The sequence below is a fragment of the Afipia sp. MLSD5-FHT05B12 genome, from assembly GCF_058793355.1.
The window spans coordinates 1-57,671 of record NZ_JBXAFS010000006.1 but is presented as its reverse complement, the minus strand read 5'-3'; the positions used below and the strand labels follow the sequence as shown (position 1 = coordinate 57,671).

Below are 57,671 nucleotides of genomic sequence, written 5' to 3'. Positions count from 1 at the left end.
CAGATCGATGATCCAGAGCGCGATCGCGGAATTTGTCATCGCCAACAGGTGGAACGACCAGTCCCTGATGGGAAAAACCATCGTCCATGCGTGTGTCACCCAGCCCATCAAGGGCGGATGCTTGGCGCCGCCCCAGTCCAGCGTTCGCCCAATCGCCCATGCTTCGATGACATCCGGATGCAGATCGGCGTTCAGGTACGCAATGCCGAGAAATGCCGTCCACAAAGCGGCGAAGAGCGCGAGGAAAGCCGGAATTCCCCAGCCTTCCTCCACACCGTCGAGCCACGTATCGAGAAACGAGGCCATGGCGGCGTCATCTCACCTGCTGCGGCAGCGTTCAGCCGCGGCCCTTAGCCGTATCCGACTATTCCGGTGAGGGTCAATACTGACAGGATTTCTGCGCCGCCCCGGGGCCTTGCAAGGCCCGACACGCGGCTTCGATTGCTATATTCATCTTCGCAAAGACACGCGAATCTACACGGCATCGAGGCACACCATCGTCATGCCCAATCGGGATCACTCCAGCCTGCGGCGCGGCCCCGTGCTCGCCGTTCTTGGGCTTGCTCTGCTGCTGCCGGTGCTGCTCGCCATCGTCGTGTTTCCGACCGTGATGTATGATACGCGGGAGCTGATCGCATGGGGCCGCGAATTCCCGATCGTCACGCCGTTCCATCCGCCGATGATGGTCTGGATTGGCGGGACTGTTGACAGGCTCTTTGGCACGTCCGCCGCGGTCATGATCCTGACCGGACAACTCCTGATCGCGATCGGACTCGTTTATTTCTATCGCACGCTTCGGCTGGCCACCACGCGCGACAACGCCCTGCTCTTCACGTTCCTGTACGGCACATCGTCCTATACGATCTTCGCACCCCTCTCCTTCGCGCTCAACGCCGACATCCTTCAGCTCACATCGTGGCCCGCTGTTGTCTTTCACTTTCTTCGCGCGGTCCAATCCGATCGCATGCGTGACTGGATCGCGTTCGGCTTCTGGTCCGCCGTGGCTCTGCTGACAAAGTACAATGCGGTGGTGCTGTTCTTCGGAATGGCGAGCAGCATTCTTCTTTTGCCAGACTGCCGGCGGGTGTTGAAGCGCCCCGGTTTTTACGCTGCGATCGCGACGGGCGTGGCGCTGATCCTCCCTCACGTCGTTGCCGTACTGAGACATAGCGCTGCGTTCGAATATGGGCTCGACCATTTCGACTTTCAAAATCCACTCTCGCAACGGCTGGCGGGCGTCGTCGAACTTCTCGCGGGCTATCTGACCTTCGCAATTCCCGGATATGTGTTTGTCGCGATCGGCCTATGGAAGGGTTTTCTGAAAATCCACGCCCCGGAGTCTGACCTGTTTCCGGCATCCCGTTTTCTGCTTTTTACGGCAGTGTCTGCCCATTTGGCTCTGGTTATCCTGGTGATGGTGACCGGGCTCAACTTCCTGGCGCGGTTCGCTGCGCCCTACATCATGCTGACGTTCCTCGCCGCCGCGCCGCGCATGGAATGGAGCCAATACTGCAAAAGCTGGGTTGAACGCAGCGTAGTGCCTTCCATCGCCGGGCTCTACCTCGTCGCTGGCATCGCCGTTGCCGTGGTCTTTACGGCATTCGCAAGCCACAGCGCGATGCAGGAACCCACCGCTGAAGCGGCGCGTCTGATCCTCAAAGATTGGGACAGTGAGTATACCTGCGGACCCGCCTACTTCATTGGCGGCCGGCAAGCCACCTACGGCGTCGGGATCGAGGCCGGACGCAACGTGACCACGCTCGCATATCGGGAAATCGCCGGAGCGGCCTGGTACGATGACGACAAGCTCCGCAAGGGCGGCGCCGTCGTGATCGACACCGATCCCGAGTTCAAGGAGCGAATGGCGAAATTCCTGCCGGGAAAGACGTATTCAGCCGAGAGCAGCGTCACCATTCCGCTCAGACGGACATGGACTGGAAAGCAGTTCATCTTTCCCTATCGTTTCATCGCGCCACAGGGATGCTCGCGCTGACCGAAGGCGAAGCCGTAACGCGATTCGCCGAACTGGAGCGTCAATTCAAAATGCGCCGATAGGCATCGATGACCAAACCGGCACTCCGCTGCCAGTCAAACTCGTGCGCGCGGGTGATCCGTGCTGTCCGGCCCGCGGGATCCATATGATCGGCGCTATCGAGCGCAGCCTTGAGCGCGCCGGTCCAGCCGTCCACATCGAGAGCGCCAACCCGCCGGCCGGCGTTTCCGGAAATTTCATCCATTGCGGTATCTGCGCTGTGCGCCACAGGCGTCCCACATGCCAGCGCCTCAACAACCGGCATTCCAAATCCCTCATAGAGCGACGGCGCCAGCAGCAAACGCGCGCCCTCGTAGAGATTCCGCAATTGTGGATCGGTCACGTCATGAACGAAACGAACCGAGCCATCCCTGACCAGCGCCTCAGTCTGTTCGGGCAGATCGAGATTGCCCCACCCCCTTCCGCCTGCGAGCACGAGCGGATACCGGGCACGGTCCGGCGGCAGCAACTGCGAATAAGCCTGGATCACGGTTCGAATGTTCTTGCGCGGCTCATGCGTCCCCACGACGAGGAAGAATTCTCCGTACTTCAGATCCAGCGTATCGAGCCCGGGCTGCGTCCTCTCTTTACCCAGCGGTGAAAACAGCGACGCCGCGGCTGGCGGCGCGACGAGTATCTGCGCAATTGGATAGCCGAACAGGTCGGCGATTTCCCGCCTGCTGAAGTCCGAGATGGTCTGCACCAGAGGTGCGCGTTCGACCGTCTGCCGTAGCGGTTCCAGCCATTTGACACGATCGCCCGGATGAAATTCCGGATGCCGAAACGTCGAAAGATCGTAAATCACCGGCAACACCGGAACACCGGGATCGGTCAGCGGCCTGAAATTGAATGCATGAAACAAGTCGAGCGATTGCTTCTGCACCGAGGACACGAACTTCTTCCGGCGCATCTCGCGATGGATCGCGGCCGCTCCGCGCAGGCCCGGGAGACGGGCGGCGCGGTCGCGCACGTGGCGTCTGACACGGGTGTAAGAGCTCAAAGGCTCCCCGGTGTCAACTTGCTTGCGCTGTGCGATTTCCTGTACGGACGCAAGGTCGAACCTGCGCCAGACCGGCCCCCGGAATCCTGAAAAGCTCAGTTCGGAATCCAGTTCCAATGCACACCGAACGATGTTGAACGTATAGTTCGCCACGCCCGTCATCGGGCCGCTCAGGATACTGGATTCAAAACCTACGAGCATCGGGGCGATGGAACTCACACGTTGGAAGCCGCTCAGTTATCGGATATTCGGTCTGCGGTACGGAAGATATGACGGGACTGCATTCGCGACACTATCGTAATACACCGATCAGTACTCGTGGGCATGGTACAGTGCGACGACTTCCTCAACCGGACCGAAGGCCCTCACGCTTCCCCGGTCCATCCAGATTCCCTTGTTGCACCAGCGGCGACAGACATCGAGGTTATGCGACGCGAGTACGAGAACGCTCGCTTTCTTAACGAAAGAATCTATGCGTTCCTCTGCCTTGGCCATGAAATGCGCGTCGCCCGCCGAAATCCATTCGTCCATCAGCAGGATCTCCGGCTCGTAGCAAGTTGCTACGGCAAAAGTCAGCCGCAGGATCATGCCTGACGAATAGGTCCGCACCGGCATGTCGAGATAGTCGCCGAGTTCGGTGAACTCAACGATGTCCGGCAGGAGGCGATCGACTTGCCTTGCCGAAAGGCCGAGCAAGAGACCACGAATCCGGATGTTGTCGTAACCGCTGAGGTCGCTGTCGATACCAAGTCCGATATCGAACATCGGGGAGATCCGGCCATGAATTTGCACGGTGCCAGCGAACGGCTCGTAGATGCCCGCCATCACCCTCAAAAGCGTTGTCTTGCCGGCGCCATTGGCGCCGATCAGAGCGAGCCTGTCGCCCTTATCCAGCGACACCGATACGTCGCGCAACGCGTCGATGGTGATGCGGTCATTCGCGTCGCGGGCAATGCGCCCAGCGGAACTCCGCGAGAGGATCGCCTTTTTCAGCGAACGCGACCCGCCGTGATAAACCGGAAAAGACACGTTCACGCTGTCAAGACGAAGAAGCGTCCGTGGCCCGTTGATATCGTGAGACTGCAACATCGGTCTACACCCAGTACGAAATGCGAGCGCGGAAACGGATGAAGAAAGCAATCGCAAACATCGCGTTCAAGAACGTAATGAGGGCCGCCGCAAAATAGTTCGCTGCCGATGGCAGTTGCCCAAGCAGTGGCGCGCGCGCGATCTCAATAAGGTGAAAGAACGGATTGAAGGTCACCACGCTGGCATGTTCACCGAGCAATTCAGGTTTCCACATGATGGGCGTCACAAAGAAAGCGATCTGGATGAAGCTTGCAATAAGCTGGGGGATGTCTCGGAACCGCGCCGACATCATGCCGAGATACATACTTGCGAGCGCGCCATTCAGCGTCACCAGCAGGAATCCCGGAATTGCGTAGAGCGCCACGCTGCCGGGCCAAATTTGGAAATAGATGAGGATGCCAAAGTAGATGACGAAGTTATGCGCGAAGATAATGACCCTGCTCCACATAAATCGGAGTACATAGACCGAGTACGGCAAGCGGATTTGCTTGATGTAGGATTCCGCGCCTGTAAACAGCGTCCCGGCTTCGGAAAGAATGGAGCTGATATAACCCCAGACCAGCAGCCCGACGCAGAGGAACGGCATAAAGTCGCGCAGCTCCGCCTTGAAGATCTTGGAATAAACCAGACCGAGGGATACGACCATGATCGCCATGCTGGCGGTGAGCCAAAGCGGGCCAAGCAGCGAGCGCCGATAACGCTGCAAGATATCGTTCCAGCCGAGCTTGCCCCAAAGAGCCCACAGGGAGAGGCCATCAACGGCGTCCTGCAACGCCATTTGCGCCTGGTTGCGCATCTGCCTCTGCCCAGCCATCAACATCGGATACTCACTTGTCCCTGTAGCACGTCAGCAGCCATCGCTTACCGAGTCGACCGGCGCCGTTGAACGGCCTCTTTATAGACGTCTTGCATGCGAGATAAAAACAGCGGCTGGCTGAATTCGGCATAGGCACGCTCTTTCCCGGCCGCGCCAAGCCTGGCGGCGAAGTCGGGCTGATCCAACAGCCGGCGCAGCGCCTCAGCGAATTCGACCGGCTGGCCCGGCGGAACGGTCAACCCCTCCTTGCCGTCGCGCGCCACGTTTGGCACCGCTGTCGCAAGATCTGTATTCACAACCGGCTTGCCGGCGGACATCGCTTCCAGCTGAACGATCCCGAAAGCTTCAGCTTCCGTCACTGATGGAAATGCCAGCACCTTGGCGGCATGAATGTACTGCTTGACTTCGTGTGGCTCCAGGACGCCCACAAACTTCACCCGATCGACGATGCCGAGTTCCGCCGCAAGCCTGTTGAGATCGGCCTTGAGCTGACCTTCACCAATGATGACCGCATAAGCATCGACGTCCTGCATTGCGCGCAGAAAGACCTCATAACCCTTGTAACTGACCAGCCTGCCGACCGCGACCACAAGCCTCGGATGTTGCTTCTGCAAGCTATCGGCGGCCTCTCGCTGCGCTGAACTTAATTCGCCCCAGTACGTCACGTCGCATCCATAAGGAACAACGACGCATTTGTCGGCAAAATCCTTCAGAAAAGGAGACTTCTCGACGATGGCCTGATCGGAAACCACAATCGTATCCGCGCGCTTCAGTGAGTGCCGGATGAACGGAGCCAACAATCGCATCAGGCGGAGACGACCGATCACTTCCGCATGCCAATGCACGATCAGAGCCGGATCTTTCGACATCAGCGGAACACCCAGATCCGTCAACGGAAAGGGAGCATGATGAACGACAATATCGAAGGCCTTTGCCCGTTTGACGAACCTGAATGGGTAAGCCGGAGCTAACGGGGTCGACATGGCCGTCCCGATGGATGCGACCGCCTCGACGTTCACTCCTTCGAAATTATACTTGCGCGCGAAGCCGCGTTCGCGCGCGACAAGGACCTCTGTCGCAAATCCAGATCGCGAAAGTTTCGCCAGCATCGCTATGACGGAGGGAATGCCGCCATAAATGCCCGGCAGATAAACCTTGTAGGCGTGCAGAACCCGCATCAACATTCAACGCTGCGGCGGCCCTTACTAGGTTCCCCGCTCTGTGGTGCGTTATTCTGAATGAAATCGATCTGTGCTCTAACCATTATGGAAACCAGCTCACGAAAATTGACCTTTGGCCGCCAATTCAGCACGGAGCGAATCTTGGCCGTATTGGCGCGCGTATAGTGACTATCGACTTTTCGAAGCAAACCCGGATCGACGCCGACATGGTCTGTCCATTTGCGGCCGACCAGACCGAACGCCTCGTTGCAAAATTCCTCGATCGAGTGATCTTCCCCGGTGCCTATGACGTAGTCATCCGCGGTATGATGCTGGACGATCAATTGCATCGCCTCCACATAGTCACCCGCAAAACCAAAATCGCGCCGCACGCTCAGATCACCCAGGGCGATTTTTCCATCGCGCAGTATTGGCTGACCTCGCTCATCCGTCTCCGATGTCTCGGTCAGACCAATCGAGACCGCGGCCGCCGCATAGGCAATTTTCTGCGACACGAATGAAAGTGGACGTTGTGGGCTTTCGTGGTTGAACAGAATCCCCGTCGAGGCGTGAAGGCCGTATTGCGTCCGGTACGCGCCGACGATGCGATGGGCATAAAGCTTCGCAGTACCGTATGGAGATTTCGGGACGCACGATGTCTGCTCATTCTGGATACGGTCGGCACTGTCTCCAAAAATCTCGGACGACGAAGCCTGGAATAACCGGCAGCCTGGTTTGTACCTGAGCAGCAGCTCGCAAATTTGCTGCGGCAGAAATGCATTTACTTCAGCCGTCTCCCGCGGCAATCCCCAGCTCAGGACTGGCCGAGAGACCGCGGCAAGGTTGTAAATCTCGTCAGGCATCACGCCTGCAATCAGCGAATCGAGAAAATCGCCATCGGTGGGGTCGCCGACATACCAGTGCGCACCGTCATGATGGGGATGGGTCTGGCGGCGTGACTGAGCGTGTACGATACACCCCTGCTTGCGGAGTAAATCGATAAGGTAATAGCCGTCTTGGCCGGAGGCTCCGGTCACCAGTATTGTTCTTTTCACGGCATCCCCATATTCCGGACCAATATAGCGGCAGCGATCTCAATCAGACATCAGAAAATTCTCTTCCAAACGTAAGAAAATCTTCTTTGAGATCGGCCTGAAATCTCTTTGAGATCGGCCCGCCTGGGCAGGAGCGGCTGGCGATGTATCTCTTACTTATTCGTTGTAATTGAAATGTTTGAAACCATGCTGCTTCACGAGCTCGTCTCGCTGAGCAACCTTCATATCTTCTCTCATCATCTCAGTAACGAGTTCGACAAAAGATGTCTTCGGCGACCATCCAAGTTTACGGTATGCCTTCGCCGGATCTCCCAACAGCGTCTCAACCTCGGCGGGCCGGAAGTAGCGCGGATCGACTTCGACGATACACCGTCCGGTGGCAGCATCGTATCCTTTTTCATCGACGCCCTCTCCTTCCCAGCGAATGGCAATATCGACTTCCTTCGCCGCGACCTGGAGAAACTCGCGAACCGAGTGTTGTTCGCCGGTTGCTATGACGTAATCCTCGGGTGCGTCTTGCTGCAACATCAACCACTGCATCTCCACATAGTCGCGTGCATGTCCCCAGTCGCGAAGCGCGTTCAGATTCCCTAGATAAACTTTCTCCTGAAGGCCAAGTTTGATACGAGCGAGCGCTCGCGTGATCTTTCGCGTGACGAATGTCTCGCCGCGAATTGGCGATTCATGATTGAACAGAATGCCATTGCACGCAAACAGCCCGTAGGCCTCGCGATAGTTCACGGTAATCCAGTACGCATACAGCTTCGCAACAGCATAAGGCGAGCGAGGATAGAAAGGCGTGGTCTCTTTCTGAGGCACTTCCTGAACAAGCCCGTACAGTTCCGAGGTCGAAGCTTGATAAAACCGGGTTTTCTTCTCGAGTCCGAGAATGCGGATCGCTTCTAGAATACGAAGCGGACCAAGCGCGTCGGAGTTCGCCGTATACTCCGGCTCCTCGAAGGACACCGCGACATGGCTCTGTGCCGCGAGATTGTAGATCTCGTCCGGCTGAACTTCCTGAACGATGCGGATGAGGCTCGAGGAATCGGTCAGGTCGCCGTGATGGAGCGTCAGGTCATAACCCTTGTCATGCGGGTCATGATAAAGATGATCGATACGATCAGTGTTGAAGAGCGACGTGCGCCGCTTGATCCCATGGACCGAATAACCTTTGGATAACAGCAATTCCGCAAGGTATGCCCCGTCCTGGCCAGTAACCCCGGTTATTAGCGCAACTTTTTGCAACATTCTTACGGATTCTCTCAAAGAGCTACTGGGCCAAGAGTGCGGTCGGTTGAAGTATTCAGCTTGCGAATTCATCGGGCATCCGCACCGGCATCATCCGCTTGCCCCATCCATTACGGTTATCGTGCGGCTGGAAGGACATCAAGGTCGCGCAACAGTATCATCGAATTATTTACTCACCCTGAATAATCCTGTATCGTGAAGGGGTTAGTCCAGCGGACCGTTATTTCGACACTGGCCAGATGCTAGCGCATCAAGAAAGTCCGATGACACCTCGCTCGCAAGCAGGGCGTGTGCCGGTTTGCCGGGAAGATTTGTCCAGCCGTCACCAAAAACGACGTGATCGTAATCGCCGAAAGCGGCTGTCGAAAATTTGATGATCCGGAAATTCGGCAAACGAAGGCCCAAACTACGGCACAACGAATAAATTCTGGCTCTGCTGCACGCCTCGGGTGAGGCGAACGTGACGTCGTATTTGCGGGCAAGCGTTTCTGCAATCTGTAGAAGCTCTTCGCACTCCGCAGACATTCTCATCGACGTCGATGAGCATAGAAGGATGCGTTTACGGATTTCGAGGTCGTCCCGTTCCTCAGGCTTCTCAACAAGCGGCTCAAAAGCCGGCAACGACACTTCGGAAGTCTGACGAGTATCAAGATACCTCTGCCACCGACCGAGGAATTTATGATGGTTCGCCGCCACGACATTATTCAGTTCGGGGGACGACCAGACTTTCGACGATGTGCTGTTTTCATGATGATACGCATCAGCGTCGGCGCAAAAGTAGGTGTAAAGGCCGATGGAGCGGAGCCGCAGCGCGAGATCGACATCCTCAAAATAAGCAGGGTCGAACAACGGATCGAAACCACCGATGCTCAGAAAGACATCCTTTCTGAGCAACAGACAGGCTGCGGAACAGTAATCTACGACATGATTGCCCTGCTCGAACCGATTGTCGATCAGAACGCCGCCATTGCCCTGCCGCAACGGCCATCCGGACGGGAGAATGAACGCGCCAGCCTCTTGCACACGACCATCGGGATAAAGCAATCTGGGCCCTGCCGCACCCGGAAAGAATTCGTCATCAAAGACCCGAAGAAGTTTTGCGAAGGTGCCCCTTGTGAGAACGACATCGTTGTTCAGGAGTAAAATATACTCGCCGTGGGCCGCCTCGGCCCCAATGTTGTTAGCCTCGCCAAAATACAGATTCTCGTTGAGCGAAATTAGCCTGACCGATGGCGGAATTTTACTTCTGAGCAGTTCCCAATCCGATTCGGAACTGCCATTGTCGACAACGATAATCTCGTAAGGGATGGCCGCTTCGTTTTGAATCACGCTGTCGATGCAATTCACAGTCAACGCGCATCCGTTCCAGTTCAGAATGATCACGGAGATCTTCAGGGATTCAACACCTGGATTAGCCGCAACGACTGTGTGTGCGTCAATCACGAAAAATTTTTTCCGATCCAGCCACCGATCGCCCTCAGTGGGGCCGTCAATCGCCAGCTCGTTGAGGAGCGCAGCAACGCTATCTCATCTTGCAGACGTTTACGCTCCGCATCGGCATGACTATCCTTCGCCAGCATCAGGTTGAGCTTCGCCCGGAGCTCTGTGACCTGCAGCTTCAATTCGTTCAGCTGAGATGAACTGCCTTCCATACGATCCCGGACTTGGTGCTGCCAGACAGGCGGCTTACGCAACAACCTATCGCGAATAATGATACCTTCTACCGCACAAAACGCATAGCGTCAGCATATAGCGTCTGGCGATAATCAACGGCGCCTATTGCGGTGATGCCTTGGTCAGACAGTAAACACTTCAGGGCCGCGGATGGTGTACAGTGAACGGCTTGCTGCTTGCGGGTTCTGCGGCTAGGTTGCGAATGTATTGACCGTAGCCGCTCTTTCCAAGCGCAATGCCGAGTTTCTCCAACTGGTTGCGATCGATGTATCCTTGATTGAACGCGATCTCTTCGGGACAACAAATGCGAAATCCCTGCCGTCGTTCGAGGGTAGCGACAAAATCGGCAGCATCGCGAAGTCCATCGGGCGTCCCAGTGTCAAGCCAGGTGAACCCGCGTCCCATACCCTCGACGGCGAGCTGGCCGCGCTCCAGATACATCCGGTTCAAATCTGTAATTTCCAGTTCTCCACGGGCCGACGGCCGAATATCGGCGGCGAAACTGGTCACCTGCTGATCGTAAAAATAAAGTCCTGTGACGGCAAAATTGGATTTCGGCATCGACGGCTTCTCTTCGATAGAAGTCGCATTTCCTTCGTCGTCGAAAGCAACCACGCCGTATCGTTCGGGATCGGTGACATGATGGGCAAACACCGTCGCGCCGTGCGGACGGGCGACGGCATTTGCAAGCAGATCCGGCAGACCGTGGCCGAAGAAAATGTTGTCCCCGAGGATCAGCGCCGAGCGTTCCCCTTCAATGAATTTGGCACCGATCGTAAACGCTTGCGCGAGCCCCTCCGGACGAGGCTGCAGGGCGTAAGAAATCTCGAGACCCCATTGATTGCCATCGCCGAGCAGCGCTTGGAAGAGGGGCAAATCCTGCGGTGTTGAAATGAGCAGGATCTCGCGAATGCCCGCTAGCATCAACGTCGTGAATGGGTAATAGATCATCGGTTTGTCATAAACCGGCAAAAGCTGCTTCGATATAACAAGCGTCATCGGATAAAGACGCGTACCGCTTCCACCCGCTAAAACAATGCCTTTCAAGATATGCCCCGCTCCTGTTGCCGCGACGCCATAAGCCGGTCTAAGCAACTTCCCAGCGAATGCTCCAGAGGCGGCAGCCGAACACCGAATGTCGTTAACAGTCGCGCTGTCAAAAGACGCGAATTGGCTGGTCTTGCGGCGAGCGTGGGATAATCGGAGGTGCTGATCGAGTCAACCGGGACCGCCTGGCCACCACGCTCCGCTGATGCTCTTACAATCTCGCGTGCGAAGCCACACCACGTCACCGCATCAGGGCCAGCCAGATGGGTCACGCCGGCAAATTCATCCCGCCATCCAGATTTATGCACTAAGTTTGCAACCGCGAGGATTGCGTCCGCGATATCCGGCGCGTGGGTCGGGCATCCAATCTGATCATCGACAACACTTAGCCTGCCCCGCTCGCCGGCAAGTCGCAGCACGGTGCGGACAAAATTGTTGCCAAACGGAGCATAGACCCAGGCGGTACGCAGAATGATGTGCCGCGGGTTCTTACTCGCAACCAGTCGTTCTCCGCCAAGCTTCGAGCGTCCATAGACGCTTTGCGGATTCACCGGATCAGCCTCGATATAGGGCGCCTCTTTTTTCCCGTCGAAGACATAATCCGTCGACAGGTGAATGACGGGTACACCGGACTCGGCAGCAGCGGCTGCCACTGCGCCCGCTCCGCCCTCGTTGAGCTCAAACGCCAGATCTAATTCAGATTCCGCCCTGTCGACGGCTGTGTAGGCGGCGGGGTTGATCACGATGTCAGGGCGAAATTCCGAAAGCGCAGTATAGATTGTCTCTGGACGCAAGAGATCAACCGCTGGTCTCCTTCCGCATTCAAGAACAACGTCTAGACGCTTCGCAGCGGCCTCGCGCAACGAACGCGCAACTTGCCCTTCGGAACCCATTACGAAAAGACGCATCTGAGCTACGCTTTCAAGAGACCAAGCCGTTCGCCGCTATAAACCTTCTCGCGCAGCGACTTCCACCAATCGGCCCGGTCGAGATACCACAGCACTGTTTTCTCGATGCCAGTTTCAAATGTTTCCTGCGCGCGCCATCCGAGTTCGGTTTCCAACTTCGTTGCATCGATTGCATATCGCTGGTCATGCCCCGGACGGTCCGGCACAAATTGAATCAAATCATGATGTGAGGTTTCGGCAGGACGCAAACGGTCCATCCAAGAGCAAATCTGACGGACAACCTCGATATTCTGCCGCTCATTACGGCCACCAATGTTGTAATTTTCACCGGGACGGCCGCGCGCCAGTATCACTCCCAAAGCGCGGGCGTGATCTTCCACGTGGAGCCAATCGCGGACATTTGAGCCGTCGCCATAGATCGGCAAGGTCTTTCGATCGAGCGCATTCAATATCACAAGCGGAATGAGTTTCTCAGGGAAATGATATGGACCGTAATTGTTAGAACAGTTTGAAATGATAACCGGTAACCCGTAGGTCCGATGCCACGCCTTGGCAAGATGATCGGACGCGGCCTTCGTTGCCGAATAGGGCGAGCTCGGATCATACGGAGTGAGTTCCGTAAAATATCCATCGCTATCGAGCGATCCATAAACCTCGTCTGTGGATACGTGAATGAAACGAAAGTCCCGGGCGCGCGCCTTATCCACTGAAGCAAGATAGTAGCGGGCGGCTTCAAGCAGCGTGAACGTTCCGTTAACGTTGGTTTTCACGAAAATATCCGAACCGGAAATGGAGCGATCGACATGGCTTTCGGCAGCCAGATGAATAACGGCGTCCGGGCGGTATTTCGCGAAGATCCCGCCCATGGCCTGCGAACTGCAAATGTCATGCTTCTCGAATGAGAATCTGGAGTTTGAAGCGATCGGCGCAAGCGAGGCCATGTTTCCCGCATACGTCAGCTTGTCGACAACAACGACCTCATGGCGCAGATCGAGAATGAAATGACGACAGACCGCCGATCCTATGAAGCCAGCTCCGCCTGTTACGATTATCCGCATTTCTAGTTCCTAGGTCTGCCAAAAAAATGCTGGCTTGGCATCTGCGAGAAGCGGCTGCCGACGGTCCTTGCCAGACAGAATAATCTCGGCTGCCGATAACCGCCAGTCGATCCCAAGGCCGGGATCATCCCACGCAATACCAGAATCGCATTCAGGAGAATAATAGTCCGTGACCTTATAAACGACCTCACAGTCCGGTTCGAGCGTGACGTAACCATGAGCAAAGCCCGGCGGCACCCACAATTGCCGCCAGTTCGCCGCCGACAATTCGACGGCGACGTGACGCCCAAAGGTGGGTGACCCGATTCGAATGTCGACACCGACATCCAAAATGGAGCCGCGCGCGCACCGAACCAACTTGCCTTGGGCGTGGGGCGGAAGCTGAAAATGCAATCCGCGCAGCACACCCCTCTGAGCGGAATAGACATGGTTATCTTGTACAAAAAAGGCGTCGATCCCAAACGAGCGCAAGATATCGGCGCGATATGTTTCCGAGAAAAAGCCTCTGACATCACCGTGCTTGTCTGATGTCACAAGCAGGGCGTCGGGAATATCCAATTTCTGAATCTGCATTCGCACCGTGCTCAATTGTTGCTAGTCAAGAATAGTGTGGGGGGAGGCATCTTGGCGAGCTTAAGCTCCAGCGCAAATCATGATGGATGAGGTCTAGCGAATCCACACAACACAACAATTCTGTGTTCACTTTCGTCGACCCAATCCAGATCGACTTGAACTGCCGCGCTAGTCAACAACTAGCAGGTAAAAACTGTCGACTCGTTTTTTTTCATTCTCTTTTGCCCAAGAAAACCACTCCAATATCTCGTGGGCAAAGGTTGAGTGCTGGATATGCAACCCAAACCATCGCATAGGTCAAGTAGTTGAATATCAAGGATTGTCCCGAGACATGAAAGATGCGCTCCCTCAAGCCTAATCTAGCTATGGGTAGCAAGGTTTCGACAAGAAGCGTTCTTAGATTGGCCAACTGACCTAGTTTTTGTAAATGGTCTGGGCTGAAATACCAAACGTGCGGAGATGGAAGATCTTTTTGCCATAACCGGCCAAACGGTTCGTGTATGCCCATGCGATCAAGCAAGTTTGCAATCCTGTAGAAGATGCCCCGCTGACTCGGACAATTCAAAACGAGGATGCCATCTGGCGCAAGCAGGTGGGCGCTTGCCTCAATTACGCCTCTTGCGCCAGGGATGTGCTCAAGAACATCGTTAAATACAATGACATCGAATGTTTCGCCGAGTTTGGTCTGACCAGGGAAAAATCCCTGCCGGACTTCAGCGCCGGTTCGACCTCGCGCTCTTTCAACAACATTCCCGTCTGGCTCTATTCCAATCGCGTGAAACCCTCGACCTATAGCATCTTCCAGCATTTGGCCGTGCCCGCACCCGACATCTAGCAAAGTGCCACCTTTGACGCCAAGCCGCGACAAGCCATCAAGTATCCGAGCATTATTCTGCTGACGAATCGGATCAAGACCCAGTTTCCGCGCATCTTCATCAATTGAGGTCGTTAATGCTTCTGCTTTGATGTTTGGCTCCAGCGTAGACGAAAGACAAGCACAAGTGGCGCACCGGAAGAGCCAATCATGGCGCAATCGGTAGATTCTTCCATTGCACACCTCGCAAAAGCGCTGACCATCATTCATGCAACTCCCCTCTGAAACGATCGCGGAAATCTTTGGCGCATAAGCGCCCTCGAAACTCGTCGCAATTACTCCGTCGATTGAAGCCATGTGGTTATGACTGATTTAGCGAATTATCGCCGACTACATCACACGGAACTATCCCGGATCTTGCTTGCTCTAAATTCCTCAGTCTGCTCTTGAAATGCTTTATAATTAGGACCTCCGCGCTTTTCATAAAGCAATCGACCGTGATGGGGGGGGCTGTCGACACGCATGGCATCAACCGGCTGAAGCAACTGCGTACCGTGCGCAATGTAATGCAGCACAACGAAGGGGCTTAAACCAAACATCGTCCTCTTCTGACTTCGATAATAAGTCAGGAGATGCAAATAACAAAAAAGCCGTCGCCATGGAATCTCAATCTGCTCGACAGGTCCATTCGTCACCAGCGGTTGAAACAGAGCAAATGGTAAGATAGAGGCACGTCTCTGTCGATAAAGTGTAAATTGATAGCTCCTGTCGAGAAGTCCTTCTTTTTTTGCAACTGCTAAGCCGAGAAGATGGACAGCATCGTGGTCTTGGTGCCCTCCTTCCCAAGCGTGCATTACAATTCTTTGGACGCCACTCAAATTTTCAAGAACTGTGTCTACGGCGACTTTGGCACGGTCAAGGTGTGCGATCAGATGGCCATCGGGAATGGCTTCGTTCGTTCCGATAAAATACATATCGTCAATCCGCACGCCGAGCTTGCATAAAACCGTTTTGGATTCCGTATTTCTAACTTCCGGTTTGACACCACGCGCACTCCCATCTGTAAGATAAACACAAACGGCCCTCCCCCCGGAGTTAACGACTCGATCGATTTCACCAAAGACGCCCATCTCATCGTCCTGATGAGCGAAAAGGAAAAGTGTGATCGGCGATTCAATAAGCATCAAAATCCAGGAAGGTGAACAGAATCGAAGCAGGATCGATACGATCAGACGAATTCTGAAGGTTGCGATATATGAGACGCAGAGGAGAAGGCTTAAGCCGATCCGGAATGGAAGCGGATATGCCATATCTAGCTGTACCAGCAGGCTCTAGCCCTAAGGATAAACATATCGGGGACTGCATTTTACGAGATTGACCTGCATCGCTGCTCATTCCCTCATCCAACAATGTCGCCCGTACGCTGATTAAGGGGTAACTCGTCTTGCCGACGACAGATAATGAATTTCTGCCACAGCTAAAACTTACTAAGGGGTTCGAGGGACTACGCTGGCGCCAAGCGAGATCTTCGCTAGTCCACACTCTTTCGAATTGAACATGTTCTTTGGCCTTTGCCCAATTGATGCGCAAGAAATCGCCTATACCAATTCGCGCATTCAGTCCTCTAACGTTCTGAAATCCGAGCTTGCGAGAAAAACCCGCAATGCTATTTGCGTTTGCAACACCATAAACGACCTCACACCCCTGTGACGCTGCACGGTCATAAGTTGCCATCGCAAGTTTTGTGAAGAGCCCCCTCCCCTGATAATCCGGATGCGTTGCCGTATTGAGCGAAAGAAGTGCCCGCACATTTGCACGGCCATGGACTCGCAGGGTTGCGGGTACACAAGCATAGTGCGCAACAACACGATCATGCTCGATGGCGTCCGTTCCGCAAACCAACCCAACGGGATTCTCAACATATTGCCAGCGAAGAAACTCTTCACTGTAGTGAGCCGCTCGCGGAAAACATTCACGAAACAGAGCAACGTATTGCGCTATCCTGCGCGGATCAATCGTGGCTGCTCTAAACTCCATGTATTCAATTTTCCTTATTGCTCTTTTCCTCGGCAATAGGCGGGATCGTTTCCAAACGTAACAACGGATAAAGCGGTTGGCGAGGAACGGAGTTTATATCATAATTCAAAAATGCAAGTATCAATTGAAAACCGATCAAGAGCGATACAACCGACACCATGATTGTGCCTGTGGCCGTAAACTCTCCAGCCATTGCGGCTGTAGCCCAGTGATAGAATCCAAAAATAAACCCAAACGAGAAGAGGAACGCACCGGCAAGTAGCTCTATCGAAGCTACGGAAAAATCTCTCAAAAAGTATCTATAAACAATCCTCTTACCAACATTCTTTAGATTGCCGATAAAAAAGGGCCAGATAACTTTCGTAACAGAGAGATTACTTCTTTCCCCGCCGTAAACTGCCTTCATCGGAAAATCGATCACCTTTGCGCTCAAAAGACCAAGGTGATACAAAAGATCGGACTCAAAAAAGAACCGATGCGCAATCTTATCATGTCTGAGCAATTTTGCGATTTCGAAATGAATAGCAAAGAAGCCGTTAGTTGGATCCATAATGTTCCAGTATCCGCTGGAAATTTTTGCGAAAAACGACAGGCACAAATTACCGAACAGCCGCAAGGCCGGCATTGATTCCGCATTAGACAAAAAGAAAAATCGATTGCCCTTAACATAATCGGCTACGCCGTTTCTGATTGGCCAAATAAGCCCCGGAATTAGAGCTGGATCCATCTGACCATCAGCATCCAATTTGACGACGATCTCGCTGCCCCTCTCTATCGCAATTTTTAATCCCGTCAGAAACGCACCACCCACCCCAAGATTGGTTGAGTGCCTAACCACAATAACGCGAGGATCATTACACGCTGTCTTTACAAACTCGCCCGTACAATCAGGGCAGCAATCGTCAACCACAACAATAAGCCCAACTTCGGGCCCTATGCGATCGATAACCGCGAGTATTGAGTTAGAGGCCCGGAACGACGGGATCACTACTGTATTCATCTCCAGAACCTTCACGAATACGAGCCGGCGATGCCGTTTCTCTAATAGGATCATAAATTTCGGTAAATCTTCAGCGCTGGCATTACTTGGCACATCTTAGAGCGTGGCTAAATGCCCATTGCAACTTGCAAAAAATGACCCTTCTATCTCTCTCCGATTTCGATCTCGTGGAATGTACCTCCAGGAGAGGTAAATAGCGATTTTGTGGAAAACGCGACAGGATATGACCGCACCGAAAAGATGTACTTAACATCACTCGCCACGTCTCTAATGGAAAGTGGCTCGCCGACACCAGGGACAAAAACCCTACACTGACATGCGATACCAAATAACACATAAGACATAGATCCGTAACGCTCGGCTCCGACAATCAGGACTTTCGAATCTTCATCGCGCTTGAACAACGCGTGAGTGAACCTTCCAGTATCGGTAAGGAAACTGGTGTTCGCGCTCACCGATCGCTGCCATCGCGCATTATTGATGTTGGCCAGCACAAAGACTGCGGTAATCGTCATCGCGAGTAAACTGAATATGTATCGGGCCCGAAAAACGAACGCCAACGCGCACATCCCTAGTGCGAGAGCCGCTACCCAGGCAGACCAGGAAATGCCGCCGTCCCATTTCCAGCTCGATATTGACAGACGATAGAAAGCCGATAGTTCCGGGTTATCCCAAGGATAAATCCGAAACTGCCAAACAACATATAGAAAATAGACACCAAGTATCAGCCACCCGACACCGATAAGCCGATAGCCGTCGAAATGGGGTAATCTCGTTTTAGCTAGTGTGCTTTGCCAATCGGAAACCGACGATCCCCCAGCGATAATCAGGACGTAAAGGTAAGCGTAGTATCGGCCATGCAGCCGCATCGCTTCTGACAAGCTAGCGACCCCGGCCGAATAAGTGAATATCGAAGCCATTGCCAAGGTAGCGACGCCAACGCACAGGACAGTGCTGAACAACATGACAAATTGAAGATCCGGCCTCGATATCGGTCGTGAATACAACACGTCAAATGTCTTTAGGGTCATCAAGCCGACAAACGGAAAACTAAACAGAAGAATGCAAGAGACATTACCGATGAAATAATAGATGATTACTCCGATCCCCGAGCCGATCGAGCTCAACGATTCACGACCTATTCCCTTGTAGAGGGCACCCAGCGCAGAGCCTGGATTGAGGGCCAAGTTTCCTGTAAACACACTGGACAAGACTACGATGCAAACGTAGGTCGAAATCAGGTATGTAAGCAGTGTAACGAGCAAGCCATTGCGTCGACGCTCCAGCTTTAGAAACATCATCAGCAGGATTAGCGCCAGCATGCTGACGACTTCCCCGACCATCAGACTAATTGCATGAGGCTTGAGCAAAAAGGCCGTTGCACTTAGCGCGCCCGAAACAAATCCTGCAGCTACCGGCCTTTTCAACATCAACATGACGAGCGCCAGCGGCGCTCCAGTAGCTGCAGCGTAGAACATTGATTCGGGCATGACGGCGACCACATATCCTGCCGATGGAAGTAGGCCCAGCGGGAAAATCGCAACCATCGCTCGGCGATTACTGGACGAAATCGCAACATACCAAGTCGCAAAACCAATGAATGCGATCACAGCGAAAACATTTAGAACGCGAATGATTGAAGCTGGATCTGAAAAAAAATTTCCCGCCAGCTTGATCAGAGCCAGGAACATCGGATTTGCAATGCGCGGCATATAAGGATCGCGCTGCCAAAGTTCGGCAAGACTCGAATTAAACAATCCGCTTGCAAGGTATGAATATTCATCGCCTCCGTAGATAGGTGAAGGCATACTGAAGGCATGGATAAAATGTATCAAACCAACCGTCGCCAACAGAAAAAGCCATATGGTGGCAGCCGATCGATCCGTTGGACCGAGGTTCGCAAAACGCGGCTCAGGGACTTTCATGATCGTTCCGGAGGTGGAATGGAGGTTAAAAACAGTATCTGCTTCACCGCTTACCAATTTCGTCGAGCCGCCGTAGATATCGCAAACCAGAGGCGCGGTAACTGAAGGCTGAGCGGATGGCCCTGCTACCTCTTGCTCCGAGAGTTCGTCCGGCAGCGGGATCATCGATGAGTTCGATCATGCGCGACGTGGCTTCCTCTAAATCTGGATCAGCCCAGTGCTGATCCGTGGCGTGCGGATAGGCGCCCTCCGGCACCGGCACCAGCCGATAGCTGACGAGCGCCGAATTCTTCGCCGTCATGAAATCCATATTTCCGGAATAGCCTGTCGCGATGACCGGCCGGCCGAGATACATAGCCTCAGCCATTCCCAGTCCATAACCTTCGGATCGATGCAGCGACACAAAAGCATCACAGCAACGAACCAGATTGTGGACTTCGTCTTCCGACATGGTCTTGTCCAAAATGACGACCCGCTCGCGAAGATCGCCAAGATCGCTTATGAACTTCTGCGCTTCAGCCGCAGCAGCATCAGCCCCATGCGTTTTAATCACGAGGCGGGTACGGGCCCATGGCCGCGCGGCCACCAAGCGGCGAAAACATTCCACCACCGCTTCCGGGTTCTTGCGCGAGACGTAGGACCGGTGATCGAAAAAGAACAGAAAGACATAACAGTCTTCCGGAATGCCCAACTGCCGGCGGCTGCTGAACTCACTCAGCGAAATCTGTGTCGGTAGCGGCATGTGCGTAACAGGCCGATTTGTCGCATCGGCAACCGACTCCTGAATGAACCTCGAAGCTGCCCAAACCTCATCGAAGCGCTCAAGCTCGCGCGCCCACTCTTGCGGATATCGTGACAGCTCCCAAAACGGAAAAATGATATTGTATCCCTTTGGAAGAGGGCCGATCTGGTCTAACGCGGGCGCGATCTCGTTGCCATTGAGATGAAACAAATTAACTGCGCTATATTCGGTAGTCATGAAGGGCACGATCTCAGTGACCTGCGCTGGTTCTGGTGTCTGAAACCTCCAGACGTCACGGACCTTGGTCTCGATAGCTACCGCGCGGCAAGCCGCAAGCGATAGGCGCAAGGCGCGTCCGGTACCGATGGGATTGAATGGATGCCCGACGATGGTCAGCTTTGATACCATAGCGTCAGGACTCCCCGCCGTTCAAGATATGCGCGCTATCTCGCGCATTGCGTACCGCTTGCAGATAGGCATGGCCGAAGCGCCGATCCGGTTCGAGATAAGCTCCCTCCGCCCACTCATTCCATGCGTTGACGAAAAGCAACCGCTCCTCGCCTTGCAGATCGCGTTTCGTTTCCTTGATTGCGGTCTCCATCCAGGCCTGAAACGCTCCGGGCGTCGGATTGTCGAGAATGAACGGCTGGTTCTGACGGCGTGCGGTATTGTCCCATCCCGGCATCACCGTCCGGAATCGCTTGAAGCCCGGATGCTCGCGCGTCGCATACTGAACGACGAGATCGTCGTAATCACCTATGTATCCATGGAAATCGGGGTTCAGCAGATCACTCTTCGGCGGACGAATCTGCGGAACATAATGAGCCGGAAACTCGACCGAAGCATCGCAGCCATAGAGAGAGGGCAATGCGCTCGCGCCGGCGAAGCGGAACGATTCGACCATCGCGAGATAGATCTCGCCAAGACCCAGCCGCCGGCATTCATTCCGCCAACGTTCCGCTGTTTCAGCAAACGCGGGAAACAGATCGGTACGATAGATCAGCAGCAGCGGCCTGCCGCGTATCCGGATGTAAGCCGGATGGCTCATGTACCGCGCGAGGTCGCGGATGACGCCGAGATCGTCCTCCTCGGAATGCGCTTGCGCCATCAGAACTTCCTGATCCTGGCCATCCCAGCGGCGCGTCCAATTCTCGTTCGCCCAGCACAGACAGAAAGGACTTGCCGGCGACGCCTGATCGAGAAGCCGCTCCAATGGCCGATGCAGCAACCGTTCGCCGTTGAACCAATAGTAATAGTAACAAAAGCCGTCGATCCCGTAACGATCGGCAAGCCCCCATTGCGCGTCCATGACTTCAGGAAGGCGGAGATCATAGTAACCGAGATCGGCGGGCAGGCGAGGCTGATCGTGTCCAACGAAATTTGGCCGCGCCTTGGTGACGTTGCTCCATTCGGTAAATCCAGGTCCCCACCACAGGTCATTCTCCCGCACGGGATGAAACTGCGGCAGATACATCGCGATCACCCGCAGATCGTCCATCGTATCGAACGTCGCTTGATAGCGTTCCGAGAGACGCTGCATGTTCTTGGTGATGAGCTGATGCTTGGTGGCGCCGAGCGAACTTGAGCTCTTGCTCAGGTGGTGGACGACCTCGGATTCAGGCGTGAACACGATCCTCAACCCGCGCTCTCTGACCCGCAGGCAAAGATCGATATCCTCACAGTAAGCTGGGGCCAATTCTTCGTTGAACCCGCCGAGCGCATGATAAAGCGCAGTCTCCATCATTAGGCAGGCGCCGGAGACGTAATCGACGTCTCGGCTGTACGACCAACGGGGCCTCTCTGGAAGATCACCGAGACCGATCATCTCAACTTCGCATTCGCGGCGGATTCGGACCCCGGCCTCTTGCAGAACACCATTCGGATAAACGAAGCGAGGGCCAACGGCCCCGACCCCAGGCTCGTCGAGCGCCCGCATCAAACCGATCAACCAATCCGGCGATACCTGAGCATCATTGTTCAACAACACCAGGCGAGTGCCCTGTGCCTGCTTGGCCGCGACATTGCAATTTCGCAGAAAGCCAAGATTCTTCGGCTGGTTTACAAGACGCAGATTTGGCACCTGCGACAAAACCTCTTGCGTCCTGTCCGTGGAAGCGTCATTGGCGACGATCACTTCGAACGTAAGGCCGCCGGACGTTTGCGACAGCGAGAGCAGGCATTCGATCGTCGTCGCCAATTCGTTGAACACCGGCACAATCACCGTGATGCTCGGCGCTTCGCCCGGCGACGGCAAATTGATGCGAGCCGCAGCCTTTGCCAGATCCTCATTCCCGATATCGATAATTGAGCGCGGCTGAAACTGAATTTCGGCGCCACGCGCGTTCAAGGTCTGCAAGATGCGGGATCGCGTCTCTGCATAGCTTCGCCATTCCCATTTCCCGTCTGCGACCGGCAACGGCTCGGTGATCAAGGGCAGCGGAAGCGGCTGGGCTTCGCCCGACGACAAGGCCGGATCAACCGAGGCCGCCGGTGCTGCCGCGTGCTGGGTGGCCAGCTTGCTTTGCCATCGGGCATATGCGCCGGTCTTTGCGAAGACCGGACTTATACGGTTAAACAGATAGCCCTTCAGTCGCATTTTTATGCCGAAGGGTATCGGCAGCGAACGGTAGACGACGCGAACTGTCGCCGCGGCGCCTCGGTAAAGCGCCAGCTTAATCTTGCGCAATCCTAGACGGACATGACGTAGGGGCGCGGTGATGCGCCACGACCGCGAGCCCAGCACAAGCTGGCTGAGTCCCACGGCTTCAGCGTACAAACGCTCCTTTTCCGCGTACTGGCCGCGAAGATTTTCCAACTCGGTGGTCGAGCGATGCAACAGAACCGCGAGTTCATCGACCCGTTGCCCGCGCTGATCCATTTCTCCCTGTATCTGACTATGGCGGTTCTCCTCCGCAGCGAGCTTGGTGCTCAATTCCTCGGCATGAGTCGCAACTTGACCAAGTTGCGCCGCTAACGCGGCCTCGCGCTGCGTCGCCTGATTGAGGCCTACTGCCAGTTCTTCGACACGATGGCCGCGCTGATCGAATTCGGCAGTTAATTGCTGCCGCGCTTCGGTCAACGCAGCGATCTCGCGCATATAAGGTGGCTCGCGCGGGATGAACACACCCGCGGAAAACTCTGGCAGCGCCTCGTCGGATGCCACAGCGATAAAATAAACAGGATTGGGCAACCCCACGCCCTCAACAATTCCGCCCTCGCTATCGCGATAGCCGACGAAGGACTCGGCCTGGTCCTCCACCGGAGCGAGCACCGATGCGTAATGCACCCGCTGGCCGTAGATCGCATGTTTGCGGAAGTGCTCGCCCAGCAGGGCTTGCAACTCCGACAGATAAAGCTCGCGCAGATGGTAAGGATTCTTATAGCGAGGGACATCTGAATACTCGTGCCGATCCGGGGATGACAGCACCAATACGCCGCCTGGTGCCAGCACGCGCTTGATTTCCAGCATCAGCGTGCGGTGGTCGGTCAAGTGCTCGATCGTCTCGAAGCTAACGACGACATCCACGCTGGAATCGGCAACCGGAATTGCTGTCGCATCGCCGAGCAGGAATTCAATATTAGAACGGGCGTACGTGCGCCGCGCGTGAGCGATGGAGGCCTCATCCAGATCTACACCGATGACCTTAGCTGCGGCGCCAGTGAGCAGATCGGAACCATAGCCTTCGCCACAGGCGATATCCAGAACCCGCTTTCCTTGGACCAGTCGCCGCGCTGCCAAATAGCGGTGCAGATGCTCAAGCCGGATGTCGCCCTCGATATGAGGCACGAACCGCTCACCGGTAAATTCCATCGGCATATTCTCTTCTGCAACCCCTAGTATCTGACTAAGTAGACTACAACAACGTCGTTCGGCAACTCCTGAAGACCAATACTTTCAGGGCTTACAGCTATCGTACGTTAAACGTAAAGTATTTGCGCCCGAAATAACTCACTACAACGGGGCTCGGCACGCCGGCGATATGTGCAATTGCACTCCCAACCAATTAAATCCTCGGAAGCCAATCCCTCACTGACAGCCCATACCTGTAAAAAGGCCAACATGTTCACAAGAATGAAGAGGCCCGCTTCGCCGCCGACATGACGATCTCGTCACGAGCCCCCCCTGACGAAAAAGGGCGGCTCCGCTCCGTGTGACGGCATGCGATAATGGTGTTACGTCCCGCGGACGGAGGGCTCTGATAGATGCGGCGCTACGAACAGACGCTCGAAAGCCGTATTCGTAGGCTGGTCGATACTATCAAGACCTAGCATATCGTAGACTTTTTCAGCCCCCATCATAGCGATGGACAAATTCGCCGCCGCCCAACCCGCCCAACTTGATCCTGTGAATGTGGCAAATTCGACCACGGCGGAGGAGATGCGATCCATTATTTCGTAAGCAACAATCAACGGAAACGCCTCCAAAGTTGCGGACGTCCGCCCACAACCGAACATTTGCGCTAACCCGGCCGGCTCGTATCGGCGATACGGCGCACACCTTACGGTCTTCGGATCACAACCCATGGGTCAAGATGACGCAATAAGCGTTTTGACAGCGATCAACATAACGCACGATTCTGTCTTGGGTTGAGATTCCTACGCGTACGCGAAAGTGCTGCAAGTGAAACAAGACCCACGCATAAGTACATTCAAATCGGAAGATCATTTCGGGTTCTGACAGTCCAACCGCGTGAACATGACGGAAGAACTCGCAGGCATGGCGCTCCGGCAGCAACTCCGGCCGACCTATCGTCTCGTCGCCACCAACTCCGACCGAGACAGGGCTGGCAATGTCCAAGCCTTGCAGGGGCGGTAGCGCGAACGGCGCGATCCTTGAGCGGGCCGCGACTTCGGAGCGGCGACAGAAGCGGCGCTCAAGAAGTTTCCAGAAGGTGGCAAAGCCCATCGTAGACGGCATTTGCAGCCGATAACGTGGACTGCGCTCGACTGATTTCCTGAACACGCACGGGCGTCTTGGTTGCAGAGGCGTCACTCTCGCGGCCTGATGCCGTTAAGAAAACGAAATCGTCTTCCTGAAATCAACGAGTTCGACTACAACTGCCGCGTCCGGTTTTCGAAGGAGCATTTAATGACCGTACCCGAGAGCGAACATTCACTCACTGCCGTTTATTCTGCCTTCGGAGAACGTTTTGTTCAGTTGGCCGCCATCTCGAGCTACAGCCTGAAACGTCATAATCCATGGATTCGGACCAGGATTCACACCAACAAGAAAATCAAAAGCCCTGTGTTTGACGAGATTATTCTGGAGAAGCCCGACGATAGATTCTCTCAATCCAAGAACGCAAAGCTCACCAAGATGCGAGCCATCGCGGAGAGTAGCTCTCCCCTGACGTTGTATCTTGATTGCGATACCTACATCGCCGGAAGCCTGACCGACCTCACGCGGCTTCGCCACGCAGATATCCACGCGGCTTTCGATACCTGGCAGTTTCCGGAGATCTACCGTCTTTACAATAACGGACATCCTCGGATCGATCCTAATCCGGGAGAGCCATACTTCAACGCTGGTGTTCTTCTGGTTCGATCGACTGATCAATCCCGTAAGCTTTTAAATCGTTGGTCGCAGCGATTTCGTGACGACAGCGACATGACTCTCGACCAGCTTGTCTTCCGGGAGGAAGCCTACGCAGGCTATGCGTCAATTGCTGTGCTGCCGACTATTTACAATTGCAGGGTCGGCGATCCGATAAGCGTTAGTGGCCATATTCGTATTTCTCATGCTTCTGCGGCTCACAATCCCGCCGATTGGCGGCGTTCGTTGCCCTTCATCACGGATTTCATCAATTCGACGCATCTCAACCGCGTATACGTGCCATTTGACGGTAAAATGACATGCATGAACACCGACTTCAGCCCTCATGAATTAAGTCTCTCGGATCATGTCGCCATCTCGGAAACGCAAGAATACCTGTCGCCGGAGATATCCTTTGAATAGTTAAATGCTTAGCAGCGCCAGTCCGACATCCGCACCTTCAAGCAATGAAATCTGACTTGCGGCGAATAACTATGTCGTATCGATATAATGATGGAGAACTGTCCCAGTCAAAGCTGGTTATCGCGACAAGCGATTTAGTGTCCGTGTTGTATGCCCACATATCAAAGCGGCTTGCTATCCACTGCATGTCTGCTGGCTGAAGATGGTGTAGTTCAATAAGCGCAGCAAATTTCCTGAACTTCAGCAGCTTCTTAGTCAGGCCGCTCAGCACCTTGGCTTCGTGTCCCTCGACATCGATTTTAAGGAGAACATTCATCCCTTCGGCAGGAACCCGCTCGTTTTCTAGAATCCTGTCGAGCGTTGTGGTTGAGACCTTCGTCGTTCCCTGTCCATCTGTCACGAGACGAGTGGTGCCTGACCAGTCCTCGGTTATTAAGAGATCTGATACACCTTCCTTGTCGGACAAGGCGACGTCATGAAGGGTTATCTTGCCGATTTGCTTCAATGTTTTCCTGAGATAGGGAAGAATTTCTCTGTTGGGCTCCACCGCTATGATGCGGGCCCTCGGCGGCAAGCCGCCGTTCGCCAGCATTTCCCCATAATTTGTTCCGACGTCAATGACGTGCGTCCATCCTTCCGAACGAAGCAACAGATGCCAGATAGCAAGCGTTGGAGGATTTAAATTTCCCCTTCGCTCAATCAATTCGCGCCCGCGAGAGTCGTCGACGTTTACGTAGATGCTGATTCCTTCATCACTTTTGACAAAGTCATAAATTTTGTCGCCGGGCGAGGTTTGCAAAAATAGATTGCGAAAAAACTTCGAAATATAACCCATACTCGCCAAGCCGCTCCATGGATTATTCCGCAGAATAATCTGTGAAAATTTCTGATCTGAGGTTATCTGCCAACAAAGACCTTCTTCACTTTCCCATATTCACCGCTTCGCTAATTTAGCTAAGTCGTTTAAGATATCGAGTCCGGACGCACGGTAATTGAAACCCGTGCGCATTGCCCTACTGCCCTTCGCCGCAAGGGCACGTCCCACTGTAGCATTCTTCTTGAAAGAGTGCGAAACGAAGGCTGCTGACTATCTGCAGCAGCCACACGACGGGCCAGATCTATCGTCGGTGCAAAATTTTTAGAAAACTCACACTAAGGTGGAGGAACGTTTTCATTGCAAACGATAGTGCAATGCCTCTCACTCAAGACAACGATTTCGCTGCGAATAATCTTCCGAAGAGAAAGCGACTGCACTCTAAGTGCTCGAAACACGCTGGATTCGATTGTTAATCCATCCCAGCAGATTCGCCGGCGCGTCGATAATCACACCGCGCATGATCATCCAGACACCACCCGCGCTAACCGTCGCCAGCATGAGATACTGAACGAATACAGCAGCAGGCTGCGATGTCGATACCGTCGAAAGGCCAAAGCCCGCGATACGCAAAACGAGAATCCCAACGACAAGAACCCCGATCGCAAAATTGCGATTCTGCCGCGTGGTGCGCGGAGCGCCAAGAATGGCAAATGCCATCAAAATGAAAACGAAGGGATAGATCGGCGCGAAAATCCGGTCATGCAACTCGGCCCGGAATTCGCCGGGAATCCGCTTGAAGATGGGATCGTCAGGCGGCGGCGATATCAGATCCCCGATCGACCTCTCGCGCGGACCATAGGTTACGCTCTGAACGACATTCGAAAACTGCGACAGATCGAAGGCATAGCTGTTGAACGCGACGAGCGCCGGATCCCTCTTGCCGGTTTCGAACCGCTGGAGGTTGCCGTCCTGAAGAATCAGGAACGAGCCCCGTTCGTTCTTCTGAACCGTGCCGCGATCCGCGAGAATATCGATGCGCTCGGCCGGATTGCGCTGGTCGTCGATAAAAATCCCGACGAGAAGTCCCCCCGGCTGCCGCCCCTGAATCCGGATCGTCAGCGGGCCAAGTTTCTGAAATTCACCGGGGCGCAGGATGTTGGTGAGGACATCTGCGCCGATCTCCGTCTGCCACCGCCGCAGGGCGCGCAAACATTCCGGCGCGAAATAAATCGAGAGAAAGGCGACGAGCAGACTGACCACGCATGTCGCGAACAGAAACGGGCGGAGAAGCCTGCCCGGCGAGAGGCCGGCCGCGTTCATCACGATGATTTCGGAATCGGTCGCGAGCCTGTTGAGCGTATGCATCACAGCGATCAGCAGCGCGATCGGCGCGATGATCATCGCCAGCAGCGGAATCGCCAGCCCCGTGACCCCGAGAAAGACCAGGATCGACTGGCCCTGCCCCGTCATCAAATCGATGCCGCGCAACGCCTGTGTGATCCAGATGACCCCCGTTAGCGAGACGAGAATCAACAGGAACGCCAGCAACGTCGTTCGCACGATATAGCCGTCGATTGCGCTCATCCAGCTTCCGGGTACAGTCCGATTCGAAAGCGGCCGCGGCCGCTCGATAAGGTTATCGTCTTGAGCTATATCGCATATTTTCCGCTGTCCGCAGCTAAAAACAGCGCCGTCGAGGGGTAATGTACGCCGCAATAAAGCGAGAATTGGTCCGGGAGCTGGCCGACGTCTGGCTCTCCCTGACCGTATGGGGCGGCCCAAACCGGCCCGCCGCTCACGCGGCAAGACAAAAAGGCACGGGAAATTTCGTGATCATTGCTGCGGCCTTGTTGCCGTGGACGACGGCAGGAACATCCATATTCGCGTTCGCTTTTCTGGTGGCGTTTCTGACCACCGTGCGGCTGATGAGGTTTCTCCGGTCCCTGCTCTTCCCGGCAAGCGCCGCGATCTTGCCGCTGTGCGTGATCGCCCTGACCGGCACGTTGTGGGCGACCGGCATTCCATGGGCGGAAAGATTCCACGGCCTGGCGCCGATGGGAAAACTGCTTTTCATTCCATTCCTGATCTATCACTTTCAGGGCTCCGCGCGCGGCCGCTATGTCTTTTTCGCGTTTGCTGCGTCCTGCGCCATACTGATGCTGTACTCTTGGGTGGCGCTGTTCCTGCCCGGCCTGTCGATCAGTTTCAAATCCGATCAGCCCGGCGTCCCGGTCAAGAACTATATCGATCAGAGCCAGGGCTTTGCCTTTTGCGCCTTCGCGCTGGCGGTCATTGCCGTTGAAGCTTTTCGAAGGCAGCAGCGGACGCTTGCCATCGCATCGGCCGCGATCGCAGCAGCGTTTCTGGCAAATCTCGCTTTTGTCAACGTCTCACGGACAGCGCTTGTGTATTCCCCGATCATCGCAGCGCTGTTTGCGTACCGCTATCTCGGGCGGAAGCAGTTCTGGATCGCCATGCTGATTATGGTTGTCAGCGGGGCCGGTCTCTGGGCCGTATCGCCAAACCTTCAGCACAAGGCTTCCGCCGCGTTGACGGAGTACCGCCAGCGGACGACGCAGGAAGGCCCCGCCTCCTCAGTGGCACTGCGGCTCGAGTTCTGGAAAAAGTCGATCAGATTCGTTGAAGCTGCTCCGATTATCGGTCACGGCACAGGCTCAACCAAAACCCTGTTTGAGCGCGATGCTGCCGGCCAGACCGGCCTTTCTGCGACCGTGATCGGCAATCCGCATAACCAGACCTTGCTGGCCGCCATTCAATGGGGTGTCGCCGGAACTTTGGCGCTATGGGTGATGTGGATCACTCACCTGTTGGCGTTTCGCAACGGCGGTATCCTCGCATGGATCGGACTGGTAGCGGTCGTCCAGAATATCCTGAGTTCGCTCTTTAACTCCCACCTCACCGATTTCTATCAGGGCTGGCTTTATGTGTTCGCCGTGGGTATCGCTGCCGGGATGATCCGGCCGTCGAGACCGGGTTCAAGCACCGTAGAAAAATTCGGCCCTCAGGCGGAGAGATGAGGTTACAAAGGCGTCACTGCTGCGTTCGCGCACAAGCCGCGCTTCCCAACGAACCAAGCTCGTTACGGATAGAGAACAAGTTACGCGATCGAACGCAACGCTGGGGCGGCGCATTGATCAACCTTCGTGACTTTAACCTGGCTTGATGGTCACACTGCTCCCAATGCGACCTGATTACTAAGTCCGTGTCAGCGTGATGTTGGCGCCCTTGAATTCCCCACTCGCCGAGCGGATAACGACCGACTGGGAATTCCCGCGCGTTGTCAGCACGAGATCCGCGGAGAATGTACCGGCGCTGACCACGACATGGAACCGTCCACCGGATGTCGTGCCCTGGACGTCGCCGCTGACATTGCGGGTCGATTCACTCCAGGTCCCGGCCAGCCTGCCACTCTCGGCCACGACATTGCTGGTGAGTTCGATCTTGTAGCTGTCGCTTGCACAACGCAGCGTCTGCTGGAGAGCATTGCCGTCGTTTCTGACCGCGTAGGTCGCGCGGCACCGGATGGCCTCCTTTGCCCCGCCTTCGAGGGAGATAGAGCCCTTCCCTGACCACACGCCGGACATACCGGCGAACGGCTGCGATGACTGAGCCATCGATTCCATGGAGGCAAATGACAATCCCAAAACGGCGGCGACAGCCAGCCGCCGGCTGATGGATTCAAACAAAAACATTGCACCTCACATGCTGACTGACCCGTGCCGGAACCGAACGGGAATGGAAATCCGGATCGCCTGCCTAACTTCGCAGGAGCAACAACGGTTCCCTATCATCGGACCGGAATAAGGATGAATTTTGGACAATCGAGGTTTCCGGGCCGGATCAATCTCTTGTGAAACTGCTCGCGATACGGGCAAAGTTGAAGTTGGCGAGATCACGATGAGACCACCGGATTCACGCGCCGTCAGGAAGGAAACCCGTTGACCACCCCGCTTGCCGCAAAAATCGCCCGTGAATACGGAACGCCAGCACTCGTCATCGATATGGATCGCGTGGAGCGCAACATCGCGCGCGTTCAAAAAATCTGCGACGACGCGGGTGTCGCCAACAGGCCTCATATCAAAACCCATAAAAGTCCCTTCCTCGCCCAGCTCCAGATCAAAGCCGGCGCGAAAGGCATCACCTGCCAGAAGCTGGGAGAAGCGGAAGTGATGGCCGAGGGCGGGATCGGCGACATCCTCATCAGCTACAACCTGATCGGCGATGAGAAGATGGCGCGCCTTGGTGCCCTGTTGGCAAAGACGGACGTCACGGTCGCTGCGGACAATCCGGTCGTCATCGGCGGATTACCGGCCGCCGCGGCGGCCGCCGGGCGCGCCCTGCCGGTCGTGATCGAATGCGATACCGGCCGCAAGCGCGCCGGCGTCGAGACACCGGCCGAAGCCGTCGCTCTCGCCGGCCAGATCCGGAACACCCCCGGCCTCTCGTTCGCAGGGCTGCTGATGTACCCGACCGAGACAGGCTGGAGCGAGGCCCAGCGCTTCCACGACGAAGCCCTGGGCGGCCTGCGCCAATTGGGCCTCGATCCCGCCATTGTATCGACCGGCGGATCGCCCAACCTGAAGAACGTCGGAAAGCTGAAAGGCGCCACCGAACATCGTCCCGGCACCTACATCTACAACGACCGCATGCAGGTCGCCGCCGGCGTTGCCACGTGGGACGACTGCGCCTTGCACGTCTACTCCACTGTGGTCAGCCGCGCCGCGCCGGAGCGCGGCATTCTCGATGCAGGCTCGAAAACCCTGACGGCCGACACAGGCGGCCTCGACGGCTATGGCCTGATCCTCGAGCACCCCGAAGCCAGGATCGCCCGCTTCGCAGAGGAGCATGGCTTTCTTGACCTGACAAAAAGCAATACGCGCCCGGCGGTGGGCGACGTCGTTCGTATTGTGCCGAACCATGTCTGCGTGGTGGTCAACATGGCCGATGAAGTCGTGATGGTTCGCGGCGACGAGATCGTGGGCATCCTCCCGGTAGCGGCGCGGGGCAAGCTGCGGTAGCGGTGCCTTTCTAAATTCACCCCGCACGTCCTCGGCACCCTCTGGAGCGCCGATCCGATCTGCCCTTTTTCCGAGCAGAAGGATCGCGTCATCGGCCCCGGTAATTCCTCCGGATCCAGTCCTGATAAGCACCCGACATGATCTTGGCTAACCAATCGCGATTGGAAAGATACCAGCGCACGGTCTTGTGCAGACCGGACTCAAAAGTCTCGTGCGGCAACCACCCCAGCTCGCTCGCGATCTTGGAGGTGTCGATCGCATAACGGCGGTCGTGCCCCGGCCGATCACGAACCGAATCCATTTGCTCGCGATAGGATTTTCCGTCCGCGCGCGGGGTCTCGGCGTCGAGCACCGCGCAAACGGCGAGAACGACATCGCGGTTGGCTTTCTCGCTCCCGCCTGCGACGTTATAGACTTCGCCCACATATGGAGTTTTCGCGTAAATTGCTTGCAAGCCAAGGCGTCTGTGTCGTCGGCAATTAACAGACAACGCTACTCATGTATATCTGGCGCGAGCGCACCTACGGGTGAAAGCAGTTCATCTGGTCCGGCGCCGTCGATGCGGCGATAGCCTTCCCGTATCCCGCCTGATGGCCGATCAGCGGCCGCCATGTCCGCGCGAGAACATGTTCTTGAGTTGAACGAGAAACGTAAACACCCAGGCGAGCGTGTAGAGACCGGCCAGCCCCAGCGCCGTCCTTCGGTCCATCAGCGACAGGCCGGCCCAGTACCATACGCGGTAGATCCAAAGCCCTGCCGTCGCAACGCCCAGGAAGCAGACAAGCAGCTTCAGGCCCTGGCTATTGGCCACGCCAACAGCCGCGAACAGAATTGTCGCCGGAATCAGGAACATCTGGCAGGCGGATATCAAGGTCTCGTTCATGGAAGCTCCCGGCGAATCGAGCGGAGATTAGCTCATTCGCTCGTCAGGCTGCGAGTCCGCGAACTTACCGCTACATCTGCTCCGAATCAGCGATGGCAATCCCCAAACACCGGTCAGAATGAATCGATATACGATGAATCTCCGGCCTCGGACACGAACCGCCTGCGCCATTCCTCGACCACCTCATCACGCTGAATTGCGAGATTGATCCTGGCAAGATCGACAAGTGCAGTTTCGGCATATCCAAACAGATCTGCAATTCGACGGACGCCTCCCTGAGGATCTTCCATCAACTCCTCATAGATCAAGGTCGTTGGTGAAATCCCCGTTCTGGCAAAAAAGGCTGTCCATCGCGCCTGCTCCCGGGCGACATCCAGCAGACGAGCATGTATCAAATGCAAATCATAAGCCGCGGTAGCCTGTAGCGGCTGCGTCGAGCGGTACTGACCTGTTTGCTGGGCGCGTGCCCACGAGATCGCCTGACCGAGCACGTCACGTCTTTCGAGATAAATGAAATGCAGATTTGGCAATCGCTCGGTCCATGACACATGCGGACGAATGAGATCGTGCTGGCTGGGAAAAAGCTTGAGGGCATATACGCCATTCGGCGTCGCACCTGAGGTACGAATTCTGAGTATCTGCTCAACCGGGTCGTCAGGAAATGTCGGATCATCCAGGACCCGCCTCGCTGGACCATTGAAGTATTCCAGCGGTCGCCCCAGGCACCCCGTGCTTTCGAGCAACTGACCAAGAAAATTGCTCCCCGACCGTGGGATCGTACAGATCGCGTATCCGGTGTTCGCCAGCTCATTCTGGGGGTCGGTGGCTTTCATATCGAACCGCCTTCGCTGAATCAAAGAACGGAGCCGCTGCAATAGATCCATACTTCTCGCCCTTACAACGAGCCGAAAGACAGAGACAATCCGCGGCATTTCAGCTTACCGCGCTTCCGCGGGAAGCTATACGCCTCGTGCGTTACTTGATCCCCGGACGCGATAGTTTACAGAAGGCGTATGGTCGAAAACGACAGTCCCGCCAACCGCTCCGCAGCCTTTGTTGCACATCCGGGTCATGAATTGCGGCTTCATGGGTGGATGTCGCGTGCGAAGCCGGTTTGCACGATCCTGACGACCGGGTCCAGATCCGGCACCGATCGTGACCGGCTGCAAGCATCGACCAGGATCGTTGAAAATGCCGGAGGACAGTGCTCTGCGTTATTTGGAGCTGTCCTTGATCGCGATCTTTACAGGATGATTCTTGTGGGAGAGGTGTCACCCTTCCTGCAGTGGACGGAGACGCTTGCCGGCATACTGGTTACCAATCGCATTGACCGGCTGGTTGTCGATGGATGGCAGCTCTATTCCGTGAGTCACGATCTGACCCATATTGTAGGTCGCCTTGCCGCTGAACGGGCGTCCCGTGCGCTGGGATACGACATTGAAATCCTGCAATTCGAAGTCGTTCCGGCGCCGCTGGCTGAATACACGGACATCGGCAAACCTGCATTTCAAGTCACCCTGTCGGATGAAGAGCTGGCGGCAAAGTTCGCCGCGATCGACAGCTACCCCGGCATTGAGTTCGAATTGATCGAGATCAGGCAGATCGAGGAAGAAGCTCACGCACGAACAGAACGCTTTTTTAAGCCCCCTTCAATCGAAAAGGTTATCCAACCTCCCCTGACAAAACCAAGATACGAAGCCTACGGAGAAGCCCGGTTAGCGGAGGGAATCTACCAGGATGTCATTCGCTGGCACCATGTTGAGAAAATAATCCACCAATTGCTCGCCAAATCCGCAACTTCATAAGGGGTGCGACCTCTGCGCATTCTTATCACAAACATTCGTCTTGCGATGCGTACCGGCTCAGAGATCGTCGTGCGTGATCTAGCCTTGCGTTTTGTGGAGCGCGGGCATCAGGTGGTGGTCTACTCGCCGACAATTGGCGAATTTTCCGAAGAACTGACAAGTCGGGGAATTCCGGTGACCAATAACCTGCTGGCGATCGAGCATCCGCCCGATGTCATACACGGTCACCATATGCCGGTCACGGCGGAGGCGATACTGGCCTTTCCCCAGGTGCCAGCGATCTGGGTTTGCCATGATTCAACATCCTGGTTCGACCAGCCACCACGCTTTTCGCAGGTTCGCCGCGTGTTTGCCGTCGATGAAACCTGCCGCGCACGTTTGAGCAATTCTGATCGCATTCCTCCAGAAAAAGTGGGGATTTTACCGAACGCGGTCGATCTGCGCCGATGCGTTGAACGGCCATCGGCTCTTCGCGACAAGCCGGCGCATGCAGTCTCTCTCGTCAAACATAGCGGTCTGGAAGCCGCCATTCAGCAGGCTTGCGATCATTTTGGAATAGAGCTTCAGGCATATGGTCATGGCGTAGGCCGGCCAGTCGATGATATCGAACGGCTGTGCGCAAACTCAGATATCGTATTCGGAACGGCACGGACTGCGCTGGAGGCAATGGCCGCGGGCGCCGCCGTTGTTCTCGTCGATGGACGCGGATTCGGCGGTCTCGTCACGTCGGAAAACTACGAGCGAGGCCGGCGCCTTAATTTCGGCTTAGGGATGCTCACGCAGGAAACTACGCCGAGCGGATTAATCGAGGCAATTGCTTCATACAATGCGCAGGATGCGGCCATCGTCAGCGAGCGCGTTAAAAAGGAAGCGGACCTCGAACTCACGATCTCTCGCCTCGAGGACATCTATCGGTCGATCATCGATGAGGCTGCGAACGCGCCGATGTCCGATCCGGAAGCATTTCGCCGAGAGCAAATGGAATTCTACCGCTCCTGGCTCGTGCATATCGAGCTTTGGGATAGTACGGAGCTACTGGCCCAGCAAGCGACTCTGAATGAAAACCTGGCCTCGCAGACAGCGCGTGTGGCCGCATTGCAAGATCAAATCGGCCGAATGGAGCGCTCGCGCTCGGTTCGGCTGGCAAAATTCATCCGCCGGTACCTGGGACTTTCACGATAGAGCCAGAATGGTCGGAGCGAGAGGATTCGAACCTCCGACCCCTAGTCCCCCAGACTAGTGCGCTAACCGGGCTGCGCTACGCTCCGAACCGTGCCACGAGGCACCGATCCTGTAGCCCCGTTCGCGCCGTGGCGCAAGAAGGGCTGCCCAAGCCGAAATGCCCTGATTCCAAGCTTTAGGTCGACTAACCTGGCAAACCCGCGGGACCGGCGCCCTGCGGCCAAAACTGCAACAGGTTAGCCTTCTTTCAGGACCTGATCGATCAGCGCTCTCGCGCCAATCAGATCGTCGAGCGCGGCCTGAAGCTTGCCGCGATCCATCGGCCTCGCATTTTTCCGGATATTCGGCGGAGCATAGGCCTCGGCGCCGGATGGCCCGTTCATGGGGACCGGCTGCACCGGCTTCGCCACGACTGCTTTCGGCGGCGCGGTGTCCGTTAACGGAGGCCCGAGGTCGCGTAGCGACAGCGTGGACCGGGAGTCCTCCTGGCCCGCATCGGGCTCATCGGCCGTAAACTCGTCCTCGCTGTCGATCTCGGCCTCGTGTGCCAGACCCGCGGCGTGCTCGTCCTTCTCGAAGGACGGTCCATCGAACAAGGCCGTGGCATGATCGGCCGACACGTCCGTCAGGCTCTGGACCGATTTAATCCCATGCTCGCGCAGAATGCGCTGCACCCCGCGAATGGTATAGCCTTCGCCGTAAAGCAACCGGCGGATGCCACGCAACAGGCTGACGTCATCGGGGCGGTAATAGCGGCGTCCCCCACTCCGCTTCATCGGCTTGATCTGGCTGAAGCGCGTTTCCCAGAACCTCAGGACGTGTTGCGGCACATCGAGGTCATCAGCAACCTCGCTGATTGTCCGAAACGCATCCGGCGCTTTGTCCAAAGTGCTGGCTCCCCGTTGAAAGCCGCCGTCCCAGGTCCGTCTCCGTCCCAGGTCCGTTAGTCGTCGGCGCTAACGGCGCTGCCGCCACCACTGCCGTTGCCGTTGATACGCTGCTTGAGAATCGCCGACGGCTTGAACACCATAACCCGTCGCGGAGAAATCGGCACTTCCGTTCCGGTCTTCGGATTACGGCCGATACGCTGGCCCTTCTTGCGCACCATGAAGGAACCGAACGACGACAGCTTCACCGTCTCGCCCTTCTCGAGGCAGTCGGTGATCTCTTTCAACACCAGTTCAACGAACGCAGACGACTCCGTGCGCGACAGCCCTACCTTTTGGTAGACGGCTTCGCACAGATCGACTCGTGTGACTGTCTTCCCGGTTCCGGTCATCGCCTGCCCCGCTCACGGCGAAAATTTTGTGTTCTGAAATTATGAGCTTAGCGACCGAGGGTCAACCTTGCTCATCGATGCAACAGCATGAAATTGTTTTCAATTATCGGCAGACTTTAGCAAAAGACTCACCAGCGCAAGAGCGCTGATCCCCAGGTGAAGCCGCCGCCCATCGCTTCCAGCATCAAAAGATCGTTCTTCTTGATGCGCCCGTCGCCGGCCGCGTCCGCGAGCGCCAGGGGAATCGATGCCGCTGAGGTGTTTCCGTGACGATCGACGGTGAGAACCACTTTCTGCGGCGCAATATGCAGCTTCTTCGCTGACGCATCGATGATGCGCTTGTTAGCCTGATGGGGAACCAGCCAGTCGATGTCGTCCGCCGTTGTGCCCGTCGCCTCGAACGCATCGACGATGACGTCGGTAATCATGCCAACCGCGTGCTTGAACACCTCACGGCCTTCCATCCGAAGATGGCCAACAGTCTGGGTGCTCGACGGTCCGCCATCGACGAACAGCTTGTCCTTGTGACGGCCGTCGGAACGCAGATGCGTGGTCAGAATGCCGCGATCCGCGGAAGTTCCCGCCTGCGGCTGAGCCTCAAGCACCACCGCGCCCGCGCCGTCGCCGAAGAGCACGCAGGTTCCACGGTCGTTCCAGTCCAGGATGCGTGAGAAAGTTTCAGCTCCGATCACCAGCGCCCGCTTGAACGCACCGTTCCTCAGAAAATTGTCGGCGGTCGCCAGCGCGAAAATGAAACCCGTGCAGACCGCCTGGAGATCGAACGCGGCGCCGTGGTTGATGCCCAGACCGTTCTGGATCGCAACCGCCGTCGCCGGGAAGGTGTTGTCCGGTGTCGAGGTCGCCAGCACGATCAGGTCGATCGACTGCGTGTCGATCCCGGCATTGGCGATCGCCGCCTGCGCGGCCTTGAGACCGAGATGCGAGGTGAACTCACCTTCCGCCGCGATATGGCGCTGCTTGATGCCGGTGCGCTGGACGATCCACTCGTCCGACGTGTCGACCATCTTCGCCAGTTCGGCATTGGTCAGAATGCGCTCCGGCAAATAGGCGCCGTAGCCGAGCACAACCGAACGCATCACAGTCACGAGACAGCCTCCTGCGCATTCGGCACGATCGAAAGAGCGTGGCCGTCGCGGTTGAGTGTTTGATTGATCTTGGGCAGGAGATCGTAGCGAACCATGTCATAGCCAACATCGACAGCCGAGGCAAAGCCCTCGGCATCGGTGCCGCCGTGGCTCTTGATGACCACCCCGTTCAGTCCAAGGAAGACGCCGCCATTGACCTTGCGGGGGTCCATTTTGTCACGCAAGGCGTTGAACGCACCGCGCGCGAAGATGTAGCCGAGCTTGGAGCGCCAGGTCCGGCTCATGGCGCTGCGGAGATATTCCGCGATCTGCCGCGCCGTTCCCTCGGCCGTCTTGAGCGCGATGTTGCCGCTGAAGCCCTCGGTGACGATGACGTCGGCTGCACCCTTGCCGATGCCGTCCCCCTCGACGAAGCCGATGAAATCGAGCTGGGGCAGGTTCATCGCCCGGAGCAATTCGGCGGCTCCACGGACGGCCTCGACGCCCTTCACTTCCTCGACGCCGATATTGAGCAGCCCCACCGTCGGCCGTTCGAGATCGAACAGGACCCGCGCCATGGCGCTACCCATGATCGCCAGCGACGCGAGATGGCGGGCGTCGCCGCCGATCGAGGCGCCGACGTCGAGCACGACCGACTCGCCGCGCACGGTCGGCCACACCGCCGCGATGGCCGGGCGGTCGATGCCGGGCATCATGTGCAGGTTCAGCCGCGACATCGCCATCAGCGCGCCGGTGTTGCCGGCGGAGACGGCGACATCCGCCTCGCCCTTTTTGACGGCGTCGATTGCCAGCCACATCGAGGACGACTTGCGGCCCCGGCGCAGCGCCTGGCTCGGTTTCTCATCCATGCTGATTGCGATGTCGGCATGAAAGACCCGCGAGACGGCCTTCAGTGCAGGATGCGAATCAAGCTCCGCGTTAATCAACGCGCTGTTGCCGAACAGCAGAAATTCGACGTCGGTGTGCCGCATCAAGGCGAGTGCCGCCCCCGGGACCACCACCGATGCACCGAAATCGCCGCCCATGGCGTCAAGCGCGATTCGAACCTTTTGCGGCATAAGCGTCCCGGAAACCTGATTGTTGCGGCCTCGAAGCAACTGGCCGCGAGTTGAAAGCCATCGTTGCGACAGCGGTAGGCGGAGATCTTCGCCAAAAACAGCGCAGCCCCAGCCGGGCAGCGACAATAGCGTTTTTGTGGTGCGATACAACGGCTTGACCACAGCCGTTGGTTCGGTCAAGCGCTCCCGGCAGCGGCGTCACTTTCCCTTGGGTTTTTTGCCCCGAGGGGCGCCCGGCTTCTCCTTGAGCGCCTTAAGGGCCGCAAAGGGGTGCTCGTCGGGGTCTTCAGGTGTTTCGGGTGGGACGAATGCCACGCCCGGCTTGCGCGGATAGGGATCAATTCCCAAGGCAAGAAATTCAGTGGCCAGTTGGCCCAGGTCGATGGCGCCATGGACGATGGGTTCGGGCGGATCGGGAATCTCGGCGTCATCCCCCTGCTCCTTCTGAACCGATCTGGCGCTGACAGGGATTTGCGAGGGTGGCGCGAAAACAACCGCGATCTCTTCGTCGATGTCATTCTCGACGGGATCGAGCGAAACCACGCACGTCTGTTCGACCCGGGCCGTGACCTTGCCGGTGACGCTCACCCGGCCTTCGGTTTCAGGCACGACATCGAATGACGCCGTGGCGCGCAGCACCGCGTTGACCCCGGTTGCCCTGGCGATCAGATCGCGCTGAGCCGCGCTGGCTTCCAGAACCTGATGCAGTCCCGCTTCAGGCAACTGGGCAACCATCACCGGAAAGCTCCAGGGAAGGTCGCTGTTCGTCATATGACCCTTGCTCATGGCATTGCTCGCAGCAGATCAGCTTCAACTTTTGGAAATGTCCACGCGCCCGCGCGAACTGTCGTGTCATCCAGGGCCGCCAGACGGGCGCTGACATCGCGGACATAGCCCGCGAGCGCCTTCGCGCCCTCCACAGCCTCCTCCCCGTTGAAGACATTCCTGGACAGCGCCTGCGCCAATTCCCCCTCGCCAGCCTCGAAGGCCATGTCGTAAGCCGCCGAGCGTCCGTAGAATGCTTCGCCGAATGCCTGCATGCGCTTTGGGACGGTCAGATCTCCGACCCCCATTTCGCGCAGATTGTCATCCATGTCCGCGCAGAAATGGTCGAAAAGCGCCTGGGACAGGGCACTTCCATCCTCGACCGGCTGCAACCGGCGCAGCACCAGCCACAGGTGCAGGATCAGCATGTCGAATCGGCCATTAACCGTGTCGCGCACGCCGAGATCCGAGTAAAACGCCGGTTCTCGCGCTTGCGCCACGATCATGCCATAGATGGCTTCAATGGTGCCGCGCGGGACGGTGGGGTTCCTGAAGCGATTGAACGGCCAAAGCATTTTCGGTTCCACGTCGAAGCCGGTGGCGATTCCTGATCGTCCTGACGGCCCTTGGTGTGTTGAAATCGGAAGCCCTGCCCGGTACGTCAACGCTTCGGCTGATGCAAGAGGCAAGAAGGAAGGCCACGCCAGTGATCCGGCCCGGACATTCGTATGACCTCTCAGCAGGTACCTTTACGAATGTCAGAAGATCACTGGAATCATATTTTTCTGGTGTCCTTTCGTATCCGACGTTTGCTCGGGGGGCGCTGTAGGGTGAAGCAAACGTCGGATACGGGACACCAGATATGACTGTTTCCAGACAGCCCGGTTTCCAGATCGCCGGAGCGCGGCGCTTTGCTAGCCGCCTGCGCATGGCCGCCGTCACGGCGCTGGTCTGCGCGGCACTCACCGCCTGTACCGGCGAGCAGTTCCAGAAGGGCTACATCCTCCCTCCCGGTGCGCTTGAACAGATTCCGATCGGCGCCAGCCAGGACCAGGTCCTGATCGTGATGGGAACGCCGTCCACCGTCGCGACCCTGAGCGGCGAAGTGTTCTATTACATCTCCCAGCGCTCGGAGCGCAAAGTCGCGTTCATGCAGCAGCAGGTCATCGACCAGCGGGTGATCGCGATCTATTTCGACAAGAACCGGACGGTCCAGCGCGTTGCCAATTACGGACTCCAGGACGGCAAAATCTTCGACTTCATCAGCCGCACCACGCCGACCAGCGGACAGGAAATGAGTTACCTGACCCCGCTCTTCAAGCTGCTGAGCCCGCGCTGATTGCATCGCCCGTACCGGCGGTTCGGCCGCCGGTATTTTGCTGAGCGAAATATCGGCGCAACGGCCGCGCTTGCCGCCCCCAAACCAGACCGCTACGCTTCCTTCCAACGAGATCTCGCAAACGAGATGAAACTGGGAGGTTACCGATGACGCGTTCACTGTCGCGCCGCGCCGTGCTGTCAGGCACCGCGGCCCTCGCCACAAGTCCCCTTTGGCCCCGTCCGGCAAAATCCGCCGGCTGGCGTCCGACAGAAACGGTGCGGATCATCGTTCCGGCGGCGCCCGGCGGCAGTACCGACGTGATCGGCCGTTATCTCGCGCAACACTTGCAGCAGGAATGGGGCATATCGGCCGTCGTCGAAAACAAGTCCGGCGGCGGCGGTACCATCGGCACCGCGTACTACGTGCAGCAAAAGCCCGACGGCAACACGATCCTCGTGGGCAACCCGGGGCCGAACGCCGTGGCGTTCAGCATCTTCCGGTCCCTGCCCTACAAGGCCGATCAGTTGCAGCCGGTCAGCAACGCGATCCGGATTCCGAATATCCTGTCGGCGCATCCCTCAAGCGGCATCAAGTCGATCAAGGAACTGATCACCTACCTCAAGGCCAATCCGGACAAACTGAACTACGGGACATCGGGCGTCGGACAAAGCCCGCACCTCACGGCCGTCTGGTTCATGCAATTGACCGGCGTGAAGATGACACACATTCCGTTCCGCGGCGCCGGACCTGCTCTCACCGGGGCTCTGGGTGGAGACGTGTCGATCCTGTTCGACAACCTCTACCCGTCACTGCCGCAGGCGGAGGACGGCAAGCTCGTCGCGCTGGCCGTGACGACTCCGGAGCGCAGTTTCAAGGCGCCCAATGTCCCGACCCTGCGCGAGAGTGCGCCGGAACTTGCCAACTTCGACATCTCGTCCTGGTTCGGCATGTTCATGCAAGCCGGAACGCCGCGTCCGATCGTCGATGCGTACAACGCCGAGATCAAAAAGATGCTGGAACGCGACGACATCAAGAAGAACGTCGCCGCGATGGGCGCCGTGACCGATTACGGAACGCCCGAGCAATACACCGCCTTCATTGATGCCGAGATCAAGAAATTCGCCGGCATCATCAACAAGGAAGGTCTCAAGATGGACGTCAACTGACGGACACCTTGTCGTTTACAAGCAAAACGGCCGCCCCAAGGGCGGCCGTTCCCGTTTCGACAGGATCAGACTGACATCAGTCCCTGCGCGATAAACCTGTACCCTGCCTCCCAGCGCTGATGCTGTTCGGTATTTTCAGGATAGGGATTGTCGTGCGGCTCGTTGTTGAATCGCGCGAGCTTCCCCTGCTCGAACGGATCTCCGTCATCGGCTGCCATGGTTCCGCCTCCCTTGTTCAACGGGAGATAACGCGTGATCGTGACCGGGTTTCCCCGCGGTTCGAAAATTTTCAGCGGGGGTAACGATTCAACCCGCCATCAAATCGCAACAATCACCTGTGGCGACCGTGCAAAGAAAAACCCCGCGACGAGTGTCCTGAATCCGAAGTTCGCCATACCCTGCAGCATTTCCGTAGCGAACTTCGGATTCAAAAGGACACTCAAGTTATAATTCTCGTGTGGTTTCGGTTCGCAAGTCCGCAAATGAATGTGCTGCGGAAACAATGCGGACTTGCGAACCACCACACGAGCCGCGGGGTTCTTCGATTCTGGAATGCGACGATCAGTGCGCCAGGATCGCGAGCAGCAGCAGCGCCACGATGTTGGTGATCTTGATCATCGGGTTCACGGCGGGACCCGCCGTGTCCTTGTAGGGATCGCCGACGGTGTCGCCGGTCACGGCTGCCTTGTGAGCATCCGAACCCTTGCCGCCGTGATGGCCATCCTCGATGTACTTCTTCGCGTTGTCCCATGCGCCGCCGCCCGAGGTCATCGAGATCGCGACGAACAGGCCGGTCACGATCACGCCGAGCAGCATCGCACCGACCGCCGAGAACGCAGCGGACTTGCCAGCCGCTCCGCCACCCGCGATCGCATAGATCACGAAGTAGACGAAGATCGGCGACAGCACCGGCAGCAGCGACGGAATGATCATTTCCTTGATCGCCGCCCTGGTCAGAAGGTCGACGGCCTTGCCGTAATCCGGCTTGTCGGTGCCCTTCATGATGCCCGGCTTCTCGCGGAACTGGCGACGCACTTCTTCGACGATCGCGCCGGCAGCACGGCCCACGGCCGTCATGCCCATCGCGCCGAACAGGTACGGCAGCAGGCCGCCGAACAGCAGGCCGACCACGACATACGGATTGTTCAGCGAGAAGTCCGGGTTGACGCCGACGAAGTACGGACTCTTCGAGGCAATGAAGAACTTGAGATCTTCATTGTACGCCGCGAACAGCACCAGCGCGCCGAGACCAGCCGAACCGATGGCATAGCCCTTGGTGACGGCCTTGGTGGTGTTGCCGACCGCGTCGAGCGCGTCGGTGGACTTGCGCACTTCCTTCGGAAGACCGGCCATTTCGGCAATGCCGCCGGCATTGTCGGTGACGGGGCCGAAAGCGTCGAGCGCGACGATCATGCCGGCCAGCGCCAGCATGGTCGTGGTCGCGATCGCGATGCCGAACAGGCCTGCGAGGCTGTGGGTGACCAGGATGCCCGCGATGATGACGATGGCCGGAAGCGCCGTCGACTCCATCGAGATGGCAAGGCCCTGGATCACATTGGTGCCATGGCCGGTCACCGACGACTGTGCGATCGACTTCACCGGGCGGAAATCGGTGCCGGTGTAGTATTCGGTGATCCAGATGATCAGACCCGTGACCACGAGGCCGACGACACCGCACTCGAACAGTGCGAGGCCGGTGTACTTCACGCCCGCGAGCGGGCCGAAGCCGACCAGCTGATTAATCACGAAGGCCACGCCGAACAGGGACAGAACGCCGGTGGCGATCAGACCCTTGTAGAGCGCGCCCATGATCGACTGGCTGGCGCCGAGCTTGACGAAGAAGGTGCCGACGATCGAGGTGATGATGCAGATGCCGCCGATGGCGAGCGGCAGGGTCATCATGTTCACCAGCAGCGGCGACGTGGCGAAGAAGATCGCGGCGAGAACCATGGTCGCGACCGCGGTCACGGCATAGGTCTCGAACAGGTCGGCCGCCATGCCGGCGCAATCGCCGACGTTGTCACCGACGTTGTCGGCGATGGTGGCCGGGTTGCGCGGATCGTCTTCCGGGATACCGGCTTCGACCTTGCCGACGAGATCGCCGCCGACATCCGCGCCCTTGGTGAAGATGCCGCCGCCGAGGCGCGCGAAGATCGAGATCAGCGAAGCGCCGAAGCCGAGCGCCACCAAGGCGTCGACGACGGTGCGGCTGTTGGCAGGGAGCCCTGCGCCCTTGGTAAGGTACATGAAATACAGCGTCACGCCGAGCAGTGCGAGACCCGCGACCAGAAGGCCCGTGATCGCGCCAGCCTTGAAGGCGAGCTCAAGACCGCCGGCCAGCGACTTGGTCGCCGCCTGTGCGGTGCGCACGTTGGCGCGTACAGAGACGTTCATGCCGATGAAGCCGGCAGCGCCCGAAAGCACCGCGCCGATCAGGAAGCCGACCGCGACGAGAAGGCCGAGGAAGTAAGCCAGCAGCGCGAAGATCACGATGCCGACGATACCGATCGTCATGTACTGGCGCTTCAGATATGCCTGCGCGCCTTCGCGCACCGCCGCTGCGATTTCCTGCATGCGGGCATTGCCCGCATCTGCCCCAAGAACCGACGAGGTCGCCCACGCGGCGTAGACGATGGAAAGCGCTCCCGCGAGCACGATCAACCATAATGCTGTCATTGATGTTGCCTCAGATCCCCTGCTGTTTCCCCAGAAACGCCCCACAGGCCATACAGGGTGGCCGGACGCGCAAAAAAGAAGGCATGCTTCGTCAAAAGGCGAAAAGCTGCCTCAATTCGGCGCGGACAATGCCAAAATCATATCCTTGACGCAACGCCACCAGCAGCCGTGTGACCGTTTTTCGGGTGATTCAACAAATCCACCGAAGACGTTTTGGGTGCAGTGCGGAAGCGTCAGAAGTGACTGTAGGACAGGCGTTTCAGCGCCATCGACTGGCCCGCCGCATCGAGGAACCGGGGAGCAGCGGTTCCCGCCTCCACCCGGCCAATGCTGGTGACATCCACATCCGCATGCCGCGCAGCGGCGACGAACGAATCCCACCGATTCTCGGGGACGGTACACAGGACCTCGTAATCGTCGCCGCCCGACACCGCGGTCTCGATGTCCGCATTCCCGCTAGCGAGCAACGCGCGCGCGGGAGCCGAAAGCGGAACAGCCGTCAGGCCGATCGCGGCCGAGACGCCGGACGCGGCACAGAGTTTGGTGAGATCGCCGGCCAATCCGTCCGACACATCCATCGCAGCATTCGCATGTTCGCGGATTGCCACAGCGAGCGCATTGCGCGGCTGCGGCACACGATAGCGCTGGATCAGGAATTCACGCGATGGCGTATCGAGCCCCTCGCCCGCGATCTTGTCCTTGAGAACACGCAGGCCCAGCGCCGCATCGCCGATGGTGCCGGTGACAGCGATCCGGTCGCCGGGCTTCGCACCCGTGCGGCGAACCATCCGGCCCGGCGGCACACGGCCGAACGCAGTGATCGAGATCATCAGCGGTCCCGGCGTCGAGACAGTATCGCCGCCCAGCACCGGACAGCCGAAGGCCGAAGCATCTTCGCCGAGCGCGCGGGCGAATGGTGTCAGCCATTCGTCCCTCGCTTCGCGCAGCGCCAGCGTCAGCACAAGGCCCGCGGGCACGGCCCCCTTGGCGGCGAGGTCCGACAGGTTCACCCGCAACGCCTTGCGCGCGATGGTGTCGGCTGGATCATCGGGAAGGAAATGAACGCCCTCAACGAGGGCGTCTGTCGTCACGACAAGATCATCGTCTGACGATTTCAGGAGAGCCGCATCATCAACCAGGCCGAACGCGCCGGGATCGGTCGCGAGCGGACGGAAGTAGCGCGCGATCAGATCGTCTTCGCCCGATGCTTTGGCACCCGGCGCCGTCATGCTCAGTGTCCCGTCCGCGCGAATTCGCTCGCGCGGAACTGCCGCGCGATCTGGTCGAGCACGGCGTTCACCATGCCGGTTTCGTCCTTGTCGACGAAGGCATGCGCGACATCGACATATTCCGACACCACGACGCGCGCCGGAATATCCTTGCGGTGTTCGAGTTCATAGGCCCCTGCCCGCAGTGTCGCGCGCAGGATCGCGTCGATGCGCTTGAGCGGCCAGCCGCTTTCGAGCGCCTTGTCGATCAGCGGATCGAGCTTGCTCTGGTCGCGCACCACGCCCGAAACGACATCCTTGAAGAAGGCGGCTTCGGCAGGAAGGTACGTGTCGCCCTCCACTTCGTTACCGAGCCAATGGCTCTCGAACTCGGCGAAGATGTCGCCGATACCCGCGCCCGCGATATCCATCTGATACAGCGCCTGCACCGCGGCGAGACGCGCCGCGCCGCGCCGGTTGGCCTTGCGGTCGCCCGGTCCCTTGTCGCTGCCTTTCTTCGGATCGCTCATAGCGGTTTCGCCAGACGCTTCTTGATCCGCATCATGGTGAGCGCCGCGCGGGCCGCGTCGCCCCCCTTGTTCAGCTTGTCGCCGCGGGCGCGTTCCCACGCCTGCTCCGTGGTGTTGACGGTAATGATGCCGTTGCCGAGCGGCAGACTGCGCGCCACGGCGAGGTCCATCAGCGCGCGCGAGGATTCCATCGACACGATCTCAAAGTGAATCGTGTCGCCGCGCACAACGCAGCCAAGCGCAATCGCGCCGTCATACTGCCGGCCATTCTTCCTCGATGCATCGAGCGCGATGGCGATCGCCGCCGGAATTTCGAGCGCACCAGGCACGCTGATGACGTCGTAGCCGACGCCCGCGGCCTCAAGCTCCTTGATCGCTCCCTGAAGCAGCGCTTCCTGAATATCATCGTAAAAGCGGGCTTCGATGATGACGACGGTCGCGCCGCTGATATCGGTTTGGTCCTTGAGCTCTGCGCGCCGCGGTTCAGCCATCATTCCATCCAGTCAAAGGGGGTCCGTGTTTGCGCGTTTGTAGTCGCTGAGCGCTACAAAGCCAAGCACAACGGGCCCCTTTCAAGGCAGGGATGCAGCTTTAAGCCCGGCTCAAACGGCCTGCGCGACCTTGTAGTCGAACAAATAGCCATCCAGCGCCTTCTCGACCACGCCCTGCTGACCGGATTGCGCCGCAGCCAGCGTTACGGTGACATCGATGCCGCGCTTGCCGCCAGCCGCGACATCAATCCGCGCACCATCGGATCCGACAGCGTCCGTCACGACCTGCGCCACCAGACGCTGCACGGCATCGGTGCGGAGTTGCGGCTTGAAGATCTTGCCGACGCTGGTGACTGGAATGGCGTCGATGACGATAACCTGCTTCGGCCAAGCCGGGCGCTCCGCAATCAGCGGCTCGGCGAAAGCCTTCAGTTCATCGGCGGTCGCCTGCGCGCCCGGCTTGAGCGCCACATAGCAGACCGGCAATTCACCGGCGTACTTGTCGGGCTGGCCGACAGCCGCGGCCAATGCAACCGCAGGATGCGATTGCAGCGCGTCCTCGATCAGAACCGGGTCGATGTTATGGCCGCTACGGATGATGAGATCCTTCGAGCGCCCGGCGATGAACAGCCGCCCCTCGTCGTCCGTGTAGGCCAGATCGCCGCTGTCGAGGTAGCCGTCACGCAGCGCGCTGCCGTTCTGGCTCTGATCCTTGTAGCCCGGCGTGACGTTTGGCCCGGACACTGTCATCACGCCGACCTCGTGCGGCGCGCAGGCTTCCCCGAGCGAACCGTCCGCTGCGAGTTTGCGGACAACGACCTTGGTGTAGGGCAAGCGAATGCCGACCGAACCCAGCACGGGTTCCGCGGGACCGGGATCGATGGACACCAGCCCGCCCGTTTCAGTCATGCCGAGAATTTCGTGGATCGCCGTCCCGGTCATCTTCTGGTACTGCAAGGCAACTGCACGCGGCAGCAGCGACGCACCGGAGATGCTGTAACGCGCCGATGAAATGTCGGCATCGACCGGCACATTGAGCAGCGCGGCAAGCGCCGTCGGCACACTGCCGATCACCGTGGCGCGATAGCGCTCAACGATCTTCCAGAAGTTTTTGATGATGACGGGATTGCGCATGCCCGCCGGCGAGAGAACGATAATGTTCGCGCCAGCGATGAAAAACGACAGCCCGCATGAAATCGTCGCGGCGACATGAAACAGCGGCAGACCGTTGGGAATGGCATCGGTTTCGCTCAAATCCTGCAACACCGCTCCACCGAACGCCGCCGCGATCTGCATGCGATGGGTATGGGTGACGAGTTTCGGCGATCCGGTGGTACCGCCGGTGTGGAAGTAAGCGGCCACGTCGTCGCCGCCCCTCGCCTTGCCAAACGTCAGCGCATTGCCGTCCTGCGCCTTCAGCCCCGGACCAAATCCGAATACGCCTTCCGGCAACGGCGCATCCGACAGCGACACCTGCACCAGCTTGACGTCCGGCAGCAGCTTGCCGACCTCAACCGCCTTCTGCCAGATGTCGAGTTGCGGATGCGGGCCCAGCGCCACGAGAATCTTCGCGTCTGCCGCGCGAACGAGATCGGCGATGTTCTGCGCCTGGAGCAGGAAGTTGATCGGAACAGCGTAGCCCTGCGCTTCCGCCCCCATAACGTGAAATGCGTCTCGACCAGGCTCGGCAGGATGTAGGCGACTCCGGCGCCCGGCCCGCCGAGGCTCGCAAAGAAATTCGCCGCGCGGGTGACGCCCTCCAGCATCTGCCGATATGTCACAATGCGCGGTGTCTCGTCGTCAGCTCCCGTCATCAGCATGGTCAGCGCAGTGCGATCAGGATGACGTGACGCGCTCTTGGCAAAGATGTCGTAGACGCTGCGCGCATCGTAGCGCTGCTCCAGCGTCTTCTCGGTTTCGAACCGGACGACATCCTTGAGCGTTGCGACCGGGTAGGCGCTGAAAAGCGGCATGTCATTCCCCCTGTTGATTATTATCGGCCGATCGAAAGCCGGCGCATTTCGTCCGGGACGCTATTTAATTAATTTAACACCGTCAAGTTTTGCGAGCTGCGCGCCCGTTCGCAGCAATCCTGACAGGCTTTTTTGGACTGGCTTGCGGGACATCGGACATTCCCGCGCCCCTGGCGATAAGGCGCATGGAGGCGAGATGCAGTTCATCCCGCTCACGAACCGTCCGCAACAGGCCGCTCATGTGCATCATGACGATGCCATGCGCGGCAGAGAAGAACGTCTCGGCCAATGTCCTGGCGTCGCCCTCGATATGTCCGGCATCGACAAGCGCCTGCACGTAGGTGGTCATGGTGGCGCGGAAGCGCGTCATCGTCGCGGGAAACTGCGGTGCAATCGCCTCTTCAAGATTCTCCGTGAAAAAAATCAGCCGATAGGTGTCGGGGTGCTTCAGTGCGAAATCGAGAAAGGCCTGTCCGACGGCGCGTGCATTCTTGCGCGCATCCCTCGCCGGGTCGAACGCCGCTTCAAGATGGCCGCAAAAGCGATCAAGGGCGGCTGCCCGCATCGCCACCAGAATTTCGTCCTTGTTGGCAAAATAGCGATAGGCCGCGGTCTGGCTGTAGCCGAGCGCCTGGGCAATCCGGCGCATGGAAATCCCCGCGACGCCGTGCCTAGCAAAGAGCTTCTCAGCCACGCGAAGCAGCCGTTCCCGGAAGACTTCGACCTGCTGATCGGTGAGTTGCTTACGCATCCAATCCCGCCGCCCTGCCCCGCCAGCCCGCGCCGCCGGGCGCTTTCTATTTCATCTCGATCAATCGCGCGGCATAACGCGCCATCAGATCGATCTCCAGATTGACTTCCGATCCCGCGCGCCAGCCGCTCAGCGTTGTTACCTGGAGTGTATGCGGAATGATGAGAACGGAAAACGTATCGTCAACAGCGGTGTTGACCGTCAGCGAAGCGCCATCGAGCACCACCGATCCCTTCGCCGCGATGAACTTTGCAAGATCGCGCGGCGCGCGCAACTCGAACCTTGCCATGTCCGGCAGGTCTTCGCGCGAGACAATGGTGGCAACGCCATCGACATGCCCGGCAACGATGTGTCCGCCGAGTTCGTCGCCGATCTTGAGCGCGCGCTCGAGATTGAGGCGCGTCCCCTTGTCCCAGCCTTTCGCCGTTGTCAGCCGCAGCGTTTCAGCGGCAGCATCTACCTCGAACCAGGTCTTGCCCTGATCGACGCCGGACTGAACCACCGTCAGGCATACGCCGTTACAGGCGATCGATGCGCCATCCGCGATAGTGGCCTGATCGTAGCGGCACGCGATCCGCAGCCGGTGCAACTGCCCTTGCGCCGTCGGCGTGATGCTGGTGATTTCGCCAAGGTCCGTGATGATGCCGGTGAACATGGATGCCTTTCCCGCTTCCATCATGTCCGGCACAAGGCCGGCCATGACGGCCGCAAGTGTAATTTCTAAACGCGCTCATAGATCGTGAGAGTGTCTTTATCCAAGGCCTCGGTAGCACGCGCGCGCCAGCGAGGCGACTGGGTGACAACCGACAATGGCTGCGTATCGAGCGCCGGAATACCGTCCATGCCGATGGCGCCCTGCCCGCGCAGCAGCCAGACCTCGTCGGCCAGGCCGGCTCTCAGAAACGACGACGCCACGCGCGCACCGCCCTCCACCATCAGCCGCGTGATACCGCGCTCGGCCAGCGCGTTTAAAACGGCCCTGAGATCGAGGCCCGGCGTTGGTTCATTCGCCACAGGCACACGGATGACCTGCGCACCGGCCGCGCCAAGCTTCATCGCAGCGGGGGCTTCGGAAAGACCGGACGTCATGATCCAAAGCGGTGTCTGGCGCGCGGAATGCGCTAATTTGCTGGACCCCGGCAATCGCAGCGCACGATCCAGCACCACGCGCACCGGCGATTGTGCTTCCAGCCCCGGCAGCCGCACGGTGAGCAGCGGATCGTCGGCAAGCACCGTGCCGATGCCGACGAGGATCGCATCGCTCTGCGCGCGAAGCAGATGCACCCGCGCTTTCGCCGCTTCACCAGTGATCGCGACTGGCCGATGGCCCGCCGCGGCGATCTTGTCGTCGGCGGATACGGCAAGCTTCAAAATGACGAACGGGCGCTTCTCGCTGACGCGCAGGAAGTGACCTGCGTGATCGCGCGCGGCTTCGTCCTTGCAAAGGCCGACTTCCACTTCGATACCGGCGGCGCGCAGCCGCGCATGGCCCTGCCCGCCGACGTCGGGATTGGGGTCTTCGATGGCGGAGACAACCCGCGCGATGCCCGCGGCGATGATTGCGTCGGCACATGGCGGCGATTTCCCGAAATGGGAACACGGCTCCAGCGTGACGTAAAGCGTCGCGCCGCGCGCAGCTTCGCCCGCGCGCTTCAACGCCTCCGGCTCGGCATGAGGCCGCCCGCCGGGCTGGGTCCAGCCGCGCCCGACGATGACGCCATCCTTGACGACGACCGCGCCGACGGCTGGATTCGGCCAGGTGTGGCCCTGCCCGCGCCGGCCGAGCGCCAGCGCAAGCTGCATGTAACGCAAGTCTTGAGACGGGATATCAGATTGCATGAGGTCAGCTATATCCGGCAAAGCAAGCAAGCGTAGCGGATTAGCAGACCCCGCGCCGTCAAAAAATCACTTGCGCACGACCACCGGACGCGGCGGTTCGTCCTCGCCCGACAGTTCGCCGAGCACGGCCTCGAAATCCTTGGCCTCGCGGAAGTTACGATAGACCGACGCGAAGCGGACATAGGCCACGTCATCGAGCTGGCGCAGATGCTCCATCACGGTCTCGCCGATGACCTCCGACGAAATCTCCGCCTCGCCGCCGCTTTCAAGCTCGCGCACGATGGCCGACACCATCTTCTCGACCCGCTCGGGATCGACCGGACGCTTGCGCAGGCTGATCTGGAGCGAGCGCACCAGCTTGTCGCGGTCGAATGGAACGCGGCGGCTGTTGCGCTTGATAACCGTGAGTTCGCGAAGCTGCACGCGCTCGAAGGTGGTGAAGCGGAAGTTGCACGCCATGCAGACGCGGCGCCGCCTGATCACGGCCGAGTCTTCGGTCGGCCGTGAATCCTTTACCTGCGTATCGAGACTGTTGCAGCTTGGGCAGCGCATTCAGCGTTCCCTTAACTGTAGATCGGGAAACGGCTGGTGAGTTCCTTCACCTTCTCCTTCACCGACGCCTCAACCAGAGGCGCAGAGCCCTCGCCCGACTGGGCGACGGCGTTGAGCACTTCCGAGATCAGCGCACCGACCTGCTTGAACTCGGCAACACCGAAGCCGCGCGTGGTCGCAGCCGGAGTGCCGAGGCGCAGGCCCGAGGTCACGAACGGTTTTTCGGGGTCGAACGGAATGCCGTTCTTGTTGCAGGTCAGACCGGCGCGGACCAGCGCCTTCTCCGACACATTGCCCTTGAGGCCCTTCGGCCGCAGGTCGACCAGCATCAGGTGGTTGTCGGTGCCGCCGGACACGATCTCGAACCCGTTGGAGCGCAGCGTCTCCGCCAGCGCCTTGGCATTCTCGACCACGTTCCTGGCGTAGATCTTGAAGTCCGGCTGCAACGCTTCCTTGAAAGCGACCGCCTTGGCCGCGATCACATGCATCAGCGGGCCGCCCTGCAAGCCGGGGAAGATCGCCGAGTTCAGCTTCTTGGCGATCACCTCATCATTGCTCAGGATCAAGCCACCGCGCGGGCCGCGCAGCGACTTGTGCGTCGTGGTCGTGGTGACATGCGCATACGGCACCGGCGACGCATGGACGCCGCCCGCGACCAACCCTGCGAAGTGCGCCATGTCGACCAGCAGATACGCGCCGACGCTGTCAGCGATCTCGCGGAAGCGCTTGAAGTCCCATGCGCGCGAATAGGCCGAGCCGCCGGCAATGATCAGCTTCGGCTTGATCTCTTCCGCCTGCTTCGCCACCGCATCCATATCGATGATCTGATCCTCGCGGCGCACGGTGTAGTGCATCGGCTTGAACCACTTGCCGGACATGTTGACCGGCGCGCCGTGCGTCAGATGTCCGCCCGCGGCAAGATCGAGACCCATGAAGGTATCGCCCGGCTGCAACAGCGCCAGGAACACAGCCTGGTTCATCTGGCTGCCGGAGTTCGGCTGCACGTTGGCGAAGTTCGCGCCGAACAGTTTCTTGGCGCGATCGATGGCGAGGTTCTCGGCGACATCGACGAACTCGCAGCCGCCGTAATAGCGCGCGCCCGGATAGCCTTCCGCATACTTGTTGGTCATCACCGAGCCCTGCGCCTCGAGAACGGCGCGGCTGACGATGTTTTCGGATGCGATCAGTTCGATCTCATGCTGCTGGCGACCGAGTTCACCCTTGATCGCGTTGGCGATCTCCGGATCGGCCTGCGCGAGCGAAGCCGTGAAAAACGAGTCGGGAGCGGAAGCAGTCTTGGCAGATGAGCTCATTGCGGAATGTCTCCACCGCCGCAGCCTTCAGGATCGGCTACAGGCGGCCTGATTGGGAGCACTTTCGGACGAAAACCCGGTTTCGGGCTTCCCAAAAACTGCTCCGGTGTCATCTAAGGGCGGCAGGCGCGAGATACCATATCTGGCGGGGGTGGCCAAGTTCCAAGCCCGTGGGCCGCTATTTATGCGGAGCATGGCCGTCCACAGTCGGCGCAGTGGGCTGCATACCACCCGGCGTGTGCGAAGGCCCTGAAATGGCTGTTTTGGCGGTTTCAGCCCGGTACGGCCTCCTACGGCGGCCCTTTTTGCCCACATTCCGGGTTCCGGATCGCCGGGGTTGGGCAAAATACCCGCCCTAAAGAGCCCAAAAGCGCAAACCCGAACCGAACCGCTTACAGCCGCGCGCAGAGGAACATCACGTTCAGCGAGCACGCAGCCAGCAGCACGAGCATCAGCGCGACCTGCAAGCGGTCGCCGGCGAATTTGAGAATCGGCCTCATGATGTGAGGATGATGGAAAGAGTCCGCGCAAGAGTCTCGGACGATATTTTTGCTCCCTGAGGCTAAGGATTCAGGACTCGTTTACGAGTCGATTCTCTGTTCCAGGACGCGAAAAGGCGCCCGAAGGCGCAGCGCATGATCCGCCGAAGCGTGAACGGTTCGGCGCAAAGATCATGCGCCTTCAAATAATTTAAGAGCGCGATCTTTTGTCGATCGCGCCCTCAAGTCGCTCGTCCCACACCAGGGGAAACTCGTGCGGAATTCTTCCGCGTGCGTCTTCAAGCGCACTTCGGTAACAGCCGGAGGGCACCGGCAAAAACTGTAGGAGGATTTAGTGCAGGCCGCCGGTCTTTTTGAACCGGCCGGCTGACCCGCTTATCCGATGCTCAGAGCCGATACAGGATCTGGTCGGTCCAGAAGCGCTCAAGGCGATGCAGCGACTTGTTCAGCGTCGCGAACTCAGCGTTCGAGATGCCGCCCACCTGCTCCACCGTCTTGACGTGCTTCTGATACAGCGCGTCGACGATGTGGCGGATTTCCTGGCCCTGCGCGGTCAGACGGATGCGGACCGAACGGCGATCGACGCGCGAACGCTGATGATCGAGGAAGCCCATCTCGACAAGCTTCTTCAGATTGTACGAAACGTTGGAGCCGAGATAATAGCCGCGCGTGCGCAGCTCGCCGGCGGTCAGTTCCTTGTCGCCGATGTTGTAGAGCAGCAGAGCCTGCACCGAATTGATGTCGGCGCGGCCGCGGCGATCGAATTCGTCCTTGATGACGTCGAGCAGACGGCGATGCAGACGCTCAACCAGCGTAAGCGCTTCGAGGTAAAGCGGCTGCACGGGTGCAGCGGCGTTGTCGCGTGCGGGCTCAATGGCCGTAGCGGCGGACTTGATCATGACACTTCCCCTGTTGTCGTTTTTACGACTTATTCGACGAAACTTTTGTCTCGCCTGATAGGTGCAAACTAAGGGAGGCGTTTGAAGATCAGCTTAAATAACAGCATAAAGAGATGGTTTATTTGAAACGGTGAATCGTATGTTACACCGATAAAACAAGGGCTTTTTGTTAGTTTTGATTCACCCAAACGGGCCGATGTTCACGCTTCGTCGCAGGCCCTGTCGCATTCCAGCACACGTTCGCTCGAATTTGAAAGATTCCGTCAAGCATCAAGGCGAAGGCGCCCCGCCGCGATAAATTGCGCGCCGCACCAGTGTCCCGAATCCGAAGTTCGCTTCATGGACAATGATGCGGTCTTGCGAGCCATTCCACTATGGCGGCCGTTCCCGCGCCGAAAACCACGCCAGAACGAGATAGGCGGCGAGCAAAATCAGGGAAACGAGAACCGCGAACAGGTTGCCACCATAGATCGTGGGAAACATCAGCTCGATCACGGCGGTCGAAACAATGGTCGTGAGCCACACCACGGCGCCCCACGGCGTCGCGAGCCACAGTCCCACTGCCGCGACCAGCTCGATCACCGCGAAATAAACCGTGGCCGTCTGCCACTGCGTGGTCTGCGCCTCGAACGCGCCCTCCTCGCCGCCGATGAAGCCGGTGATCTGCGCCCAGTGATAGAGGCCCTTGATCATCGACAGCACGGCCATGACGCGCAGGAACAGCACGAGGCGCGTTGTCCATGTGCTCTCGCCCGTTTCCGCATCCGGCGACGTCATTGCCGTGACCAGATTAACCTGATCGCGCGGCACGTCGTCGTTCGCGCCTCGGCCCATGCGCGCGGCCATCGATTGCCGGGTATCCTTGTTCATGCCGTGTGTTTGGCGCTTTATGCCGGTAAAATCAATCCGCCCATGACGCCCCGTGCGGTGACGGACGGCCCGGCAGATGCTACATATAGAATATCTTTTCTGCGCAGGAGTGGCATCAAGATGGCGATCAAATTCGGGCGTCCGATCGAATTGCGGGATACGCCGCACCGGGACACAACCGCCGCCCCCTCCCTCGATCTGACCACACGCATGCGCCGCAACCGCAAGTCCGAATGGGCACGGCGGCTGGTGCGCGAGAATGTGCTCACCACCGACGATCTGATCTGGCCGCTGTTCGTGGTCGATGGCAGCAACCTGCGCGCGCCGGTCGCTTCGATGCCGGGCGTCGATCGCCTGAGCGTCGATCAATGCGTTCGGGACGCCGAGCGCGCAATGAAACTCCGCATTCCCTGCATTGCGCTGTTTCCCTACACCGAGCCGTCATTGCGCGACGAGACCGGCTCCGAAGCGCTGAACGCGAACAATCTGGTTTGTCAGTCGGTGCGCGCGATCAAACGGGAATTTCCCGATCTCGGCGTTCTCTGCGACGTGGCGCTCGATCCGTTTACCAGCCACGGCCACGACGGGCTGTTGCAGGATGGCAGGATCCTGAACGACGAAACCGTCGCCATTCTGGTGCAGCAGGCGCTGGTGCAGGCAGAGGCCGGCTGCGACATCATCGCGCCATCGGACATGATGGACGGCCGTGTCGCCGCGATTCGCGCCGGTCTGGACCGCGCCGGTTTCGGCGATGTGCAGATCATGGCCTACGCCGCGAAATACGCGTCCGCATTCTACGGCCCGTTCCGCGATGCCATCGGCTCGGCGAAAACGCTGACCGGCGACAAGCGCACCTATCAGATGGATTCGGCGAATTCGGATGAAGCGCTCCGCGAAGTCGAGCTCGACATCGCGGAAGGCGCCGACATGGTGATGGTCAAGCCCGGCATGCCCTATCTCGATATCGTGCGGCGCGTGAAGGACACCTTCGCGATGCCGACCTTCGCCTATCAGGTGTCCGGCGAGTACGCGATGATCGCAGCCGCCGCCAACAACGGCTGGATCGACGGCGAACGCGCGATGATGGAAAGCCTGGTTGCATTCAAGCGCGCCGGCGCCGACGGCGTCCTGACCTACTTCGCAGCACAGGCGGCGGAGAAGCTGAAGGCCGGGCTCTAGAATTAGCTGGCTATCTCTCCTTGCGTTACCCGCTTTCGCGGGGCGATGATTTGTCATTCCGGGATGCGCGGTCATTTCTCTACCCGTCATTCCGGGATGCGCCGAAGCCTGACCGGCAGCGCGATCTCTTCCCTCCGTCATTCCGGGCGCGCGAAGCGCGAGCCCGGAATCCATTTTCCTGTCGCGATCATGGATTCCGGGCCCGCCGCTCCGCGGCGCCCCGGAATGACAGCGGGTAATATTGAGTGCGGGTAATCAAGCGTAGCCCGGATGGAGCGGGACAGCGCCACACACGCGATGTCGTCCCCGCGAAAGCGGGGACCCATAACCACCG

54 protein-coding genes and 1 tRNA gene (1 of these 55 running past the window's edge) are annotated in these 57,671 nt (G+C 58.1%); 9 read left to right on the top strand and 46 right to left on the bottom strand.

Annotation, left to right across the window (positions count from 1 at the left end; genetic code table 11):
* A protein-coding gene (locus tag AC1Q6J_RS10500; RefSeq protein ID WP_492279271.1) for a glycosyltransferase family 39 protein crosses the window boundary here: on the bottom strand, positions 1-306 show its start. 1,206 nt of this gene lie to the left of the window's left edge; the window shows 306 of its 1,512 coding nt (coding positions 1-306); the start codon lies at positions 304-306; its stop codon lies beyond the left edge, outside the window.
* Between the two features lie 196 nt (positions 307-502).
* Between AC1Q6J_RS10500 and AC1Q6J_RS10495 the strand changes: the two genes are divergently transcribed.
* Positions 503-1,993: a glycosyltransferase family 39 protein gene (locus tag AC1Q6J_RS10495; RefSeq protein ID WP_492279270.1), complete on the top strand. Its 1,491-nt coding sequence runs from the start codon at positions 503-505 to the stop codon at positions 1,991-1,993.
* Positions 1,994-2,033: 40 nt separating this feature from the next.
* Here the strand turns inward: AC1Q6J_RS10495 and AC1Q6J_RS10490 are convergent, their stop codons facing one another.
* From AC1Q6J_RS10490 to AC1Q6J_RS10405, 18 genes are all read right to left on the bottom strand, one after another.
* Complete coding sequence (locus AC1Q6J_RS10490; RefSeq protein WP_492279269.1) at positions 2,034-3,251, bottom strand: glycosyltransferase family 4 protein; 1,218 nt, start codon at positions 3,249-3,251, stop codon at positions 2,034-2,036.
* Between the two features lie 90 nt (positions 3,252-3,341).
* Positions 3,342-4,121: an ABC transporter ATP-binding protein gene (locus AC1Q6J_RS10485; protein ID WP_492279268.1), complete on the bottom strand. Its 780-nt coding sequence runs from the start codon at positions 4,119-4,121 to the stop codon at positions 3,342-3,344.
* Positions 4,122-4,125: 4 nt separating this feature from the next.
* Positions 4,126-4,917, bottom strand: coding sequence for an ABC transporter permease (locus AC1Q6J_RS10480; RefSeq protein ID WP_492279267.1), 792 nt, complete (start codon positions 4,915-4,917; stop codon positions 4,126-4,128).
* Between the two features lie 65 nt (positions 4,918-4,982).
* Positions 4,983-6,116, bottom strand: coding sequence for a glycosyltransferase (locus AC1Q6J_RS10475; protein ID WP_492279266.1), 1,134 nt, complete (start codon positions 6,114-6,116; stop codon positions 4,983-4,985).
* Positions 6,116-7,135, bottom strand: a complete 1,020-nt coding sequence (locus tag AC1Q6J_RS10470) for a GDP-mannose 4,6-dehydratase (protein ID WP_492279265.1) — start codon at positions 7,133-7,135, stop codon at positions 6,116-6,118. Before AC1Q6J_RS10470 ends, AC1Q6J_RS10475 begins: the two co-directional genes overlap by 1 nt.
* A 174-nt stretch (positions 7,136-7,309) precedes the next feature.
* Positions 7,310-8,401 carry a GDP-mannose 4,6-dehydratase gene (gene gmd, locus AC1Q6J_RS10465; RefSeq protein WP_492279437.1) on the bottom strand — a complete coding sequence of 364 codons (1,092 nt, stop codon included), beginning with the start codon at positions 8,399-8,401 and terminating at the stop codon, positions 7,310-7,312.
* Positions 8,402-8,605: 204 nt separating this feature from the next.
* Positions 8,606-9,844 (bottom strand): glycosyltransferase family 2 protein, encoded by a 1,239-nt coding sequence (locus tag AC1Q6J_RS10460; protein ID WP_492279264.1) that lies wholly within the window; start codon positions 9,842-9,844, stop codon positions 8,606-8,608.
* Entirely contained in the window at positions 9,841-10,095 is a 255-nt protein-coding gene (locus tag AC1Q6J_RS10455) for a hypothetical protein (protein WP_492279263.1), read from the bottom strand. Before AC1Q6J_RS10455 ends, AC1Q6J_RS10460 begins: the two co-directional genes overlap by 4 nt.
* A 118-nt stretch (positions 10,096-10,213) precedes the next feature.
* Entirely contained in the window at positions 10,214-11,122 is a 909-nt protein-coding gene (gene rfbA / locus AC1Q6J_RS10450) for a glucose-1-phosphate thymidylyltransferase RfbA (protein ID WP_492279262.1), read from the bottom strand.
* Entirely contained in the window at positions 11,119-12,030 is a 912-nt protein-coding gene (gene rfbD, locus AC1Q6J_RS10445) for a dTDP-4-dehydrorhamnose reductase (RefSeq protein WP_492279261.1), read from the bottom strand. The genes rfbA and rfbD overlap by 4 nt, the downstream gene beginning before the upstream one ends.
* Before the next feature lie 5 nt (positions 12,031-12,035).
* Positions 12,036-13,088, bottom strand: coding sequence for a dTDP-glucose 4,6-dehydratase (gene rfbB, locus AC1Q6J_RS10440; RefSeq protein ID WP_492279260.1), 1,053 nt, complete (start codon positions 13,086-13,088; stop codon positions 12,036-12,038).
* A 9-nt stretch (positions 13,089-13,097) separates the two neighbouring features.
* Complete coding sequence (gene rfbC, locus AC1Q6J_RS10435) at positions 13,098-13,661, bottom strand: dTDP-4-dehydrorhamnose 3,5-epimerase (protein WP_492279259.1); 564 nt, start codon at positions 13,659-13,661, stop codon at positions 13,098-13,100.
* 211 nt (positions 13,662-13,872) lie between these two features.
* On the bottom strand, positions 13,873-14,832 hold the full coding sequence (locus AC1Q6J_RS10430; RefSeq protein ID WP_492279258.1) for a class I SAM-dependent methyltransferase: 960 nt from the start codon (positions 14,830-14,832) through the stop codon (positions 13,873-13,875).
* A 38-nt stretch (positions 14,833-14,870) separates the two neighbouring features.
* Positions 14,871-15,659 carry a PIG-L family deacetylase gene (locus AC1Q6J_RS10425; RefSeq protein ID WP_492279257.1) on the bottom strand — a complete coding sequence of 263 codons (789 nt, stop codon included), beginning with the start codon at positions 15,657-15,659 and terminating at the stop codon, positions 14,871-14,873.
* On the bottom strand, positions 15,649-16,512 hold the full coding sequence (locus AC1Q6J_RS10420) for a GNAT family N-acetyltransferase (RefSeq protein WP_492279256.1): 864 nt from the start codon (positions 16,510-16,512) through the stop codon (positions 15,649-15,651). The genes AC1Q6J_RS10425 and AC1Q6J_RS10420 overlap by 11 nt, the downstream gene beginning before the upstream one ends.
* Before the next feature lie 4 nt (positions 16,513-16,516).
* Entirely contained in the window at positions 16,517-17,512 is a 996-nt protein-coding gene (locus AC1Q6J_RS10415) for a glycosyltransferase family 2 protein (protein ID WP_492279255.1), read from the bottom strand.
* A 1,968-nt stretch (positions 17,513-19,480) separates the two neighbouring features.
* On the bottom strand, positions 19,481-20,587 hold the full coding sequence (locus AC1Q6J_RS10410; protein WP_492279254.1) for a glycosyltransferase family 4 protein: 1,107 nt from the start codon (positions 20,585-20,587) through the stop codon (positions 19,481-19,483).
* 4 nt (positions 20,588-20,591) lie between these two features.
* Entirely contained in the window at positions 20,592-23,990 is a 3,399-nt protein-coding gene (locus AC1Q6J_RS10405; protein WP_492279253.1) for a glycoside hydrolase family 99-like domain-containing protein, read from the bottom strand.
* Between the two features lie 1,278 nt (positions 23,991-25,268).
* On the opposite strand from AC1Q6J_RS10405, the gene AC1Q6J_RS10400 reads away from it, so the two are divergent.
* The gene (locus AC1Q6J_RS10400) at positions 25,269-26,135 is read left to right on the top strand and encodes a putative nucleotide-diphospho-sugar transferase (RefSeq protein WP_492279252.1); all 867 of its coding nucleotides are present in this window, start codon (positions 25,269-25,271) and stop codon (positions 26,133-26,135) included.
* A gap of 37 nt (positions 26,136-26,172) precedes the next feature.
* On the opposite strand, the gene AC1Q6J_RS10395 is transcribed toward AC1Q6J_RS10400, so the two are convergent.
* Both AC1Q6J_RS10395 and lptF read right to left on the bottom strand, forming a co-directional pair.
* Positions 26,173-26,970: an FkbM family methyltransferase gene (locus tag AC1Q6J_RS10395; protein WP_492279251.1), complete on the bottom strand. Its 798-nt coding sequence runs from the start codon at positions 26,968-26,970 to the stop codon at positions 26,173-26,175.
* Positions 26,971-27,390: 420 nt separating this feature from the next.
* Positions 27,391-28,536, bottom strand: coding sequence for an LPS export ABC transporter permease LptF (lptF, locus tag AC1Q6J_RS10390; RefSeq protein WP_492279250.1), 1,146 nt, complete (start codon positions 28,534-28,536; stop codon positions 27,391-27,393).
* Between the two features lie 245 nt (positions 28,537-28,781).
* Between lptF and AC1Q6J_RS10385 the strand changes: the two genes are divergently transcribed.
* Positions 28,782-29,990, top strand: coding sequence for an O-antigen ligase family protein (locus AC1Q6J_RS10385; RefSeq protein WP_492279249.1), 1,209 nt, complete (start codon positions 28,782-28,784; stop codon positions 29,988-29,990).
* A 177-nt stretch (positions 29,991-30,167) separates the two neighbouring features.
* On the opposite strand, the gene AC1Q6J_RS10380 is transcribed toward AC1Q6J_RS10385, so the two are convergent.
* A complete protein-coding gene (locus AC1Q6J_RS10380; protein ID WP_492279248.1) occupies positions 30,168-30,665 on the bottom strand; it encodes a hypothetical protein in 498 nt (165 codons plus the stop codon).
* 246 nt (positions 30,666-30,911) lie between these two features.
* Between AC1Q6J_RS10380 and AC1Q6J_RS10375 the strand changes: the two genes are divergently transcribed.
* Positions 30,912-31,991, top strand: a complete 1,080-nt coding sequence (locus tag AC1Q6J_RS10375; RefSeq protein WP_492279247.1) for a D-TA family PLP-dependent enzyme — start codon at positions 30,912-30,914, stop codon at positions 31,989-31,991.
* An 88-nt stretch (positions 31,992-32,079) separates the two neighbouring features.
* On the opposite strand, the gene AC1Q6J_RS10370 is transcribed toward AC1Q6J_RS10375, so the two are convergent.
* From AC1Q6J_RS10370 to AC1Q6J_RS10360, 3 genes are all read right to left on the bottom strand, one after another.
* Positions 32,080-32,415 carry a GDP-mannose 4,6-dehydratase gene (locus AC1Q6J_RS10370; protein WP_492279246.1) on the bottom strand — a complete coding sequence of 112 codons (336 nt, stop codon included), beginning with the start codon at positions 32,413-32,415 and terminating at the stop codon, positions 32,080-32,082.
* Between the two features lie 174 nt (positions 32,416-32,589).
* The gene (locus AC1Q6J_RS10365) at positions 32,590-32,874 is read right to left on the bottom strand and encodes a hypothetical protein (protein WP_492279245.1); all 285 of its coding nucleotides are present in this window, start codon (positions 32,872-32,874) and stop codon (positions 32,590-32,592) included.
* 113 nt (positions 32,875-32,987) lie between these two features.
* Positions 32,988-33,707 (bottom strand): Stf0 family sulfotransferase, encoded by a 720-nt coding sequence (locus AC1Q6J_RS10360; RefSeq protein WP_492279244.1) that lies wholly within the window; start codon positions 33,705-33,707, stop codon positions 32,988-32,990.
* A gap of 180 nt (positions 33,708-33,887) precedes the next feature.
* On the opposite strand from AC1Q6J_RS10360, the gene AC1Q6J_RS10355 reads away from it, so the two are divergent.
* Together AC1Q6J_RS10355 and AC1Q6J_RS10350 are read left to right on the top strand one after the other, a co-directional pair.
* Entirely contained in the window at positions 33,888-34,679 is a 792-nt protein-coding gene (locus AC1Q6J_RS10355; protein WP_492279243.1) for a hypothetical protein, read from the top strand.
* A 45-nt stretch (positions 34,680-34,724) separates the two neighbouring features.
* Entirely contained in the window at positions 34,725-35,861 is a 1,137-nt protein-coding gene (locus tag AC1Q6J_RS10350; RefSeq protein WP_492279242.1) for a glycosyltransferase family 4 protein, read from the top strand.
* Between the two features lie 8 nt (positions 35,862-35,869).
* On the opposite strand, the gene AC1Q6J_RS10345 is transcribed toward AC1Q6J_RS10350, so the two are convergent.
* The 7 genes from AC1Q6J_RS10345 to AC1Q6J_RS10315 form a co-directional block, all read right to left on the bottom strand.
* A tRNA-Pro gene (locus AC1Q6J_RS10345) sits at positions 35,870-35,947 on the bottom strand.
* Between the two features lie 150 nt (positions 35,948-36,097).
* A complete protein-coding gene (locus AC1Q6J_RS10340; RefSeq protein ID WP_492279241.1) occupies positions 36,098-36,748 on the bottom strand; it encodes a MerR family transcriptional regulator in 651 nt (216 codons plus the stop codon).
* A 56-nt stretch (positions 36,749-36,804) separates the two neighbouring features.
* On the bottom strand, positions 36,805-37,140 hold the full coding sequence (locus AC1Q6J_RS10335; protein WP_492279240.1) for an integration host factor subunit alpha: 336 nt from the start codon (positions 37,138-37,140) through the stop codon (positions 36,805-36,807).
* 128 nt (positions 37,141-37,268) lie between these two features.
* Positions 37,269-38,246: a beta-ketoacyl-ACP synthase III gene (locus AC1Q6J_RS10330; RefSeq protein ID WP_492279239.1), complete on the bottom strand. Its 978-nt coding sequence runs from the start codon at positions 38,244-38,246 to the stop codon at positions 37,269-37,271.
* The gene (gene plsX, locus AC1Q6J_RS10325) at positions 38,243-39,304 is read right to left on the bottom strand and encodes a phosphate acyltransferase PlsX (protein ID WP_492279238.1); all 1,062 of its coding nucleotides are present in this window, start codon (positions 39,302-39,304) and stop codon (positions 38,243-38,245) included. Before plsX ends, AC1Q6J_RS10330 begins: the two co-directional genes overlap by 4 nt.
* A gap of 198 nt (positions 39,305-39,502) precedes the next feature.
* A complete protein-coding gene (locus AC1Q6J_RS10320; protein ID WP_492279237.1) occupies positions 39,503-40,090 on the bottom strand; it encodes a YceD family protein in 588 nt (195 codons plus the stop codon).
* The gene (locus AC1Q6J_RS10315; RefSeq protein ID WP_492279236.1) at positions 40,087-40,644 is read right to left on the bottom strand and encodes a ubiquinol-cytochrome C chaperone family protein; all 558 of its coding nucleotides are present in this window, start codon (positions 40,642-40,644) and stop codon (positions 40,087-40,089) included. The genes AC1Q6J_RS10320 and AC1Q6J_RS10315 overlap by 4 nt, the downstream gene beginning before the upstream one ends.
* A 287-nt stretch (positions 40,645-40,931) precedes the next feature.
* Here AC1Q6J_RS10315 and AC1Q6J_RS10310 point away from each other — a divergent pair, with 287 nt between their 5' ends.
* Both AC1Q6J_RS10310 and AC1Q6J_RS10305 read left to right on the top strand, forming a co-directional pair.
* Positions 40,932-41,408, top strand: coding sequence for an outer membrane protein assembly factor BamE (locus tag AC1Q6J_RS10310; RefSeq protein WP_492279235.1), 477 nt, complete (start codon positions 40,932-40,934; stop codon positions 41,406-41,408).
* Between the two features lie 146 nt (positions 41,409-41,554).
* Complete coding sequence (locus AC1Q6J_RS10305; RefSeq protein WP_492279234.1) at positions 41,555-42,556, top strand: Bug family tripartite tricarboxylate transporter substrate binding protein; 1,002 nt, start codon at positions 41,555-41,557, stop codon at positions 42,554-42,556.
* Between the two features lie 65 nt (positions 42,557-42,621).
* On the opposite strand, the gene AC1Q6J_RS10300 is transcribed toward AC1Q6J_RS10305, so the two are convergent.
* From AC1Q6J_RS10300 to AC1Q6J_RS10240, 13 genes are all read right to left on the bottom strand, one after another.
* Positions 42,622-42,774 (bottom strand): hypothetical protein, encoded by a 153-nt coding sequence (locus AC1Q6J_RS10300; RefSeq protein WP_492279233.1) that lies wholly within the window; start codon positions 42,772-42,774, stop codon positions 42,622-42,624.
* A gap of 343 nt (positions 42,775-43,117) precedes the next feature.
* Complete coding sequence (locus AC1Q6J_RS10295; RefSeq protein WP_492279232.1) at positions 43,118-45,232, bottom strand: sodium-translocating pyrophosphatase; 2,115 nt, start codon at positions 45,230-45,232, stop codon at positions 43,118-43,120.
* Positions 45,233-45,465: 233 nt separating this feature from the next.
* Complete coding sequence (gene thiL, locus AC1Q6J_RS10290) at positions 45,466-46,461, bottom strand: thiamine-phosphate kinase (protein WP_492279231.1); 996 nt, start codon at positions 46,459-46,461, stop codon at positions 45,466-45,468.
* Positions 46,462-46,463: 2 nt separating this feature from the next.
* Complete coding sequence (gene nusB, locus AC1Q6J_RS10285) at positions 46,464-46,970, bottom strand: transcription antitermination factor NusB (protein ID WP_492279230.1); 507 nt, start codon at positions 46,968-46,970, stop codon at positions 46,464-46,466.
* Entirely contained in the window at positions 46,967-47,461 is a 495-nt protein-coding gene (gene ribH / locus AC1Q6J_RS10280; RefSeq protein ID WP_492279229.1) for a 6,7-dimethyl-8-ribityllumazine synthase, read from the bottom strand. The genes nusB and ribH overlap by 4 nt, the downstream gene beginning before the upstream one ends.
* 111 nt (positions 47,462-47,572) lie before the next feature.
* Positions 47,573-49,120, bottom strand: a complete 1,548-nt coding sequence (locus AC1Q6J_RS10275) for an AMP-binding protein (RefSeq protein WP_492279228.1) — start codon at positions 49,118-49,120, stop codon at positions 47,573-47,575.
* A 396-nt stretch (positions 49,121-49,516) separates the two neighbouring features.
* Positions 49,517-50,185, bottom strand: coding sequence for a TetR/AcrR family transcriptional regulator (locus AC1Q6J_RS10270; protein ID WP_492279227.1), 669 nt, complete (start codon positions 50,183-50,185; stop codon positions 49,517-49,519).
* 46 nt (positions 50,186-50,231) lie between these two features.
* A complete protein-coding gene (locus AC1Q6J_RS10265; RefSeq protein ID WP_492279436.1) occupies positions 50,232-50,840 on the bottom strand; it encodes a riboflavin synthase in 609 nt (202 codons plus the stop codon).
* A gap of 65 nt (positions 50,841-50,905) precedes the next feature.
* Entirely contained in the window at positions 50,906-52,024 is a 1,119-nt protein-coding gene (ribD, locus tag AC1Q6J_RS10260) for a bifunctional diaminohydroxyphosphoribosylaminopyrimidine deaminase/5-amino-6-(5-phosphoribosylamino)uracil reductase RibD (RefSeq protein ID WP_492279226.1), read from the bottom strand.
* 66 nt (positions 52,025-52,090) lie between these two features.
* The gene (gene nrdR / locus AC1Q6J_RS10255) at positions 52,091-52,576 is read right to left on the bottom strand and encodes a transcriptional regulator NrdR (protein ID WP_492279225.1); all 486 of its coding nucleotides are present in this window, start codon (positions 52,574-52,576) and stop codon (positions 52,091-52,093) included.
* A gap of 11 nt (positions 52,577-52,587) precedes the next feature.
* Positions 52,588-53,889 carry a serine hydroxymethyltransferase gene (glyA, locus tag AC1Q6J_RS10250; protein ID WP_492279224.1) on the bottom strand — a complete coding sequence of 434 codons (1,302 nt, stop codon included), beginning with the start codon at positions 53,887-53,889 and terminating at the stop codon, positions 52,588-52,590.
* An 886-nt stretch (positions 53,890-54,775) separates the two neighbouring features.
* A complete protein-coding gene (ldtR, locus tag AC1Q6J_RS10245) occupies positions 54,776-55,288 on the bottom strand; it encodes a transcriptional regulator LdtR (RefSeq protein ID WP_492279223.1) in 513 nt (170 codons plus the stop codon).
* A gap of 372 nt (positions 55,289-55,660) precedes the next feature.
* Positions 55,661-56,158 carry a DUF6163 family protein gene (locus tag AC1Q6J_RS10240; RefSeq protein WP_492279222.1) on the bottom strand — a complete coding sequence of 166 codons (498 nt, stop codon included), beginning with the start codon at positions 56,156-56,158 and terminating at the stop codon, positions 55,661-55,663.
* 120 nt (positions 56,159-56,278) lie between these two features.
* On the opposite strand from AC1Q6J_RS10240, the gene hemB reads away from it, so the two are divergent.
* On the top strand, positions 56,279-57,337 hold the full coding sequence (gene hemB, locus AC1Q6J_RS10235; RefSeq protein WP_492279221.1) for a porphobilinogen synthase: 1,059 nt from the start codon (positions 56,279-56,281) through the stop codon (positions 57,335-57,337).
* Between the two features lie 137 nt (positions 57,338-57,474).
* On the opposite strand, the gene AC1Q6J_RS10230 is transcribed toward hemB, so the two are convergent.
* Positions 57,475-57,671: hypothetical protein (locus AC1Q6J_RS10230; RefSeq protein ID WP_492279220.1), on the bottom strand; the 197-nt coding region annotated here is incomplete at its 5' end.

What these genes read in the sequence shown, in the direction of transcription:
- AC1Q6J_RS10495 (WP_492279270.1), top strand. Translation starts at nt 503, where the DNA reads ATGCCCAATCGGGATCACTCCAGCCTGCGGCGCGGCCCCGTGCTCGCC.
- AC1Q6J_RS10485 (WP_492279268.1), bottom strand. Translation starts at nt 4,121, where the DNA reads ATGTTGCAGTCTCACGATATCAACGGGCCACGGACGCTTCTTCGTCTT.
- AC1Q6J_RS10480 (WP_492279267.1), bottom strand. Translation starts at nt 4,917, where the DNA reads ATGCGCAACCAGGCGCAAATGGCGTTGCAGGACGCCGTTGATGGCCTC.
- AC1Q6J_RS10475 (WP_492279266.1), bottom strand. Translation starts at nt 6,116, where the DNA reads ATGCGGGTTCTGCACGCCTACAAGGTTTATCTGCCGGGCATTTATGGC.
- gmd (WP_492279437.1), bottom strand. Translation starts at nt 8,401, where the DNA reads ATGTTGCAAAAAGTTGCGCTAATAACCGGGGTTACTGGCCAGGACGGG.
- rfbD (WP_492279261.1), bottom strand. Translation starts at nt 12,030, where the DNA reads ATGCGTCTTTTCGTAATGGGTTCCGAAGGGCAAGTTGCGCGTTCGTTG.
- rfbB (WP_492279260.1), bottom strand. Translation starts at nt 13,088, where the DNA reads ATGCGGATAATCGTAACAGGCGGAGCTGGCTTCATAGGATCGGCGGTC.
- rfbC (WP_492279259.1), bottom strand. Translation starts at nt 13,661, where the DNA reads ATGCAGATTCAGAAATTGGATATTCCCGACGCCCTGCTTGTGACATCA.
- AC1Q6J_RS10430 (WP_492279258.1), bottom strand. Translation starts at nt 14,832, where the DNA reads ATGGCTTCAATCGACGGAGTAATTGCGACGAGTTTCGAGGGCGCTTAT.
- AC1Q6J_RS10425 (WP_492279257.1), bottom strand. Translation starts at nt 15,659, where the DNA reads ATGCTTATTGAATCGCCGATCACACTTTTCCTTTTCGCTCATCAGGAC.
- AC1Q6J_RS10420 (WP_492279256.1), bottom strand. Translation starts at nt 16,512, where the DNA reads ATGGAGTTTAGAGCAGCCACGATTGATCCGCGCAGGATAGCGCAATAC.
- AC1Q6J_RS10415 (WP_492279255.1), bottom strand. Translation starts at nt 17,512, where the DNA reads ATGAATACAGTAGTGATCCCGTCGTTCCGGGCCTCTAACTCAATACTC.
- AC1Q6J_RS10410 (WP_492279254.1), bottom strand. Translation starts at nt 20,587, where the DNA reads ATGGTATCAAAGCTGACCATCGTCGGGCATCCATTCAATCCCATCGGT.
- AC1Q6J_RS10405 (WP_492279253.1), bottom strand. Translation starts at nt 23,990, where the DNA reads ATGGAATTTACCGGTGAGCGGTTCGTGCCTCATATCGAGGGCGACATC.
- AC1Q6J_RS10400 (WP_492279252.1), top strand. Translation starts at nt 25,269, where the DNA reads ATGACCGTACCCGAGAGCGAACATTCACTCACTGCCGTTTATTCTGCC.
- AC1Q6J_RS10395 (WP_492279251.1), bottom strand. Translation starts at nt 26,970, where the DNA reads ATGGGTTATATTTCGAAGTTTTTTCGCAATCTATTTTTGCAAACCTCG.
- lptF (WP_492279250.1), bottom strand. Translation starts at nt 28,536, where the DNA reads ATGAGCGCAATCGACGGCTATATCGTGCGAACGACGTTGCTGGCGTTC.
- AC1Q6J_RS10380 (WP_492279248.1), bottom strand. Translation starts at nt 30,665, where the DNA reads ATGTTTTTGTTTGAATCCATCAGCCGGCGGCTGGCTGTCGCCGCCGTT.
- AC1Q6J_RS10365 (WP_492279245.1), bottom strand. Translation starts at nt 32,874, where the DNA reads ATGAACGAGACCTTGATATCCGCCTGCCAGATGTTCCTGATTCCGGCG.
- AC1Q6J_RS10360 (WP_492279244.1), bottom strand. Translation starts at nt 33,707, where the DNA reads ATGAAAGCCACCGACCCCCAGAATGAGCTGGCGAACACCGGATACGCG.
- AC1Q6J_RS10355 (WP_492279243.1), top strand. Translation starts at nt 33,888, where the DNA reads ATGGTCGAAAACGACAGTCCCGCCAACCGCTCCGCAGCCTTTGTTGCA.
- AC1Q6J_RS10350 (WP_492279242.1), top strand. Translation starts at nt 34,725, where the DNA reads ATGCGTACCGGCTCAGAGATCGTCGTGCGTGATCTAGCCTTGCGTTTT.
- AC1Q6J_RS10335 (WP_492279240.1), bottom strand. Translation starts at nt 37,140, where the DNA reads ATGACCGGAACCGGGAAGACAGTCACACGAGTCGATCTGTGCGAAGCC.
- plsX (WP_492279238.1), bottom strand. Translation starts at nt 39,304, where the DNA reads ATGCCGCAAAAGGTTCGAATCGCGCTTGACGCCATGGGCGGCGATTTC.
- AC1Q6J_RS10320 (WP_492279237.1), bottom strand. Translation starts at nt 40,090, where the DNA reads ATGAGCAAGGGTCATATGACGAACAGCGACCTTCCCTGGAGCTTTCCG.
- AC1Q6J_RS10315 (WP_492279236.1), bottom strand. Translation starts at nt 40,644, where the DNA reads ATGCTTTGGCCGTTCAATCGCTTCAGGAACCCCACCGTCCCGCGCGGC.
- AC1Q6J_RS10310 (WP_492279235.1), top strand. Translation starts at nt 40,932, where the DNA reads ATGACTGTTTCCAGACAGCCCGGTTTCCAGATCGCCGGAGCGCGGCGC.
- AC1Q6J_RS10305 (WP_492279234.1), top strand. Translation starts at nt 41,555, where the DNA reads ATGACGCGTTCACTGTCGCGCCGCGCCGTGCTGTCAGGCACCGCGGCC.
- AC1Q6J_RS10300 (WP_492279233.1), bottom strand. Translation starts at nt 42,774, where the DNA reads ATGGCAGCCGATGACGGAGATCCGTTCGAGCAGGGGAAGCTCGCGCGA.
- AC1Q6J_RS10295 (WP_492279232.1), bottom strand. Translation starts at nt 45,232, where the DNA reads ATGACAGCATTATGGTTGATCGTGCTCGCGGGAGCGCTTTCCATCGTC.
- thiL (WP_492279231.1), bottom strand. Translation starts at nt 46,461, where the DNA reads ATGACGGCGCCGGGTGCCAAAGCATCGGGCGAAGACGATCTGATCGCG.
- nusB (WP_492279230.1), bottom strand. Translation starts at nt 46,970, where the DNA reads ATGAGCGATCCGAAGAAAGGCAGCGACAAGGGACCGGGCGACCGCAAG.
- ribH (WP_492279229.1), bottom strand. Translation starts at nt 47,461, where the DNA reads ATGGCTGAACCGCGGCGCGCAGAGCTCAAGGACCAAACCGATATCAGC.
- AC1Q6J_RS10275 (WP_492279228.1), bottom strand. Translation starts at nt 49,120, where the DNA reads ATGGGGGCGGAAGCGCAGGGCTACGCTGTTCCGATCAACTTCCTGCTC.
- AC1Q6J_RS10270 (WP_492279227.1), bottom strand. Translation starts at nt 50,185, where the DNA reads ATGCGTAAGCAACTCACCGATCAGCAGGTCGAAGTCTTCCGGGAACGG.
- AC1Q6J_RS10265 (WP_492279436.1), bottom strand. Translation starts at nt 50,840, where the DNA reads ATGTTCACCGGCATCATCACGGACCTTGGCGAAATCACCAGCATCACG.
- ribD (WP_492279226.1), bottom strand. Translation starts at nt 52,024, where the DNA reads ATGCAATCTGATATCCCGTCTCAAGACTTGCGTTACATGCAGCTTGCG.
- nrdR (WP_492279225.1), bottom strand. Translation starts at nt 52,576, where the DNA reads ATGCGCTGCCCAAGCTGCAACAGTCTCGATACGCAGGTAAAGGATTCA.
- glyA (WP_492279224.1), bottom strand. Translation starts at nt 53,889, where the DNA reads ATGAGCTCATCTGCCAAGACTGCTTCCGCTCCCGACTCGTTTTTCACG.
- ldtR (WP_492279223.1), bottom strand. Translation starts at nt 55,288, where the DNA reads ATGATCAAGTCCGCCGCTACGGCCATTGAGCCCGCACGCGACAACGCC.
- AC1Q6J_RS10240 (WP_492279222.1), bottom strand. Translation starts at nt 56,158, where the DNA reads ATGAACAAGGATACCCGGCAATCGATGGCCGCGCGCATGGGCCGAGGC.
- hemB (WP_492279221.1), top strand. Translation starts at nt 56,279, where the DNA reads ATGGCGATCAAATTCGGGCGTCCGATCGAATTGCGGGATACGCCGCAC.